We start from the raw sequence: 57,671 nt of genomic DNA, 5'->3' as shown, positions 1-57,671 counted from the left end.
ATAAGTCGACTCCTTTGCTTCCTTACATAATTTTTCAACATATTCTTTAATCTCCATAGAACCTCCACTCAAGGTTTAGATAATTATTAGATAATCTTTGTGAACTATTTCATCACCAAACTTATATCCCAAGATATTGTAAATATTTTTAGTATTAGAACCCTTTAATCTTAGAATTTCATTAGAAGGATAATTCGTTAACCCTTTCGCTACAATATTACCAGATTGATCGGAAATTTCAACAACGTCAGCTCTTTTGAAATTGCCCGACACATCTACAATGCCAGATGGCAGAAGGCTTTTATTTTTCAAAAGTGCATCCCTTGCCCCCTGATCTATTATGATCTTACCCTTAGTTCGCGTATTATGCTTTATCCAGGACATTTTCTGTGAACTCTTTTGACAGGGCTCGAAACAAGTGCCCATATTGATTTCACTATCGATAACCTGAAAAAATTCTTTAATTTTCTTGTTTGAGATGATATAAACAGGAATACCTGCATCGGTAGCTATCTGAGCGGCCTTAAGCTTGGTATACATACCGCCAGTACCCAATTTTGAATTAGGTTGGTCTGCAATCTTAAAGAGATCGCTGTCTATTTTCTTAATACTTTTTAGAATCGTTTTCGGATTATTTTTATCCAGATAAAAACCCTCGACATCTGTAAAAAGAGTTAGGACATCAGCTCTTACCAGCAAAGATACCACTGCTGAAAGAGTATCGTTATCGCCAATCTTTATCTCTTCTACGGCCACAGTATCGTTTTCATTTATAATCGGAACAATATTGGACTTCAAAAGCACCTTGAAGGTATTTTGGATATTTAGAAACCTCTCTCGATCGGACAAGTCAGCAGCCGTAAACAAAAGCTGTGCACACTGAATATTATTTTTGTCAAAAGCTCTCTTGTAGGCATTCATCAAATAAACCTGCCCCACAGAAGCAGCAGCCTGCTTTTCAGGAATTGATTTTGGATTTCTAATATTGGTATAAAATCTTCCAAGTCCGATTGCCCCTGAAGAAACCAATACAAATTTCAAACCTTTTTTCATCTTTTCAGCAATTCCATCAGCAATTAAATTTACAAATTCTTCATTAACAGAATTGGATTTAATCAGGGAAGAAGTGCCTATTTTTAAAACAACTTTTCTATTCATCGCATAAGAAACTTATCTTTGACAGCATCGCTCTCACACCTTATAAAAGTTTTATGTTTTAATTATATATCAATATTGAACATTTTATTTTTTAATTTATAAAAAAATTAAATAAAAATTTTAGGTTCAGCAAAAGTTTTTAGGATAACATTCCTAAAATTATCAATACTTTCAGCGTCATTTGTGCTCAAAGAAAAAACTCTTTCGTTCAATCCTTTGAAATATTCTATAAGAGTATTTTCTGTCTCTTTATCTATGAGATCACATTTGTTTAGCAAAACCATTCTATTCCTTTTCAATAGTTCTTCATTATATTGGAAAAGCTCTTTCAAAATAATATGATAATCTGACATAGGATCCTGGCTAGAATCAAGAACAATTATCAAATAATTTGAACGGTCAATATGCCTTAGAAAAATGTTTCCCAAACCCTTACCTAGACTTGCACCTTCTATAATTCCAGGAATATCAGCCAAAACAACAGATTGTTCATCATTAGACAGAACTCCAAGCACTGGCTTAATCGTAGTAAAAGAATAATCGCCTACTATTGCATTAGCATTAGTAAGAGCGTTTAGAAGTGAAGACTTGCCTGCATTGGGGAGACCCACAAGACCAATGTCTGCAAGAATTTTCATCTCTAACAATACGTCTCTCGCTTCACCAGGTTCTCCCTCTTGGGCATAATGAGGAACTCTATTGGTTGAGGTTGCAAAATTTGAATTGCCCAGGCCACCTCTTCCGCCCTTAACTATCAGAAAAACTCTTCCTTCATAATCAAGGTCGCATATAGTTTCATTTGTGTTCAGATCGGTAACTATTGTTCCGACTGGCACTTTGATGAACAAATCATCTGCATCACAGCCATGCATTTTTTTGGAAGTTCCAGGCTCGCCGTTTTTCGCCTTGAATTCCTGATTGGGTTTGAAAAATGCCAGATCGCTAAGCTCCCTAGTAGCTACCAGATATATATCTGCGCCCTTTCCGCCATCTCCACCATCAGGACCGCCTTTTGGGACATACTTTTCTTTTCTAAAACTCACACATCCTTTTCCGCCATGCCCCCCCAAAAACTTAACTCTTGCTGTATCAGGAAAAATATATGATTTAAACCCCATAATAAATTAATTAGGGAAAACTTCTACTACTACCCTGCCAGCCTTTTTAGTAAAACTAACCTTACCATCAATCTTTGCATAGATTGTATAGTCTCTTCCAAGTCCTACATTGCTGCCAGGTCGTATCTTCGTGCCATGCTGTCTCAAGATAATACCTCCAGCATTTATAGCCTCACCACCATATACTTTTACGCCCAGATATTGAGGATTGCTATCTCTTCCGTTCCTTGAACTGCCGCCACCTTTTTTAGATGCCATCTAAATCACCTCTCTTTGAATACTTTTTTATAATTTATGCCTCAGAAACTCTCAAAAGTGTAAATTGCTGTCTGTGACCCTTTTTGTTCCTATAGCCCTTCTTTGGCCTATATTTGAAGGTTATAACGGTCTTCTCTTTGCCGCTGCCTTCAACAGTAGTTTCGACACTTGAAGTTTTGATTTCAGATTCTTCGCCAAAAACCAAAGCGTTTTCAACTATGAACTTATCTCCACTGTTAGCGCCATCCATAAAAGGAACTTTTATCTTATCGCCTGGAGCTACCAAAAACTCCTTGCCCTTAATGTTCAAAACATAAACCACGATTTATTCCTCCTTAAAAAATATGGCGGAGAGAGAGGGATTCGAACCCTCGAAGCAGTTTTAGCCGCTTACTCCCTTAGCAGGGGAGCGCCTTCGACCTCTCGGCCATCTCTCCATCAGCAAAAAAATTATAACAGAAATTTAAATTTTTGCAAACAATCCGTTTTTATATTAAATATATTTTTTAGTATTATGTCAAATATGTATAACTACTCAGTTTATTATATCTGATAAATTACAAAAAAAAGCGCGCAACCATCCTAAAATAGCTGCGCGAAATTAATATGATTAAAGCTCAGTTACAGTAACAGCACCAGTTGGACAAACTGATACGCAGGTCATGCAACCAACACAATCGTCTGCCCTTGTTGGTTGAGACTTGCCATTTACCATGTCGAAAACCTGATTTGGGCAATTATCTGCGCATGCAGCATCGCCATTGCAAGTGTCCTGATCTACTTTTACAACATAAACCATTAATATTACCTCCTCCAAATATATTCAACAGATTATATTTTATCAAATTTAAATAAATAAATAAATACCTCCCTCAAAACACGAGGGAGGTATTTGAATTAGACTTTAATTAGCTAGGAGTATAGTGCCAATCTGGGTTATTGTGAAATTCTTCTTTTAGAACTACAAATGAAGTAGTAACGTAGATATACTCTACAACCCCTTCATTAGCAAGCTCTGCAATAGCCCCATCAACTGCTTTTTTGTCTTCTCCGATTTTTTCAGCAATTTGCCTATTTTTAGCCTGTTTTACAGATTTCAAATAATCGCAAACTTTAACCTTAATTGCTGGATCAGCAGCCATGTTATTTCACCGCCTTTATTTTAAGCACCGATTTTATTACCATTTAAACGTTGCTGTAGAACGGAAGGTTGGAATGGAGAAGATATAATCATCAATATGCTTATCGGTAAATGGTAAGCCTGTAACCTTGAAGAATCTTTCCCAACCAATTCTATTGATCCATTCCCCATAACGCTCGCCTTGTTTTGCATCCTTAGCATAAACGTCAATAAGCATCCTTACCGTCTGGACAACTGTTGGCCATTTTGGTGGTTCGTTTGGAATATATGGAACGGCCAACTTTGAAAACATTGCAGGGTGTCTGGCGTCAGAAACCTTACCACCAACGAAGATTGCAGCTCCATCGTTCTTTGGATCAAATATAGGTATTGCTGGGCACATAGTATAGCAGTTTCCGCAATACATACACTTCTCATCGTTTATAACAACCGACTTCTTCGATGGCTCTGGTCTGATTGCCCTTGTAGGACATGCAGCTACCACGTTTGGTATCTCACACATCTTGGCAACCTTTTCATCCAAAACCTTTGGTGGAACCCTGTGTATTCCTACAATTGCTACGTCTGAGCAGTGGACTGCACCGCACATATTTAAGCAGCATGCCAGAGAAAGTCTAAGTCTGGCTGGAAGCTTTGCTTCGGTATAATAATCAAAAACCCCGTCCATAACAGCCTTTACTATGCCAGATGCGTCAATTGCTGGGGTATGGCAGTGAATCCAACCCTGGGTGTGAAGCATATTTGAAATAGTATTGCCTACGCCGCCAGGAGAGTATCCCATCGCATGTAAATCTGCCTTTAAAGGCTCAATATTAGATTCGTCTTCGAGCAAGAACTCGATAGAGTGCCTACTGGTGAACCTGAAAAATCCATTGCAATACTTATCAGCAAGATCGCAAAATGCTCTTAAAGTGTCAATATGCATAAGTCTTGGTGTTGCTGATCTTACTGTATATAGTTTTTCGCCATTTTCAGCTACGTGAACTAACGTTCCCGTATCTAAGACTTCGTGATATTTCCATTTTCCATAGTTTCTCTTACAAAGGTCGGACATCATGTCCAGATATTTTGGTGGTCCGAAATCTGTCTTAACCATTATTGGTTCACCTCCTCTTTATCCCAGAAGAAGAATGGATTGGCACGTGGATGCAAGACCATCTGAGGAACAGCAGGAAGCCCTGTCGCCTTCAAGAAACTTCTCATACCCAATCTATAGATAAGTTCTCCAGTTCTTTCTCTCATCTTTCCATTCTCATCCCACCATTCCCAAATCTTCTCAAGAAGATCAGAAATTTCGGTGTATGGAGGCTTCATTTCCATAAATGGAACTACCACCCAAGACATAAATGCTGACTGCAAGATTGGAGCATGGCCACCTATCAATATAGTAGCACCATTGATCTTACCCTGTCTGAGAGCTTTTGGCATCTTATTTATGCAGTTATGGCATCTCACACAGTTGTTGTCATCAATCGAAAGAGACTTGGTTACTGGGTTGTAAGAAATGCACTTTGTTGGACATTTATCGACTACCTGTCCAATAATGTCAAATCCACCATTCACATAATTTACTACTTCTGTTCTATTAACCTGAATATTGTCTTTCCAGGTGCCGATAATTGAACAGTCAGCTCTGGCTTTTGCTGCAACGCCGTCATTGGCGCAGCCTGAAATCTTGATCTTGAACTTGTATGGCCACATAGGTCTGTGAAGCTCATTCTGATATCTTCTTGTAAGAGTGTCTACAATGTCAAGCGTGTCAATACATGCCCACTCACATCTGCCTGGTCCGACACATGCGCTTGGAGTTCTGAGGTCTGATCCAGAACCACCCAAATCCCATCCTTCATGAGCAAGGTCATCAGCTACGTTTTGCAGCTCATTGGTATGAGTGCCGAGCAAAATGATGTCGCCTGTTGCGCCGTGGAAGTTTGTCAAGCCGCTGCCACGCTTCTCCCATATATCAAGGAGCTTTCTTAGCCTATCGGTCTTATAAAACCATCCGGCAGGCTGGTTGATTCTCATAGTGTGAAATTCGGTCAATCCTGGAAATTGCTCAGGAACATCAGAATAACGACCGATTACTCCGCCACCATACCCTGTAACACCGACAATTCCGCCGTGTTTCCAGTGAGTAATTTTTTCTTCATACGAGAGCTCTAATTGACCAAGGAGGTCATTACAAGCTTCGTTCTTCTCAGCGCCTTTTTTGATCTCCTTTACAAAACTTGGAAAAGGACCATCTAGAAGCTGGTCTAACATTGGAGTCTTCCTTAATTCTGGCATCTAATCAGTACACCCCCTTAAGGTGAAATAAATTTTGTTTAAACAAATGGGTAAGCTACTATCACCTCCCCTAAATTAAACACATCCTGTCGGTTTTGGTAATCCTGCAATTTTGCAAGCGCCCTTTGCAGGTCCAGTTGGGAAAAGCTCGTAAACCTTTTTTAGATCCATTCCATTGTCCTTACAGAGCTTTCTTACCATTGGAGCAATTTGATACTTTTTGAAATAGTCGTGTAGATAATTTACCATCTTCCAGTGCTCTTCTGTTAACTCTTCTACTTGCTCGGTCTTTGCCAAGTACTTAGCTACATCTTCATTCCATTTTTCAGGATCTTGAAGAAAACCATCTTCATCAACTTCTAATTGTTCACCATTAACATCGATAAATGGCATAAATTAACACCTCCAAAATTTATTTTAAAGTATGATACAGCAAATTAAGATTTCGCATACTTCCCTGCTGGGAATGGAAAGTCTACAATAGCATCGCCCACCAGGTCAACTAAACCCTTAATCTTTACGTGATCGAGCTCTTTTTTATATCCCTCGTGAACTATAAAGCTATTGTGAGCCTTGCCAATAGAGCATATTACCACAGCTATATCAGGATTTACTGACATATACTGCTCAGCCTTATTTTTCGACAGTTTAACTCTTAATTTAATGCTCTCTGGATCGTCCCAAAGTATAGCAGTTCCGCCTCCACAGCACCAGTTCATCTCTCTGTTTGGAGTCATCTCAGTAAATACACCATCTGGCAAAATCTTAGAAAGCACATATCTTGGCTCTTCGATAATGCCCGCACCTCTGGAATTGTTACAAGAGTCATGAAGCGTTACCTTCATACCTTCATACCTTGACGGATCTATTTTAATTCTTCCGCTATCTATTAGCTCTATTAACTTGTGAACAAGGTGTATGTAGTGATATTTTTTATCGACCCATTCACCGTTTACAGCCTTGGTCATCATCTTCCAGGTTCTCCACCCATGAGCGCATTCACCCAGAACAATTTCCTTACAATCCTTCATTTTGAAAGATTGATCTATAAGAAGTTTGTTCAACATTCTCATTGTATTCTCGTGTAGAAACAGTCCAAAGTTGCCTGTTTCTATAATATTACTTGAAATTGTCCATTTTATGCCTGCAGCATGCATTACCTTTGCTACACCCATCATGGTGTCAGGATAAGCGAAAAAGTCAGCAGAGGAGGGATTATAAAGTAGCTCGGCATCCCAATCGTCAACTGGTATTTTTATATCCACACCTGTTTCTTCTTTAAGCTCTTCTTCAAGGAACTCAACCGTATCCATAAGACCAGGCTTCGAGATAATCATATGATTGCCCAGCTTCCACATGGAGGTTAAAACGCTCCAGTGAAACTGAGATACGAAACCGCACTGAACAAGTATCTCTCTGCCATATCTTGTGATTTCTGCAGTATCAATGCCCATAGGGCAGTAATATGAACACCTTCTGCACTGCGAACACTGGTAAAAGTAGTAATACATCTCTTTAAGGCCCTCAAAGGTAACCTTTTCTGCGCCTACAATAGGTCCAAGAATCGCACCCTGAGTAGTGAAATATTTCTTGTAATATCTCCTCAGGAGGTCTGCTCTCATAACTGGTATATTTCTAAGCTCACCAGTCCCCTGATAGGTGTGGCAGGCATTCACACATGCTCCGCACTTTACGCAGCTCTCCATGTAAACTTTCAATTGTCTGTGCTCAGCTAAAATACGAGCAAATGCACTCACAAAGCGTGATTCTAATTCCGTTTCATCAAAAGGCTTGTCCAATGGCTCAAGAGGATATATCTTTGGAGCAAAAAATGGAACAAGAGGCTTCTCGCCCTTATCCATAGTTTGAACAGTTTTAAACTTATCACTCTCCCACCATCTCTGAGCAAATCTTCCTTTTTCTTCGCTTCTGTCAAAATTCATATTCTATTTACCTCCAGTCCATTCACAAACCTTGCTTCTCCAGTCAAAGACCATGACCTTCTTGGGATCATAGTTAGTTATCATCCAACGAGCAAAAAATATGCCACAGGAGTGCATAAGTTTACTGAAAGGAAAATAGATGAGTAAGATCTCCACCAGAAACAAGTGCCAGGTGAAGATAGGGTTATCGGGTAGGGCTACAGGATGCAATGTGAAAAGACCCATTATCCATCTCTGTGCTACGTCATACTCTACTCCATAAGTAGAGCTAAATCTCATAAAGTTACCCATGCAGGAGATTCCCAAAATTAATAAAACGATTAAATAGTCGATGCCGTCTGACATAACCCTGACAATGGGATTAAAAAATCTCCTGAGCAAGAGATAGATCAAACTCAAACTAAGAAATATACCAGAGACAGTACCCAACAACTCAGACATATGTAAGCTTGTTTCAGGGCTAACACCTAAAATTGTGAATTGATGTCCAAGTGTTCCTATGCCAACAATGTGGCCAATGATAATTAAAGCTAAGGAAACGTGGAAAACCCAACCCCCAATCCATAAATCTGTCCATTTACCAGAATAAACGGTGGAGTTGTAAATTTTCAATAGAATCGGTCGAAACAAAAATGAATCAAGAAGAACCTTTATAAAAGCTCCCTCAGCAGTCTTTGGTGCTGGAAAATCCGTCAAAGGATACACAACAGGAGCCTTCATCCACCTGTAAACCTGAAGTGGAACCCCCACAAAAAACACAACAATTGCTAAATAAGACAAAACATTACCAACTAAAAAAGAGAACCAATCCAATAGACATTCACCCCTTCTACTAAAGTATTCACCCCATGGGCAAAGCATTACTCCATTAAACTATAACAAAAATTATGCGAATTAACAAGTAATTCTTATTAAACCTTCAATAAAATAACATTATAGTCCCATAAAAAATACTTATCAAATAATAAATAATTTATATATTATACTTCAATCTCCATCTCTTTTTCCAAAAGCAATCTTGCCCAGGATGCCATATGCTGATGCATTACTCCCCAATTACCATACCCTTGATAAAGCCAATTTTTAATCTTTATCCTTTCACTGTCTTTGCTGTATGGACACTCTGATTCTACTGGGTTTATGCCTTGAATTTTCTTAGATAAAGTTTTTATATGTTCCTCTTCCACCAAAAGAAGGGGCCTGATTAAGTAAATATCCCTTCTTGACAAATATTTAATTGGCACAAGCACATTGGGTCTTCCATTCATAGCTATAGTCATAATAGCGCCCTCCAATAGATCATCAAGATGGTGCCCAAGGGCTAAGTGCGTAGCTCCCATAATCTTTGCACCGTCCACCAATGCGCCCCTTCTAAGATGAGAGCAAATAGCGCAGGGAGACTCTGCCTCAGACAGCGAACTATATATAAGAGATTTTTTCTCGATATAGGGAATATCGTTTACGAACAAATATTCTTTAATTTTATCGTAGCTAAAACCTGGAAACCCCTGATCAACCAAGATAGCGCAAAGCTTATACTTATCCTTTCTATGTCTCAAGACTTCGTTCAATGCCCAAAGAGTTATAAGACTGTCCTTACCTCCAGACAGTCCGACAGCAAGAGTCCCACCATTTGGAAGAATTGAATATTTATAATCAAGTTCTAATATCTTGTTTAGTGTCCTCTTAATCAGTCCCAATAATAATTCCACCACCTAATAATTCTTTATTATCTGTCGCATAAAAAGAGGCAATCTGTCCTGGCGTAGGAGCGAAAACCTTTTCGTGAAAACTCGCGTAAACTTTATCTGCTTCGAACTTAATGTCACACATAACAGGCTTCGCCTGATATCTTACCTGTACCAGACACTTATCCGATAATTCGCTTAAAAGATTGATATCTCCTATTAATACTGAGTTCTTATAGCAAAATTCTTTTGTATTTAGATAAACTATATTTGCAAGATGGTCCTGACTTTGGACATACAGCTTCACGGGTTCCTTGTGGCCCAGGCCTCTACTTTCACCTATTGTATAAAGATATGAACCCAAATGATTTGCGACTACCTTACCCTTATATAAGAACTTCCCGGATTTTATTCCGCACCTGTCTTTGATCAGTTCCTTATATCCTTTCTTCACAAAACAAAGGTCTTGACTTGAAGGAATGTCTTTCCAAAACGAATATTTTTCTTGCATAGCTTCTGTTACATGTTTTTTTGTGATATCCCCGAGAGGGAAGATAGTCCTCTTAAGATATTCAACTGGAACCAAAGAAAGAAAGTAACTTTGATCTTTTCTTCCATCCAGTCCTCTAAATACTCTCGTCCTTTCTGTGTGAGAGACTCTCACATAATGGCCTGTAGAAATAAAATCGCATTTAAAACTTAACCTAAATTTATCCAATATTTTAAATTTTACCTTCATATTACACATTGAACACGGATTTGGCGTAAATCCTGAAAAAATCATTTCTATAGATTTATCGATTACATTTTTTTTAAAGAGCTCTTGGGCATCATAAGATTCAAATTGTACGCCTAACAAATCGCTTAATTTGCTCGCTCTTGACAAGGCTTCTTGGCTTTCGAACAGTTTAATGTATAGGCATATCACATCAAATCCTTGCTGCTTAAGTAAAAAAGCGGTATAGAAACTGTCTATACCGCCGCTAAATCCCACAACAACCCTCTTATTCAATTTTTAAAAGAAAAATTAAGCTAAGCTAAAAATGGAGAAATTTCTTTTGCAATCTTCTCTTTCGCTACTGCACCCACAATCCTCTTTTGCTCTTCTCCATCTTTATAAAGAATCAAAGTAGGAATGCTCACGATCCTTAAGCCTTGTGCAAGAGCCCTATCGTTATCTACATTGACCTTACAGATCTTTAGCTTGCCAGCATATTCCTTGTCTAGCTCTTCCAACATAGGAGCCACCATTCTGCATGGGCCGCACCATGGAGCCCAGAAATCTATGAGAGTAACGCCAGTCGATATCTCATCCTTAAAACTTGATTCGTTTAATTCCTTCATATATATCACTCCCTCTAAAAAATTAATATCTTTAAAAACTCTCTTATATATTAAACCAAAATTATATTTTAGACAATTATTAATAAAGATGCTAATATTTATCAACTGTTTTGGAAGGAGTGAGGTATTTGTTAAAATCTAGTGTTGTAGGATACCCAAGAATTGGTGAGAAAAGAGAGCTAAAAGTTCTTCTTGAAAACTTTTGGCAAGGCAAAATCGATGAGAGTGAATTCTTGTCAAAATACCATGAGCTTGAACTCTCAAGGTGTAAACTGCAATCAGAATTTGGCATAGATCTAATACCAGTCGGAGATATGTCAATGTACGACCACGTGCTCGATACAGCTTATATGTTCGGGGCTATTCCAAAGAGATTCGGTAGAGCAAATGGTCTTGATCTATCAGTTTATTTTTCTATGGCAAGAGGATCAAAAGACGCTACAGCAATGGAGATGACAAAGTGGTTTGACACAAACTACCATTATCTTGTTCCAGAGATAGATGACGAACAAACTTTTCATCTAAATTATTCTTTTGTATTGGAATCCTTTAAAAGGGCCAAGGAAATAGGGCTTAATACGAAACCTGTAATCTTAGGCGGTTTTACATTTCTAAAGCTGTCAAAATCCTATTCTCCAAAAAGGTTTAAAGACCTTTTGCTAAAACTTGCACCTCTGTACGTAGAACTTATCCAGAAGCTTGAAAAGGAAGGCGCTGAATACGTCCAAATTGACGAGCCATATCTAGTACATGGACTCTCGACTGATGAAATCAAAATATTTAGAGAATTTTATTTTAATATCTTGCCTTATTTAAATTGCAAAACTATTTTACAAACATATTTCGAGGGCGTACCTGAAATAGAGATGCTTTACGAATTGCCATTTAAGGGCTTTGGGCTTGATTTTTGTAAGTCGGAAGAAAACCTAAACAAGATTTTAGAAACAAATTTTCCTGAAAACAAGTTCTTGGTAGCAGGCATATTAAATGGAAGAAGTATATGGAAATCAGATCTTAGCAAGGCTGTCAAACTTGTCGAAAAGATTTCTAAAAAGATTTCTTTGGACAACATCATACTTTCTACCAGTTGCTCCTTGATGCACATTCCAGCCTCTGACAAAAATTCTGAAAATTTTCCTGAAGAGCTAACCAAAAGGCTTTCTTTTGCAAAAGATAGGCTTGAAGAATTGTACATATTAAAGGAATTTTTAAATAAAAACAGCGCTTTTGAAGATAAGATAAATCAATCACATTCAATATGGGAAAAAACTCCAGAATCATTCTTTATACAAGATGTCCATAATAAAGTAAAAAACCTGAAAAAGGAAGACTTCATAAGGAAAGAGCCGTTTGAAGAAAGATATAAGGCTCAAATGGAAATGCTCGCACTTGAAACATTCCCAACTACCACAATAGGCAGCTTCCCACAAACAAAAGAATTAAGGGCCCAGAGAGCAGCCTTTAAATCTGGTGCAATTTCTAAAGAAGAGTACACTTCATACATCAAGAGCCTTATAGAAGATCTAATTAAGAAGCAAGAGGAACTCGGTCTTGACGTATTCGTTCACGGTGAATTCGAAAGAACAGATATGGTAGAGTTTTTTGGAGAAAAGCTTCAGGGCTTTACCACGTCAAAGTTCGCCTGGGTGCAATCTTATGGTTCAAGGTGTGTAAGACCGCCAATCATTTATGGGGACATAAAGAGAAATGCGCCTATGACATTAGACGAGGTAATATATGCTCAATCTCTTACCAAAAAACCAGTAAAGGGCATGCTCACTGGTCCAGTTACAATACTTAACTGGTCTTTTGTTAGAGAGGATATCCCAAGAGAAGAAGTAGCCTATCAGATAGCACTTGCACTTGCAGAAGAAATTTTAGATCTCGAAAAGAATGGCATAAAAATCATACAGATTGATGAGCCAGCTTACAGAGAAGGCCTGCCGCTAAGAGAAGAAAATAAAAAACACTACATTGAGTGGGCCATAAAGTCATTTAGGTTGACAAACAGCAACGTTAAAAAGGATACTCAAGTGCACACTCATATGTGCTATTCCGAGTTCAACGAAATGATCGAAGCCATTTACGCTATGGACTCAGATGTCATATCCATAGAGGCATCCAGAAGTAAAGGCGACATCCTGGAAGTATTTGAGAAGTTCAAATACGATCATGGAATTGGGCTGGGCACTTATGATATTCACAGCCCAAGGGTGCCATCCGTTTCTGAAATTCTTGAAATCCTGGAAAGATCGATCAAAGTCATTGACAAAAAACTTATCTGGGTCAATCCAGACTGCGGTTTAAAAACAAGAGGTTGGGAAGAAACCATACCTTCGCTGAAAAATATGGTTGAAGCTGCAAAACTTATTAGAGAAAGAAATAAGTAAAAAGCTGCCGCCCAGGGAGCCAATAAAACTCCCTGGGGCCTTTTATCTTGCGATAGAAACTTCCAGATAGTTGTCCTGTTCTTTTAAAAAGGGCGAGATAGTATTCTTTGCAAAATAGCCCTTGTTTTTCTTTGAATGTCTTGGAAAAGTAAATATAAGTCTTTGCTTCGCTCGCGTAATTGCCACGTAAAACAGCCTTCTCTCTTCTTCTATTTCATCAGTTGATTGAGCCCTAAAGTGTGGATACACGCTCTCAATGACAGACAATAAAAATACCACATCGAATTCCAGCCCCTTTGCCGAATGCACAGTGCTCAATATCACGTCACTATTGCCAAATTCAGTCTTGTCAACAGGATCAAGGGTAAAGGCTTCAAGATACTCTACTAAATTGTCATAATTTGAGCTCATATCCATAAATTTAATCAGGTCTATCTCTCTATCCTCGTAATTTTCAGGATAAAGTCTGATCATTATATCTTTATAAAAATCAAATACCACTTCAAGGACATTATGCCAATCAGTAATTTCTGCAAGTTTATCGAAAAAAATATTCAAGTCGGCCAGATTTTTCTCTTTGGCCAATAAGTCCTTTAAATTACTCCCTGAAATCACAGCATCCTTAATCTTCTCTGCCTTTTTCTCACCAACGCCAGGAAACATTCTTAGTACTCTAATCAATGCAATTTCATCCTTTACGTTCATAAAAACTCTTAAGAATGACATAAAGTCTTTCGCATGGGCACTCTCGGTAAGCTTCTGCCCGCCATAAAATGAGTATCCTATACCCATCGAGTTAAGCTGGCTCTCAAGGTTTCTGCCAATATATGCAGCCCTGTATAGAGCGGCCACCCTTAAACCCTCTTCCTTATATTTTTGCATCTGCCTAGCCACATACCTTGCCTCTTCCCAATCATCGGCTACAATTATCAACTGTGGTTTAACGTTCTTTTTTAGTGCCACATTAGCAATCAATTCTTTTTTAATAGAGTTATAGGAAGACTGTATTACAGAATTTGCAATGTTTAAGATTGACTGCGTTGATCTATAGTTAGATGAAAGAATTATCTTTTCTGCGTCAAGCCTTCTTATAAAATTTGACATATTTTCATAATAAGCGCCCCTGAAAGAATATATGCTCTGAGCGTCATCGCCTACCGCGCTAACCCTTGATCCCAAATCATAAAAGTGATACAGCATCTCAGCTTGAATTTGGTTTGTATCCTGAAATTCATCCACCAAAACCTCGTCAAATGGGCTTTTGTCAAGGGTCTTGATTGCAAGCAACCCGTACATTAGAAGATCGTCAAAGTCCAGATAATTTCTCTCTTTTTTATTTAATTCATACATACTTATAATCTTTTTAATGTCCTCAAAATTTACATATTTATATCTCCTCTGAATATTTTCGATGAAATCTTGATTGTTGTTTCGCGAATAAGAATAAACTGACAAGATATCCTTTGGCTTAAATATAAGAGAATCAAGTGTTTCTTTGCTATATATTTTGGAGAATGTCTTTTTCATCAAATCCATAGCATCTGATTCATCAATAATTACGAAATCACTCGATAAATCCATCTTTGAAGCCCTTCTTCTGATTATATTTGAACAAAAAGAATGAAATGTGCCAGAGTAAAGTCTATTTTTTGTGTCCTCTTCTATCAATTCCCTAACTCTTGTGGTCATTTCCATTGCTGCCTTTTTGGTAAAAGTCAAAAGAAGATATCTCTCTTCTGGATTTTCTTTTAAAAGTCTGGCAGCCCTCGTTGTTAGCACCCTGGTCTTGCCCGTTCCAGCGCCAGCTACTATCAAAAGCGCCCTGTTATCTGAATAAACAGCCCTTTTTTGTTCCTCGTTTAAGTTTGAATCCAAAATACACACCTCTAAGCTCCTATTATTTGGAAACTTTATTATATATTAGAATCGAAATAGATGTTAACAAATAACTTCTAAAATTATAGCTAATACCTATTCAGCAAAAATATCATACTTCAAGTGAAATTCAGGCTTGCAAGCTTTTTTTATCTAAATAATTAATGTATAATGACAAAAACATATGGGGGTAAAATAAATGAAAACAATTTTAACGATTGTATTTATTTTGTGCTTAACACTGCCATTTACACAGGTTGTGAGTGCAAATGAAGATTCTGAGAGCGGCGACATCACCATACTCTTTATTGGAAGCTTTATCAATGATCTTTTCCCTTTTGAAAACAATAGTTTAAAAAACAATGATGCCAAATCAGCACTTTTAGCGAACATGATAGAGGTCGCCAGATCAGAAAATCCAAACAATACCATTCTAATATCCACTGGAGATATTTTTAATAGATCCTTTTTAACAAGATATTTTAGAGAAAAACCTGTTATTGAGTTTATGAATTATCTTAAATTTGACACAATGACTCTGGGATTTTCCGAAGTAATGTCAAATACATACGAGATCTCAAGCTATCTAAAACAGCTAAGCTTTCCTGTCATCTCTATAAACAACGAGCGATTGAAAAATATGCTTGGGTTATCAGCTTACACTTTCGTTGAAAGAGGTGGGCTAAAAATTGCAATAATAGGCATATCAAATCCAGAAAAAGTTGCTGAATTAATACCAGGCAACCTCATTCAACCATATATTGATGATGCCAGAAAAGATGGAGCAGATTTAGTAACCCTCTTGAGCTCTATACCTGTAAACTTGGAAGAAATTTCAGGCGCCGACATAGCTATTATGAATGGATACAAAGACTTCCCTGAGGGATATAAGGTTGTAAACAAAATCATTTCAGCAAAAAGCGGAGGTTTTTTAGGTGAATTGAAAATAAACGTAGAAAAAGAAGATAACGGCTTCAAAGTAGATAAGGTCTCAGATTACTCGAAATCTCTATCTCTGGAAGACAACCCTCAATACGATAAATACGTTTTAGATATGATCAAAAACTATCAATCTACGCTTGAAAAAGATATGTCAAAAACCATTGGCGAAACCTCAACAGATATCGTAAACGAAGGCAGGAAATACGGCGAATCAAACGCAGGAGATATGATTTGTGATGCGATGAAAGAATACTCCAATTCTCAAATTGCCCTATTTGATACCCGATCAATAGGCTCTTTTACCATTCCAAAGGGACAGATTACTCTTAGACAAATATACTATGACATTTTGCCCTTTAGCAGAGTCATAATTGTAAAAAATCTAACTGGCAAACAAATATTAGATATCATAGGACATTCAAAAAAGTTGCAAGTTTCTGGAATTAAAGTAATCTACAATTCAAAGAGCCCTGAAGACCAGAGAGTTGAAGGTGTATATATAGGAGATAAACCTATTGAAAAAGATTTTGTTTATAGAGTGGCAATTAACGATTTCATAGCTTATACAAATGATTTATATTCTGTAACGGATGAAGAAGATGGTATAGATGGAGAAAGCGCAAGAGAAGTTTTAGCAAGATATATTAGAAAACACTCACCCATTAGCCCAAGAATTGAAGGCAGAATAATTTTACTATAAGTTTATCAACTTTTGTTTTTTTCTATATTTTTTAGTTTAGGTTCATCGTGAAAAATTATGGGCTTTATTTCAATATGCTTCATCTTTTATTTTATATGAAAAATTTTTTAAATCTATATAGAAAATTTTGATATTATATTCTTATGTTAAAATAGAGTGTTAATTTTTCTTTATAGATTAAGGAGAGAATATTGAACTACAAAGCGCCCAAAGGAACCTTTGATATTTTCGGTAAAAAAGCCATAACTTACGAAAAAATAGAAAGCACTGGCAAAAAAATTATGGACCTCTATGGCTTCACGCAGATAAGGACTCCAATTTTCGAAGATGCAGGGCTTTTCACAAGAAGCCTTGGCGAGACATCAGATGTAGTGCAGAAAGAGATGTATATATTTAAGGATAAGGGAGACAGGCTTTTGGCTCTAAGACCAGAGGGCACAGCTCCCGTAATAAGGTCAATAATAGAAAACAACCTTGCCCAAAATAACTCAGTAAAACTTTTTTACACAGGTCAGATGTTCAGATATGAAAGGCCTCAGGCAGGCAGATTTAGGCAGTTTCACCAATTCGGAGCAGAGATTGTCGGCACGCAGGATCCTATTTCCGACTTTGAAATTATCGATTCTTCCACAAAGATATTAAAAGAGTTGGGCATAGAATATGAATTACACCTTAACTCTGTAGGCTGCAAAGATTGCAGGCCCATATACAGAGAAGTTTTAATTGCCTTCCTCAAAGACCACGTTAACGAACTATGTGAGAACTGCAAAAACCGAATGTACAAAAATCCATTGAGAGTTTTGGACTGCAAAGAAGAGCGGTGCAAGCTGGTTACGTCAAATGCCCCCAAGATCACAGATTATCTGTGCGAAGACTGCAAAACTCACTTTGAAAAACTGCAAAACTATCTTAAGAAATTTAAAGTTGAATACACTCTAAATCCTCGCCTTGTGAGAGGGCTTGATTATTATACAAAAACTGCATTTGAAGCTCTAAATTTCTCTCTTGGCTCACAAAACGCAGTGTTAGGCGGAGGAAGATATGATGGCCTTGCAGAAGAGCTCGGAGGTAAGAATCTGCCTGGAGTAGGATTTGCCTCAGGGATAGAGAGATTGGTTGCTATCTTAGAAAAGTCTAATAAAAATTTTGAAAAAGAACATAGGTTTATGATAATTCCCATAACAAGCGATGAATTTGAATACGCTTTAGATCTCTTGGTAGAATTAAGAAATTTTGTAAGCACTCTATTCCCATACGATTACAAAAACTTGAAATCAGCTATGAAGCTTGCAGCCAAATCAGATTGCTACTACGCTGTATTGATAGGTCCAGATGAAATAAAAGATAACCAAATAAGTATAAAAAATCTTGAAAACGGTAATCAGAAAAGCTTTCCTAAAGTTGAATTTTTAAATATTATAAATAATGAGAGGTGTAACTTTGGCTTATAGAACGCACACGCTAAAAGAGGTAGACAAATCCCTTGAAAATAAGACTATTACAATATGCGGCTGGGTAAACAAAAGGCGCGACCACGGAAATCTGATATTTCTTGACATTAGAGACAGATATTCTCTATTGCAAGTTGTGGTAGATCCAGAAAACAAAGACACCTTTAAGATAGCAGAAGAAATTAGATCTGAATACGTGCTGCAGATAACTGGAGATCTCAGAAGAAGGCCTGCAGGCACAGAGAACACAAAAATCTCAACTGGCGAATTTGAATTAGCCGCAAGCGATATAAAGATATTAAACAGATCGAAGGTGCCGCCATTTTCTATCTCAGACGAACAAAAAGATTATGACGAAAAATTAGGATTAAAGTATAGATACCTTGATCTCAGAAGATCTGAAAAAAAGGCACAGCTTATAAAAAGGCACATGATAACCAATATCATAAGAAATCACTTTGTAGAAAACGATTTTCTTGAGATAGAGACACCCTATCTTACTAAAAGCACCCCAGAGGGCGCCAGGGACTTTCTCGTGCCATCCAGGCTTCAGCCAGGCTCTTTCTATGCCCTTCCACAATCACCTCAGCTCTTCAAGCAAATTTTGATGGTAAGCGGATTTGATAGATATTTTCAGATAGTAAGGTGCTTTAGAGACGAAGACCTAAGAGCTGACAGGCAGCCAGAATTTACCCAGGTAGATGTCGAGATGTCTTTTATTGAGCCATCTGACATAATGGGCATCACAGAGGATCTATTTAGAAAATTAAACTCTAAATTCGGCATTGAATGTAACTATCCTATACAGACTATGAAATACGACGACGCTATGAATAGGTTTGGGACAGATAGGCCAGACCTCAGAAATCCCCTTGAAATATGCGATTTCACTGAAATTTTAAAAAATACGCAGCTAAAGATATTTAGAACTGTAATCGAGAAGGGCGGACACATCAAGGGCTTTATATTAAAAAATATTCAGTGCAGCCCCACAAGACCGATACTGGAAAAGATAAACAATATGGCAAAGGATTTTGGACTCCCAGGCATTGCATGGATACTATTCGATGGCTCTGAGATAAGATCCCCAATAGCAAAATTTTTATCTGAAGATGAAATAAACTCTTTCAAAAAAATATTTGATATCGGAGACAAAGATGCCATTCTTCTTGCTGCAGGTAAAGACGGCCTTTTACAATCTCTTGGTTTGCTAAGAATATTTCTTGGAAACGAGTTTAAGTTGATAAATGAGGACGAATTTAAATACTTGTGGGTTGTAGATTTTCCCTTGTTCGAATACGACGAAAAGGAAAAAAGGCTAAGTTCTGTTCATCACCCATTTACTGCCCCACATCCAGAAGACCTGGAAAAATTAGATACAGATCCACTTTCTGTTCGCTCCCTTGCCTATGACATCGTCCTAAACGGAAACGAATTAGGCGGAGGAAGCATTAGAATAAACAATACCCATTTGCAAAGCAAGATATTCAAACTCCTCGACATTTCGACAGAAGAAGCACAAATAAAATTTGGCTTTCTTCTGGAGGCACTAGAATATGGCGCCCCTCCGCACGGAGGCATTGCGCTCGGGCTCGACAGAATAACCATGCTCTTTACTGGTGCAAAATCTCTAAGAGATGTCATAGCCTTTCCGAAGACCCAGAGCGGGACCTGCCTTCTTACCGACGCACCCTCACAGGTGGACAGAAAACAGCTTGATGAATTGTCTATCTCTGTGAATATAAAGGAAGAGCAAGACTAATTATTTCTTGATATAGCCTTCGGCCATATCGATAGCCCTTCCCAGAAGAGAGACGTCTTCTGGATAATCGATTATCGTTGAGGGTGTTTTATCCTCTAATATCAGGGTGCTGTTATCAGAGAACGTTTTATATTCCAGCATCCTGGTAGGTAACAAGATATCGTTTATATCTGTAGAATATCTCTTCAGACTTTTAATAACGTCCTTATCAAAGTGTACCTCGCTTAGAACCCAGAATTTCATAGTGTGATCATTTTTGTCATATACCACGCTATCAGCATCCACATAATCTTTTCTAATCTCTCCCGATGATAGTGTCAGTGTCCCAACATATTGCCAACTGGTAGCAAGGGCAGAATCTGATTTCGGAAAAGAAAATATTATTGCAAGACCTATTATTAGAAGAAGTTTAGCTCTCATAAAATCTTCATCCCTCCTAAATTTGGCATATTATTATAATATAACACAAAAAAACCCCCCTGATTTCTCAGGGGGTTATAAGAAACTTTTTAGAATTTTACGTCCATTTGAATATAGTATCTTTGATCCTTATCCACTTGATCAGGATTAAATGTCCAATAAAGAGGAACAGATTCTCCCGAAAGCATATAGTTTGTATTATAAGGTTTCTTGCCCTTCCAGTAGTCGTAGTTAAAGGTTAAGGTTGCGTTATTTGCGACAGGGAGAGTGTAATAGACGTTGTAGTAATCCTTGTAATCAGTAGATACCATGGTGTTTAATATCATAGGATTGTACCATTTGTTGTTGCCAAACCAAAAGTCCCCTGTGAGTGCGCCTAAAGGAAGAGGAATGGTTGCCCCAACTCTAAATGCCCCACCATTTACATTGTGCGTACCAACATATTCATTAGAAAAGTCAATATCAAACATACCTGCCGAAGTGCCATTGTATCCTGCCCACATATCTACGCCATAAAGATTCCAATTTGCAATTAAAGTCCACTAACTGTAATTGGTATATCCCATATTAGTTGATTCATAAAAATTTGTTGGAAAATCTCCCTCCGGCACAGAAATGCCTATAAATGAGTAAGCCTCTAAAATTCCGCCTCTGTATATCGCATTTTTAATCGTTCCATAGTCAGCCTCCAGGTTGAATGCGTTAAAAGGCCTTGTTTTAAGATTAAAAATATATGCGTCTTTGTCATTTAGACCGTTTGACTGATCAGCTGTTGTCACGAGCCCACCATCAAAGAGCTTTACCCACGCAGCAGAAACTGAGGTTGATGGGAGCATATTGCTAAGATCAAATATTGCCATAGCACCTTCTGTCCCCGTGTCCATAAATAAATTGTTATAATATGCGCCTGTGTCCATAGTAGGGAGCCTACCGAGTACGAAGGTAACTGGATACGGGTTTAGCGTCCAGGTAATATAAGATCTCTCTACATAAAGAGTGTTGCTATCATCGTTGTAACCTGATGTAGAAGCAGTAAGAAAATTAGAGTAGTCTCCATTTGAGTTTACACCAGCATTTTTCTCCATAGTAAGCCTTGCATTAAAGCTTATGTTGTCAGCAACTGGTGCTGATACGTTTAATCTCACTCTATAACGCATAAATGTATTATTTTTTTGATCTTGTGGGGCACCTCCTGATGAAATTGTTTCATAAAGTTTACCTATGATACCCCCAAATGAACTGCCTGTTGTCGTAAAAGAAGTATCATTATTAGTTTCATACTGAACTCCTGGTTGGACAATATATGGTGAAGCTACAAGATAAAGGGATAGATTATTAGTACTGCCACCACCATCACCAGACAATTCAACACCAGATAGTCCATAAAATGTCTTCTTCTCGCTACCAAGTCGAAATCTTGCATCTCCTGTGAAGTTCACTGTGTCAAGAGCTGCTTTTTTCTCAAGCGCAGCAACCCTGACGTTTAGTGACGCCAGTTCTGACTTAAACTCTTCTGCCAACTTCATAAGAGTCGCAATGTCAGTTGCATTAAGCTCTATCTTTTGATCTTGTGCATTCTGACCCTTTTCGTAGGCATCGAGCATTCTTGCAACTACCATTGCCATCTCATAACGAGTGGCAAGCCTGTCGCCTCTAAAAGTTCCATCGCCATAACCAATGACCAATCCTTTTGCTGCTAAGTCTTGCACTGCTTTGTATGCCCAAGAATTAGCTGGTACGTCTGAGAATGGTCCTGCCATAGCGGGTAGCGTCATAAGCATGAAAATTGATATCGCTAAAAAAAAACAAGTTTTTTCAAATTAAGAGCCCCCTTCAAGGAAAAATTATTTGTCCCCTTCATATAAACCTTTATACAGATCTCACGCCTGCTTTATAGATATATGCCTCCTCTTTTTGTAGACTGCATCAATCTTTACAAAGGCTTATTTTAAATAAAAATTAAGTTAGATTTATATTAAATAAAATAAAATTTTTGTCAAATAACAATTTTGTTATATAAACTATTAATTATTTGTCACCGCTGAAATATAGTAGTAGTCTCACAATCACAGCCAATTTGATCGCACAATGTAAGAAGTGTTAGAATTTAATATCCTAAATTATTTAAATTTATACGACTCTGGAGGAAATTATGAAGCGATTAGCAGTTTCAATTTTTCTAATACTATTTATCTTGATGTCAAAAAGCGCCTATGCAAACCAAGAGTTTTACGATCTAATTAGTAACACATACACAAGATACACAAATACTGAGTCTTCGATGATAGCCTACAAAGTTTTAGGCGAAAAAAATAAAAAGACCATCGTAATGCTGGAGCCCTTTTCAAGCAGCATGAACAGTTGGGATGATTCATTGGTTATGAACCTGATACAAAATTTCAGACTCATTTTTATAGATTATCCGGGCATCGGACAGTCAAGATTTCTTTCAAACAATGAGCCAGATATAAGCGAATTGGCACAAGCCGTAAAAAATGTCTTAAAGAATGAGAAGATAAAGAGCGCAAATATTCTTGGATACTCGTTGGGGGGATTTGTAGCACAACAATTTGCAAGGATGTATCCCGATATGGTAGATTCCCTTATATTGATTAGCACCGATGCAGGAGGACCTAACGCTATAAAGCCTCAAGGCTATGTAGTAGATGCTCTTTTCAATCCATTGCCAGACTTAGAAAAGCAAGGCGAAAGGGTTATGAAGGTGCTTTTCCCAAAAGATGAAGTTGACAATTACAAAATTAAGATGGCGCTCATATATCAGAGATCTTCTCCAGACATTACCCCACGAGTTTTTAACTACGAGAAACAAATTGTATCTGCGTGGTATCTTAGCGATGCCAACCAAAAAGAGCTTAAGGGCAAAGATTTTAAAACTCTTATACTCTCATCCGATCAAGACCTGGTAGTCCCACCCGAAAACGCATCAATACTTCACAAGATTTTGCCAAATTCAAAATTAACGATATTCAAGGGCGCAGGTCACGCTCTTATCTATCAGATGCCTTCACAAGTAGCACTATCTATTAGAAAATTCCTTGAATAAATTCGGCCCTCAAATTTTTTAGAAGACTTACACTGATAGCTGCGCTAGATTTGATTGATATTTTCGGGAATAATCACATTGTTAAGTTATGACACCATCTTAGAAAAAAATCTGCCTAAAATTTTAGTGCCTAAAATGCCCCTTCATTTGCTATTATCTGTTTCACCCTTTAAATATTTTGCCATCTCTTTGTCGAATTGCGAAATGTAGCCCCTATCTTGCTGAACTCGGAATTGATCGTAAATATATTCAGCCTTTTTTACAGCATCTTCATGAGAAATAGCGCCTTTGCCTTCAAGGACTTTTCGGCGATTATTCAGAAGAAAATTATCAGTTTCGCGCAGCCAGTCCGCCATACTCATTGGAACTCCATCCTCTGCCATTAATTCAGCATAATCTATGAACATAGTCACAATACGGTTTAATTGTGAAAGTTCCTTTTCGTTGAGATAATTTTTTGCCACACTCACATCCCGCTTTAAGATTTTGCCATCAGGAGCAGACTTCCAGTTTGTCAGTCCCATAGTAGGATGTTCAAGACTAACTCGCTCGGCTATCAGCTCGGCAGCAGTCTTTCCAGTTATGGCATAATGGAGTTTTTTCTGCACAAAAGCATAAAACTCTCTTGTTAAGTTGCTATTCTTGTCATAATCATAACTGCATTGCTCAAATACATCTGCAATTTTCTGATAAGCTCTTCTCTCGCTGGCGCGAATCTCGCGAATGCGTTCCAGCAACTCATCAAAATAGTCCTTGCCAAATGGCTTGCCATTTTTCAGTAATTCATCATTTAAAACGAAACCCTTTTGAATATATTCGTGCAGAGTTTTGGTTGCCCATTGGCGGAAACGTGTCGCTTTTTTTGAATTAACGCGATATCCAACCGCGATAATCGCATCAAGATTATAAAAGTCCACCAATCTGGAAACCTCGCGGTCACCTTCAATTTGAACTATTTCCTTTTTGGAAACAGTTGCTTCACGAGTCAATTCTTCCTCATCGTAGATGTTTTTCAAGTGTTTTGCTATCGCTGGCACCTGCACGTCAAACAGCTCCGCAATGGCCTTTTGCGTCATCCAAAAGTTTTCGTCTTCAAAGCGCACCGAAACGGTCACATTACCGCTATCTGTAGTGTACAAAATGATTTTATCTTCTTGTTTCATCAGATCACCCTCACACCGGTATACAAGCTGAATTTCCCATGACTTGAAATGTCAATAATATTAGTAGAATTTGGTTCTATTACCAACTTCGAGCTTTCTTTCTCATATTCTGTCAATAAAGATCTTTAATAACTTTTTGCACATTATTCTATTATTCCCATCCATTATTTGAATTTAACCTTATTATACAAAAATATGCTTGTATTCTGAAATAATTTGATGCAATATCGCATCAAATGTAAATACCTGCAAAAATTGACCATATGTCAACTGCCCCACGACTAAAGTCGGGGGCTTGTAGCTCCTACAGGCACCTGTAAATGTTCGTGTTGCGGTTCCTGCAAGGCTACTATAGGCTGGTTGACGGTCAGCCCGATCTGTTTGCATATAGCATCCAGATTAGGTTGCAGATAATTCTGCTTTATGTTTCTGGCAGCATTTAAATCAGCATTCAAAGAGAATCCACATTCTTGACATTTAAAATTAGCTTGAGAGGAGCGATTAGAACAAGAAGTGTAACCACAGACGGAGCATTTTTGAGAAGTATAATGGCTATCAACATAATCAACTTTGATCCCTTTAGCCGCAGCCTTATAAATAATAAATTGTTCAAGTTGATAGAAGCTCCAATTATGCACATCTCTACGTTGTTTCTTTCTCAATCGAACATTCTGTCTAATCAATTTCAGATCTTCAAGCACAATAGTAGTTCCTGGTTCAAGGGATTGGACGATTTGTTTGCTGACTATATGATTAACATCGGTTCTGAAACGGTTCTCCTTTTCAGATATTCTGCAAAGGTGTCTTTTCGCCGATGGTGTGCCACAAGATTGAAGCTTTCTTCTAATCTCAAAATAACGATGAGAAATTGCTTTGACATGCTTACCACTAAAGAATTGGTTGTTAGAAGTAACAGCAAGTTTGTTAATGCCTCTATCAATCCCAACAACTATATTATTTGGTTCAAAATCATCAATTTCTTTTTCAAAAACAATATACAAAAACACTTTGTTTTTCCTCAACATCAAATCAGCAGAGGTTCTCTTCCAACCAATATATTGTTTAAAATAATCAGGAATAGAAATTTGAAGTTTTTTTCTACCATTAACAGTGAGCAAAGAGAGTTCGTTTCTATCAAACCACACATTATAACTTCGGGCATCGTATCTAATAGAACAAAGTTTACTTTGAGGACAATTCGTTTTCTGCTTTTTCTTCAATCGTTTTTTAATAGAGTTAAGCGTTTCTGCAGATTTTGCTCTGGCAGAACAAACAAGTTGAGCAGGCAAATGCTTCCTCATAGCCTCATAAGTTTTATAATGCAAAGAAACACTGTTAAAGTCTCTGTCTTGGTATCCGATTTGACAAACATAGTTGTAAGCACTGGTATATGCTTCAAACGTAGGTTTGATTTCTTCGGACAACATATTCAATTTGACTTTAACTGTTCTATGTAGTATCACATTTGTGTATTAGCATAATGTGTATAAATTGTCAAGAGGCAAAATTTTTATTGAAGAATTAAAATTTAAAATAGAAAGGATGTGGGTATCGCATTCCTCCCCATAGCTAAAGATAGGGGTCTCCTGCGACAAATTTTATGAATGTGTAGTTTTTTTAAATATCAATAATTTCACACTCTTACCCACCAAGCCATCAGAAGTAGCATTAGCTATTAGAAAATTCTTTGAGTAAACTGTTGTAAGTGCAGAATATAGCCTTCTTCATCGTCCTTTGTGTGTAGTATTGAAAAACCTTGGTTCTTTGCTGTCTCCTGGACTATCTCTACTGGCAAAAGAACATGGTCTCTTACCTCTTCTTTTCTTGAATGAACGCTATTTATGTGCTCTCTTGAAGAGTTGTGCAGTATCAAGATTTCACCTCTTTTGTCCAATAGCTTTGAAGATTTTGTAAACACGTCCTCCATCTCCCCCAAATGCGGCAAAACATTTATCATAAGAATAAGGTCAAAAATGCCCTCTACATCGAAGAAATTCTTTATATTAACCGTAAACCTTGCATCCTGTATTCTCTCAATAGCCCTTCCAACCATCTTTGCAGAAACGTCAATTGCAAACAACTGAGCGTCAGGCTTTAGCCTTTTTAGAATAAAATCAGTTTCTATTCCAGTAGCGCATCCAACTTCTAACACCCTTGTAAACGAATTCCAATTAACAAGTTCAAGCCCCCTCTCCAGGACGTTTATATCTCCTCTTGAAAATATATCGTCCCATTCCTCAGATAATCTATCAAAAAAGGCTACGCTGTTCATCCTGCCTCCCGAATTTAAAATATTAAAAATGGCCTGCCATCTATATTTTTAACCTTTACCTGAACCCCAAAGGTCTCACTAAAGTTTTCTTCAGTTATAATTTCTAACCCCCCTGAGGAAAATATCTTTCCATCTTTCATCAAAATAAATTTGTCTATAAATCTAAGCGCAAGATTTATGTCGTGTATAGCCATGAGACTTGATATTTTCTTTTCCTGCACAATTTGCTTGATAATGTTCATCACTTCAATCTGACTCTTTATGTCCAGATTATTTGTAGGCTCATCCAAAAGAATAAGCGATGGCTCTTGAACCAATGCCCTTGCAACTATCACCTTTTGAAGCTCTCCGCCGCTTAATTCGTCCACAAATCTCATCGAAATTTCTCGGAGAGAAAGCATTTCTATAACCCCTTTTGTAATTTCAAGATCTCTATTTGATATCCCCCATGTAACGTATGGACTTCTCCCCAATAGCACTGCATCAAAAACCGTAAGCCTGGTAGCTTGATTTCGCTGAGAAACGTAAGAAACCTTTTTTGCAATTTCAGAACCTAATTTTTCTACATCTTGTCCCTCGATCAATATTGTTCCAAATTTTGGTTTAAGAATTCTATTTATACACTTTATCAAAGTAGACTTACCCACTCCGTTATTGCCAAGAATTGCTATAAGATCGCCCTTTTCTATGTGAAAACTTACGTCTTTTAATACGTCAACGCTATTATACGAAAACCTTACGTCCTTAGCCTGAATGAACATTACTTGATCTTTCCTTTTAAATATAAGATATAAATAAAAAAGGGCGCTCCCAAAAACGATGTTATTGCCCCAATGGGCAAGAGTACAGGCGACAAAATTGTTCTGCTGACAATATCAGCTATTATTAGCAAAATTACCCCCGACAAGGCACTGGCTGGCAAAATAAATCTGTGATCAAAGTCTATCATTCTCTTCATTGCCTGAGGTGCTACCAATCCGACAAAACCTATTATTCCCAGGAAAGAAACTATCACTGCAGTTATAAGAGAAGACACTATCATTGAAACAAATCTTATTCTATCAACATTAATGCCCAAACCCTTAGCGCTCTCATCGCCTATTTGCATAGCATTATAGTTTAGACTGTTAAGTAAAAAATATACTAAAGAAAAAGCTACCACAATAGCCATCATCAAAATCTCGTTCCAATAGGCGCGACCCACATCTCCAAATGTCCAAAACACCATGCTGGTCACTGCAACTTCATTTGAAAAATACTGAAGCATTATGATCATGGCAGAAAAGAGTGCCCCAAGAGCAACTCCCGAAAGAACTATAGACTCAGGGCTAAAACCTTTAAACCTTGCAAGGAATATTATTGTAAAGGTAGATATGAGAGACCCTACAAATGCACAAGCAGTAACGAAATAGGGGTTACTAATAATAATATTCGTCCCAAGAGAGCCCTGCCCCAATAGTACTATCCCTACACAAGCGCCAAACGCTGCCCCCTGAGAAACGCCCAGTGTAAAAGGCGATGCAAGCGGATTTCTCAAAACGTTTTGCATCACACAGCCTGCTATTGCAAGGCCAAATCCCGCCACAAAAGATGAAGCTATTCTTGGAAAGCGCACATTAAACAAGACTGTGCCCTCTCTCGAATTTGGGTTGAAAAATGAATTAATAATATCTGAAAAACTTAGGTTAAATGTGCCAATTTTTGTAGAAAATATTATAAAAAGCAAAGACATAAGAAAAAGCAATATTAAAACAAAGATCTTTTTCTTATAATAGCTTCTATAACTCTTTAAGATGTCTTTTTTATCCATAAATCTAAAAAACTACTCTTATAAACCCTGGATAATTTTTCACAATATCATTAAACATCGGTTTGCCCAAAAATTCTTTAAATATCTCATCTGCTTTTACATTGATATTTATGTCAGAAAATCTCTCAGGATAGATAACCTTTCCAGCAAAGTAAGTGTCTATCAGAGCTATCTCTATATTTGTAGTATAGTAGTTGAAAGGCAGCTGCCCATAAACTTTGTTGTTCTTGAATGCCTTTAATTCATCGTAAAAAGCCCTGTTCTTTTTATAGTCTTCTTTTACCAGGGATAATCCCCCTTCATCAAGAAATATAATGTCAGGATTTAACTTTATCAGATATTCCTTGTCCAGCATCAGACTGCCCGCACTCTTTATTTCATCTGCAACATTTTTCGCGTTAATCAGAGTAAAAGGGAGATACCCTGCCTGAGTGCTCTCAATCCCGTGAACGCCAGCCATACCAAGTGCTCCCACATAAACGCTCGGTTTTTCATCAGATGAAATATTCTTCGTTCTACTTCTTAGGTCTTCTTCTATGCCTTTTATATATGAGATTAGCTGATCTGCCCTATCAGAGCTTCCTGAAACCTCACCTATAACTCTTAAAGAATTAAATATGTCGTTCATATCAAAGCTGGCAAATTGACCATAGCTAAGCAATATTACAGGTATGTTTGTCTTTGACTGAATTGCATCAGCCTGATCCTTCGTTAGATATGCAGCGAATATGACATCTGGCTTTAGTGATATGATGCTTTCAAGATTGGGACTTGGGCGAGGACCGCCCTGACCTATCCCTGGCAAATCCTTTAACTGTGGATATGCAAGAATATATGGCCTTGAGACAGCATCCCATTCCCTTTCAGAATCCTCTACCCCTACTACCGAGCCTGCAAGCCCCATATAAGAGATAAGCCTGAGAGTACCAGGTCCTATTGCTACAATTCTTTTTACTGGCCTCTCTTTCAAGACGACCTTCCTTCCAAGCACATCGGTTACAGTTAAATTATAATTATCTTTCTGAGCTAAATTATCACAACCCGAAAGAAAGAATAATGTAGTTATTAGAAAAAGTATCTTTAGAAATTTCATTACAAGATTGAATTTATAAGATTTGAGTCTTCAATAGTAAGCTTTTCGCCTTTGAGATTCGCCTTTGAAATCTCGCTCTTAAGGGGCAAGAATCCATCAACTTTTATTTTCTTTTCAGTAAGTAGCTTCTCAAGTTCTAATTTGCTCTCCTCACTAACCTTGTTCAATATTACTTTATATGGCTTGGCATGCCTTCCCTCTGAAATTAATCCTATAGTTTTCTCACAAAGAGAAACCGACTCAAATGATGGCTCTATCACAAACCAGACTAAGTCTATAGCCTCGTGCACACCTCTGCCAAAGTGCTCTATTCCAGCTTCAGTATCCACCAAGACATATTGATCGTCTTTAGCTTCTAATTTCTTCAAAAATTCTCTCGTTACTGCGCCCATTGGACATGCACAGCCCTCCATGCCATGTTCAATCTTGCCAGTTCGGATAAAACCTATATTGTCTTTCCATGAAGAAAAATTTTTCAGGTCTTCAAAGGTGAGATCAGTTGTAAACATAGGGGTCTTTTCTTTACCCTCTGATTTTAGAAAAGATAAAAGAGTCTTTTTTACCTCAGCCTTACCGCCCAGATATCCCATCAAGGTCTTTTCAGAATCTAAACCAAGCATATTAGCAAGACAAAGATTTGATTCATCGGCATCCAGGACAAAAACCTCGCCCTTTTTTGAAAGGGTATTCGCAGCTATTGTCGTAAGAGTGCTCTTACCACATCCGCCTCTTCCGCAAACTAAAATTTTTGGCATATTAAACCTCCATAAAATAAAATAAGCCACTCAGGCTAACGCAATATAATGCGCTTAAGTAACCTTCATGGCTTTTTGTAAAAGAGTTCAACTCTTTAATTTTTTTCATTATACATTAAATTTTTAATTTTGATAATACAGTTCTTTGACACTTGCCAAATATCAAGACATTGAAAAGTCCTACAAATAAGGCATTTATATTATTAAAAAGTCAAATCTAAACCTATTATTATTGCGTAGTCTTATCAACGTATGATAAAAATACTTTATAGAAAAGCAAAATATAAATCCACTACAAAATTTCACCAAATTATGGTATATTGCTTTAAACTAATCAATAATGAAGATATTTTAATTGTAATAAACTACGTTTCCATAAATTATGGTCCAGAAAGAACACAAGATTTGATATCAGAGATAGGAGGCGAAGAAGAGTTGATAACCTTAACTAAGAAGTGGAAGATGGAAGGCGAAAGAGAAGGTGAATTAAGAGGCAAAAGAGAAGGTAAGATGGAAGGCATGCTGCTTGAAGCTCAGGATATGGTGTTAAACGCCATTGAGGCAAAATTTGATGCTATTTCGCCTGAAATAGAGAGCAAAGTTAAAAGCATTTCAGATAGAGAGAGACTAAATTTAATTCATAAAGCAATATTCAAAATTAGCAGTATAAAAGAACTTGAAGGTTTATTGTAGAACGTAGTAGAACTCTCTTATGACCTGCAAAAAAAATATTTAGAAAGTTAATTTTTATTTGACTTTTATATCGAATTTGCTAAAATTATAAAATTAAAGTTTTAGGACAAAGCCATGAAGGCTTGTGCAAAAATTGCACATGTTTTTATGGCTTATTTTTTTAGGAGGGATAAATTGGCAAAGTTAATATTAAATCTTGCAATAGTAGGTGGGGATCCTGTTTTGGTGCTCTTAATAGTGCTTAGCGTAATATCGGTTGCATTTATTGTCGAGAAAGTATTTTTTATGCGAAAAATTGAGAAAGAGCTCTTTAGTTATGCTCCATCTGATCTCAGATCGACTCTTAACAAAAGACTTGGTTTTTTTGCAACTGTGGGCAGCAATGCGCCATTTATCGGTCTATTTGGCACAGTGCTTGGAATTATGAAGGCTTTTCACGATCTTGCCATTTCACAAGATTTCGGAGTAAGAGTGGTGATGAATGGCATTGCAGAAGCGCTTAGCTCTACCGCACTTGGACTATTCGTTGCTGTGCCCTGTGTAATTGCATACAACTATTTTGTCAGAAAGGCAAGAGATTTAAACTATATTTATGAGGAACATACTGATGCACAATCCAAACCATGACGACGAAATAGCAGAAATAAACATTGTCCCATTAGTAGACGTCGTTTTGGTCATACTTATAATATTCTTAGTTACCGCTACCCTGATAGCCCAGGGTGCCATCCCGATTGATTTGCCGCATGCCAAAACTGCCGTTGTAAAAGAAAACCTAAAAGATATTGCGCTTTCCATAAAAAGCGATGGCACGATGTTTATCAATGAAGGCAAAACTGACCCAAAACTTATCACTGAAACCCTAAGAACTCTCAAAGCAAACAACCCAAATATAATTATAAAAATATGTGCAGACAAGAATACCCGATTTGATTTCGTTGTAAAAGCTATTGATGCCTGTAGGGCCGCTGGGATAGAAAGATACAACATAGAAACTCTCAAGGATGAAAGGATTTGAATAGAAGGTTCTCTCTTAGCTTTATATTTTCCATAATATTTCACTCACTACTCTTTGGCACTGTTTTTCTATTGGGAGCTACTAATATTATAAAGAATGAGCCAATATTTATTATGAGTCTAAATTCTCTTCAAGAAAGTCAAAAGGATACGGCTAAAAAAGTCAATAAAAGCGATAAAGCCAAAACATCGGAAAAAAATATCACAGAAGAAAGTCTCGAAAAAATTCCAGCGATAGTGCAAACGGTAAACGCAACAAACTTATCCTATATTCAAACCAGGCCTGTGAATACTTCAAATCCAGTTAGCTCAAATGGTTCTTTGAGCAACAATAACTTGGGAAGCGCCAATCAAAGAATTTCCAGTGATAGCATATATTCCAAATCTTTCGGATCATCAGATGGCCCAAAGTTCATAAAAAGGATAATTCCTGAATATCCCCTTCGAGAAAAAAGACTGGGGATTGAAGGAAAAGTAGTATTAGAGCTATTAATCGACGAAGGTGGCCACCTTATAAGCGTTAAGGTGTTAGAGAGCACAAATGATGATTTTGCACAGGCTGCCCTAAGAGCAGTAAGGGAGTCCACCTTTAGAGCAGCCACAGAAAATGGAGCTTTTGTAAGGTCCAGGGCAATACTGCCCATTAGATTTTTGTTAGAAGATTAATTTTTGTTTTACAAAAGAGGAGTATAATTCCAAAATATATAAGAAAAGGAGAAAATTATGGAAAATAAAATTGAATGTAACTTTATGCCAATTGGTTATGTAAAAAATGACTCTGCCAGCGTTCCCAGGCATTGGAGCGTCTCTGATGTTGAAGGGGAGCTGGTTATCTCTCCTGAGTACCAAGATGGAATAAGAGATATAAAGCCAAAAGATAAGATATGTGTAATTTTTTGTTTTCACAAATCGCCACCATTCCCTCACGAAAAGCTTATTCAAAAGCCTTTTCATATGAATACAGAAAAAGGAGTGTTCAGTATATGTTCGCCATATAGGCCAAACCCAATAGGATTTTCTGTCCTTGAAGTATTGGAGAAATCAGAAAATATAATAAAGGTTAGAAGACTCGATATGTTGGATGGGACGCCCATTCTGGACATAAAACCTTACGTAGAGTATAAAGAGCTTTAAAAAATGATTTAAATATCTTACCCCCAACCCTTGCTTGGAGCCACATTTTATAAAATGATGTTGCAATAGTAAATCTTTCAATATAGAAAAATATTATAAAATAATTTATACTAAATACCATATTTTTTTATTACAATATCTGGCACACAAGGAGGGTAAATGGAATTTTTCGAAAGGGTTTCCAATTGGATCACAAAGCTTTTTCCATTGTGGGTTGTAATTTTTGCTGTTGTTGCGTTTTTATTTCCTGAACCTTTTAAGCCTTATGGTTCCTGGATTCCATGGCTTTTAGGCGTAATAATGCTCGGTATGGGACTAACTCTGACTCTGGATGACTTTAAATTAGTTCTTACCAGACCTCTTGATATATTATTAGGCGTTTTAATTAGATACTTTGTGATGCCTGGCGTTGCGCTTTCTGTTGCGCTGCTTCTTAGACTTCCTCCCGAACTCGCTGCTGGCCTGATTCTTGTAGGATGCTGCCCAAGCGGCACAGCGTCAAATGTTATGACATTCCTATCTAAAGGCGACACAGCACTTTCTGTTACAGTATCAAGCGTAAACACATTTTTAGCTCCACTTCTTACTCCAGCTATCTTCTTATTTCTTGCAGGCAGATTCATCCCAATAGATCCAAACGGGCTTTTTATTGATATTTTAAAGATAGTACTTTTGCCTATTGCAATTGGAGTAATACTTAGAACGGCTGTGCCAACTTTTATTAAAAAAATAGTCACAATAATTCCTGTCATTTCAGTGATCAGCATAATAGCCATAATAGCAATAGTCGTGGGGCTAAGCGCTGCAAAGTTAGCAACAGTAGCTCTAATAGCTTTTGCTGCAGTAGTTCTGCATAATTTGCTCGGCCTTACCCTTGGATATTGGGCAGCAAGAGGAGCCAAGATGCCCCACTACAAAGCAAAAGCCATTACTTTTGAGGTAGGCATGGAAAATTCAGCCCTTGCTGTCGCTCTTGCAATAGCTCACCTAAATCCAATAGCAGCGCTACCAGGTGCAATATTTAGCGTGTGGCACAACCTCTCAGGTTCTACTCTTGCAGGGTTCTGGGGCGCCAGAGACAAAAATATAGATCAATAAAAAAAGCCCCTCATCATCTTAGAAAAATGGTGGGGGGCTTTTTGCTAACTATTAAAAAGTTAGAGTTAGAGATCCAAATACGCTTCTTCCTGGCATAGGATACCCAAATACCTCTTGATACTTTTTATTAAAAATATCATAGAACATTAGATCCATTCTTAGGTCGTGCTTTGGTATTAGATAAGATATCCCAAGGTCTGCAGTATAATATGGCTTTATCGAAACAAGCTCAAGCTTACTGCTATTTGGTGCATACAGCAAATTTTGCTTTGATACGTAGTGATTGTCAAAATCTAAAATTAAGCCATTATCAAATTTTTTCTGAAAGGTTAAATTTGCCATACTTCTTGGAAAATAGCCCAAACCGTTTAACAGATGCTGGGTGTCAAGCGCATCGTTAACCTTTGTGCTTCTTTGATAGGTATAAGTGAACACTGTATCAATGCCCTTTATTCTCTTTTTAAGCGTTGTTTCAGCTCCATACATATTTACTTCATCTACGTTGTAAGCCACTCTGTTTGTAGGATTTGGATCAATTCTAAACATAATATAGTCGTGAATAGAATAATAATAGCCATTAATAGAGTAGTCAAATCCGAATCTCTTTCCTTTAATGCCAAGTTCTACTGCGTTTTCCTTTTCAGGCCTTAAGAGATAGTTTACTGGCCTATATCCGGGTGCAGGAGCGCCATTTGCGAGCTTTGATCCGCTATAACCTGTAAGCCACCAGTAGTATTCAGGATTAGTGGGCATCCTTGCAGATTTGAAGACTGAAAGCGTTGCGGTGTCGTTTTTAGTTAGCTCGTAGTCTAAGCTTATTCTTGGAGTGATCGCATCGCCAGTTAGCGATATGCCCTGTACATAAGTTCCTCTCCCGTCCTGTAATATAGGCGCTCCCTCTGCGTGAAAGCTATCATACCTTACGCCCATATAAAGAGATGATTTCTTTGATATCTTAAATCTATCATCAAGATATGCTGAATTGTAAATTATCTTCTGACTCGATGGGCTATCTTGATTGTATGTGGCAGGGTTTGTTTTTTCGTAAATTATAAATGTGTCCCCTGAGCCCTGATTTTTAAAGTAATAGCCAAATCTCACGTGGTGCTTTGAAATATCCCTACTAAAATCCATATAGAATCCATCGGTCTTATCAGGCTTTAGATCCCTTATAAGAAGCCCAGGATTTACCTCGTATCTATCTTCTCTATTTGTAAAACCTGCGACCTTAGCTTTCCAGCCAAATATTTCTCGTTCATACGACAGATCCAGAAGAGTCTTTTCCTTTTGCCAGTAAGCGCCCATTACGGGCGTCCTTGTAGGTCCCCCACCGGGAGGCATAAATTCTCCAAGTGATGTAGAATATGATGGATCTATGGGGACATTCCACAATGGGTTTTGAGGATCATTTGATTTTCTATTACTTACTATAAGGCCTCTTTTTACCTTTGTATAATAAACTGAGGCATTAATTTGACCATCAAAAACGTTTGGGATAACCGTGGAAAAGTTAAATGAGTTTGAGAGAAAATCGTTGTTTCTTAAAAATGGGTCAGAGGAGAGATGATCGATAGAAATATTGAAGGGTATATCCTTTATCTTGTTTTCGTAATAAAACCTATAATTTTGAGTATCCCTTGTGCCGTATGAACCAAAAAATTCTGTTATCGGCGTGCCAGTCGGAACTCTATTCTTAATCTCTACTGCACCGCCTAAAACTCCGAGCTTAGCGTCCACACCGCTTTTTACAACCTTAATAGAGTCAACGTTTATTGGCGGTATAGTGCTCCAGTCCACATAAAAGCCGCCATAGACGCCTGTGGCATTGATATCTCTTCCATTCTCAAATACTTTCAATCTGTTACTTCCAAAACCTCTGATCTTAACCACATCGCCCGTGTCTCCCAGAAGAGATTTTTCTGAGATCTCTACTCCTGCCATATCCTTAAGATAATCAGTAATGGAAAAGCTCATAGCAGGGTTTACCTTGAATACGTTTACCACATCTGCATTCTTCTCTTTCTCCTTGCTCCCGTAGACTACAATCTCTTGAAACTGGGAAGAATCATCACAAAATCCAATTTCTGCCAAACCTGAATAAAAAAAAGCAAAAAACAAAAAAACAAATACAATAAACAAATATCCTCTACCTCCCTTAAAAAAATAAGCCATGAAGACAAGAAGCCTTCATGGCTTTAATGCTAAATTTAATAAATTTAAAAGCGCCCTAATTCATTTAGGACATTTTCTAATAAAATTTTAATCTTATTTTAATATATCAAAAAATTTTCTAATGTCAAGAAGGATATGCTTCATCTCTACTTCGACTTTAATATCCTAAAAAACAAAAACAGGCTGAAAATCACTCCTATAAAAATTGCAGACATTTGAAAATAAAAAGCATTTGGGCTAATAGCTTTATAATTTTGACTTACTATATTTGAATTTTGGTTAGATGAATAATTTTGCATTTGACTTGATTGATTAATATGTTGATTATTTGAGTCTAAAGCAACCTCTCCTTGACTGCTATTTGAGCTCTTGTTACTCATAGTGCTGCTTTCAGGCATAACCTTCGGTCTATTTGGATCGTCTGGACTCCACATAAGAGCATGAGACACGCCAGAAAATACAAATAAGAAGATTAGGGAAAAAAGTAAATATTTCATAGTTTTATTATCTCTACCGTCATGCTATAGTTTGCCAGCATATTTGGGCTTTTTGGCAGCGGAAACCATGGGGTGACAAAGTATCTTAAGCGGTTATCGTACACATATTCATCTTGATAGCCATTTGTCAGAGCGCTACCATTGAAGAAGCCCCATACCCCGTGCCAGTTCTCAACTAACATACCTCTTGTAAGGGCATATCCGAGCAAATTATCGCTGCCATAACCCACTGAGAAGTATGGATAGTTTGAGGTGCTTGCAGGATTGCCACTCGCCACATTGCTATAATAGTGATAATTATCAAATACCCCTGTCTGAATAGTATTGTCATTGTTTCCCGTTTGCGTCCCAAAGGTAAGGATCTGTCCATCAAATGAGTAAGTTTGGTTATCAGAAACGTTCGTCCCATCATTGGCATAGTCAGCCTTAGCAGGAGGTTTACTAGCATTAGATTTTACATTTAAGAATATATTCCTTGCCACAAGCCCAAGTAGAAATCTGGAATCATCTGTCCCAGAATACGACGTGAAGCTCCCGTCAGGGTTAACGAGCCTCTCAGGATATGTAAGACTATAAGTAAGATAATTGGTCCCACCGTCTCCAATTACAATATCGCCCGCTGCTGCCACAGTAAGCCTCCCAGACACGTAGTACTGCCAGGGATTATTCGGATCTTGAGGATTGGCAGGAGCCTGCCCCGCAACCAGATCTGCCATATCTTCGCTTGAACCATGTCCATGTCCTGAAAGCTTCAGCGCGTTGTAGAGATCGCTTGAAGAGCCGTAGTCGCCTTGTGGCAGAATGCTTGTTTGCATTTCCTTTACATGGCCGTTTATGTATATTAGATTAAAGTCTGTATGATCTGTTATTACATAAGGATTACAATTGTCGCTATTTATATTAGCAGGACAAGATGCAAAAGGGGCATCATTCGTATATTTCCAGTTGCCTCCTGTATATTTTTGAACATAGAATATCTTCGTGGATAGCTCGGTATCAGTAGCAGTAGAATTGCTGGACCTTGGTATGTCTATAAGCCATATCCTATACTGAGCATTCGAACTTGATGTCAGAGTGACCCTATAAACCGATGCATATTTTGGTCTTCCATTAACCTGAAAGTTCATCCTCATAGAAGAGAACTCAAATTGTTTTACAGAGTAGGTATTGTTTATAGCACTTGGATTTATATATAGGGAATAATAATTGCCTCCAACGATCGAGCTAAACCCGCTATCAAAGGCTACAAAACTGCTGTTACTGCCTGTTAGCGTGCTGTTCCCTTTAGCCTCGCCTGGCAAAAGGTTGACTCCCCTACCCAGGACATTTTGGGTAAAAGAGTATTTTGGGTAATTTGTTTGAACGCCCGCGCTCCCCTGATAAGCTATATGCTGCCAATCTGAAGAGCCACCAGGTTGAGCACCATACCATATAATTTGTCCACCAACTCTCAGATCGGGAAGCGCTGGAGCAGTGGGCACGAATCTATTCAGAGCATCAAACATCGGTCCCGTAGGAGGGTTCGCATTAGTGTTTGCGTTTTGCCAATAGGCGATGCCCACGCTATCGTTTGTGTAATATGGTCCTACTAACCTACTAAAGCCTCCCAACCACCAGTTGCCCCCAGATGTTCCGCCCGAGTTATAATCCTTATTGGTAAGGAGCGCTGCGTTTGGAGGGGAGTTATTTATGTCAAAGTGCACGTTGTATTGCAATACATTTTTCCCACTGTTTAAATCCTTGGCTACAAAGGAAAGATCGTAGTGACAATCAGTCCAGTTAGTTGGATTGGGATAAAATGCATAATCAGCGCTTGCTAAATCAACCTCTATATTGGGATTCCCTGTGCCCCTTGTGTTATATTGTTGACTGGCAGAAATTCCCAGGCTTCCTGGATCTGGAGGTGTTCCCTGGTTTGCTACAAATTGCTGCTTTATAGCGTTTACGTATTTACTCGAAAAGTCTTGTGCAGCATAAACTGACTGATCGTATAGAGCATTTTGCGTTGCAAATTTTATTGGATTTATGCCCAGAGCTGCTATCGCCACCGAAATAGTTAATATCAAAGCCATTATTATTAAGACGATTATCAGTGCAGAACCATTTTTGTTCACACTTAATTCCCCCTTACAAGAAAGATTGGAGTAACCTGAAATGCCCCTGTTTGACTCCCTCTTAGTGAAGCATTAACTTTGGTATCTGCTTCCAAGGTAACCGATATCTGAATGCTTTGAACGTTTTTACTCAGATCCACTGGATTGGTATTATTTATAGAACAAGAAACAGAATTTGGAGGATTCACTATAGAAGAGCACGTCGAATTGCTACAATAGTTATAGCAGGTAGGCGCGATGCTTATTACGTTTACATTCTTCGGTGTCACTGTATTATCTATTGGGTTTCCCACCACTGTGGCCCAGTCTGATTGATAAAAGGTCACGATTCTGTGAAGGCTTTTTGAGCCATCTGAATTGTTTTCTAAACTATATTCTATCTCTTTCCTGGGCGCCAGATCGCTTACAGTACAGGAAATGTCATACACAGGGTTGTTTGGATCTGTCCCAATCTGATACGAAGTATTGTATTGATTTGAGCTATTATAATAAACGCATGCAGTCTTAAATCTGATTATCCCGCCAGCAGTCTGGACAGGCACGAAAGTAGTAGAATTTGCCATACTTTGACCAACGTCCAGATTTACACCCCTGCCGGCCAGAGCAAGATCTTTTGACATAAGAGTTTGAACTGTAGAGATAGCAGAGCTCGTAATGTTTCTGTTTTGGGATGAGATAAGCGTGTTGTTTGCATTGATAAGAAGCACTGTAACTCCCGCTGTGATTATCACAAGTATAGTCAGTGTTACCATTAACTCGATAAGAGTGAAGCCAGATTTTTTTCTCACGGTGAAACTGCCTGAGGCTTGTCAATACGCTCAAATCCCTGGACCTGGCAAAGCGCCCCTCCAGGCTTGCCGCAATTCCAGCTAACGCTAATAGTTACAGCAGCATATTCATACTGTGTGCCCGAACTATTATCCGAAACAGTAGTGGTTCTTTTTCCATTAAGGGAATGATTTATCTTTACTATTTCTGTCACTCCATTTTGAGCCAGGAGGGCATTCCAACCAACGGCCACATCGGAGCTATTTTGAAGATTTGCCATAGCTGATAGTTGAGCTAACTTTTGGTTCACCAGCCCTTGAGCATTTGTTTGCTGAGCCGCTGCCTCTTGAGCTCTTATAGATCCAAACAAAGACATTGCAAGAGTCATAAGGCCAAAGGTAAGAAGAACAGCCGCCACCATCAGCTCTATTAGTGTGAAGCCCCTTTTATTCTTTTTTAAGCTACAAAACATAATATACCCCTTAAATTTCGCCCGTAATCATAAACATATATTATATTACAAAAATGAAAATTAATATTAAACCAAAGGTTCATGCCATGAACCAGTAATAATAGGTGAGCTTAAATAATTTGACAAAAGATTGGTTATATTGCTGAAAGTAGCAGGATTATACACTATTTCACTGCCGGCATTTACTTGCAAGTTTCCGCTCTCTACCAGCAAGGCACCGTTTATATTTGAATTAGAATTCATCTGCACAGTTGTTTCTCCTATTTGGGCAGAGCCTGAGGCATATACAAGACCATTTATAGTGTTGTTACTACTGATAGTCAGATTTCCTAAAGAAGAAGAGCCAGCGCTATTCCCGACGTAAACCAGTCCGCTCAAGCCATTCACATTAGAATTGATATTCAGGTTACCGTCAGAAATTATAATATTGCCATTAATGGTAGAATTACTGTTAAAAGTTACAGAGGTATTGTTTCCCGTTGTGATGATGTTTCCTGAAATCGCATCAGAATTGCTATTTAAGATGAGATTTGAATTGCTGCCTGTCAAAATAATATTGCCACCTATGCTAATCTGTGAATTCGCGCTATCTGTTACGCTGCCGTTTGCATACAAACTCTTGCTAACTATTAAGTCAGCGTTTGAATTTAAGTTCACCGCATTTGACCACATGTTCCCATTCACTGTAAGAGAACTGCCGTTATTGACTGAAAAATTCGAAGAGCTTATGACAAGGTCACCGTTTATTGTAATGTTGCAATTATTGTTGTTAAGGCTGCCATCCGTCAAGATATAATTTCCAGTCAACGTTTGACCGCAAGTAGGATTTGAAAGTGTAGTATAGTTTGTGGGCGCAGCAGGAATGCTCGGTGTCATACTGCTGACTACTTGATGAATAGCGTTTTTGTAAGGCGTAAAGTCAGGAAGATGCTGTTGGGGTCCTATAACAGATGAGTTTGAATCTTTCGATAAAGTCCCGCTGAGCAGTGCGCCTGGTATATTCGGATTGTTTGTAGTAATAGTTGAGTTACTGTTCATATTTATATCCCCATTTGCTATAACTGCCCCCGGAATTGCGTTTCCCAGATAAACTGTTACAGATCTCTTTTGTGGTGCGCCTACAGAAGCGGTTATAATTTTCGTAATATATCCTGAAGCAGTAGCTGGATTTATCACGCTTATATTTACGCTCAGCCCTTCTCGCGAAGTATACTGCGAGCTGCCATAAGGCAGGTTTTGGGCCGTTGCATAAGCTACTCCTTCTTCACACGCAGACAGGGCCTGAACAGAACCCGTTTGAGCAGAAGAGGTTTTAAATAAAGATATATTCAAAGCTGCCCATACTCCAATTACTATTACGAAAAAAACCATAGCCCCGATAGCAATCGGCAAAGCGAATCCGCTCTTGTCAGAAAGTTTTTTACTGAACATTTCTGAGCTTCACCCCCTTTGTATTGGGTTACTTGTTTTAATGATATACCAAAATAAAAAAATCATCAATATATTCTACAAATAAGCACTTTCAAACAATGCAAATTAGATTATAATCATAATACAACTTTGCGATACTGTTAGGAATGTTTTTGAGTAATAAAGAGATTTGCAGAAATTGGGAATTCTTTTGCAGGCTAAGTTAAAAATTAATTGTATATTTCATGCCATGAACCGCTAACTATAGTTGCATTGGTCGTAATATATTGGGACAATAGATTATCTGCAGAAATAAGATTGTTTTGATTGTAGATAATACTGTCATTTCCATCCAACGTAATCTGATCATTGCTGTTGTTATAATTATTTGCCCAAAGTGCACCGTTTATCGTATCATGACCATTAGAAGTAAATTGTCCATCAGTATACACAAAGCCATTTATTGTATTTCCACCATCTAAGATAAGATTCCCGTTGTTGTTATCACCGTTTGCATTAACTGACCCATTGCTATTCACAGTACCAGAACCTACATAAAGAAAGGCCACATTTAAAGTGCTTTGACCATTAAGCGTCAAATCACCATCTAAGAGATAAATATTGCCAGTAACAGTAGAAGAACTATCCACCAAAAAAGTCGCTCCATTGCCATAAAGTAAAATATTGCCGCTTATATTGGATGCGCTATTTAAAGTAATGTTTCCCGTCGCTAAAATTATGTTTCCCGAAACATTAATTGGATCAGAGCTTTGATTTGGTATCAAACTGCCTTGAGTTAAATACAGGTTTCCGCTGCTAACATTAACAGAGGACCCGCTGGTATTAAGGGTTATAGAATTATTTGACCAGTAGCTACCGTTGTTTACCGATATTGAGCCATTAAGGTTTATCTGGCTGCTTGTGATAAGATTCCCATTGCTAACCGAAATAGTTGTTGGTGCATTAGTGTTTATATTTGTTGCAGGAATCCATAGGTTTCCTCCGGATACGGAAATAGTAGAGGAGTTATTTATATTAATGTTTCCATTTAAAATGAGATTCCCGGTAACATTTATAGAGCAACTTAGATTATTAACGATATAATTTCCTGTATAACTGCCTCCACACGTTGGATTGGTTAGTGTGGTATATCCAGTTGGAAGGGTTGGCGTGCTGGGTATTTGATTAGATTTTACAATGTTCGAAACCACACTGGTTACCGCAGTGCTATATGGACTAAAGCTTGTTATCTGTTGTGCTGGTCCGTTTATAGTTGCGCCAGCATGATTTGTAATCGAGCCAGTATACAGAGCTCCAGGAATGCCAGAGTTGCCAGCATCCAACAGATTTTGCTTGCCGTTAATTCTTATGTCACCATTAGAAATTACCGGACCAGGAATCACGCTGCCAGAACCCTGAACCAGCACTCTGACGCTTCTGTGCACAGGACTACTTACAGTAGCAGTAACAGTCTTGGGAGATGTCGCTGCAACGACTATAGCTACGCTAAGTCCTTCCTTTGAAGTATAAGAACCTCCCGTGTAAGCCGGATTGGAATCCAATTGATTTATAGCATAAGATATCCCCTCTTCGCAGGCAGACAAAGCGCGAATAGAAGAGGTCTGTGCTGAAGAGGTCTTGAACAAAGAAAGGTTCAGAGCTGCCCATACTCCGATTACTATTATGAAAAAAACCATCGCTCCAATAGCAATCGGCAAAGCGAACCCGTTCTTGTCAGAAAATCTTTTACTGAACATTTCTGAGCTTCACTTCCTTTGTAAAAGTATAAGAATTATTGCTCGATTTTAAATTCGCAGTTATAACAATCTGGACCACGTTATAGTTTCCAGAGGAGTCCACCTGATTTGGGACAAAATTAGCGCTTGAATTTACCGAACCCAATACAGGAGAGAATACCGTAAAGACCACATTTGGAGGGTTGATAACTGAACAGCTTGTGCTATTCACACACCTTGACAGGTTTCCATTTTGCAATTGATATTTCACTACACTATATGCGCCAGTCCCATCGGGATTTCCTGAATTGGGCACATCCAGATTAAACGATATGTAGCCAGAGCTGCCCTGAGCGCAGACCACATTTGCATTTACGGTAGTGCCAGGGCTTATCTGAAGATTTATATATCCAGCTTCTCTAATCTCCCTTGACATACCATAAAGAATATTTGGAACGCTAATAGATATGTTGTCTATCTCCTGATTTTTAACAAAGGATTTGCCGCCGCTTGAAAGAGCATATATTACAGCAATAGCTATCATCGATGCTATTACTATAACCACCAAGAGCTCGGTAAGAGTAAAGCCACCCTTTTTCCTCATTGGCAGGCCTCAGATTGCAAATTGATATTTTGGAACCTTGCAGGAGACGCTGTATCGCTGACAGTTACGTTTAACAAATCACAACTAGAATTGGGATCTTTTGAGCGCACAGCACTCAATTTAAAGCATATACTGCCATTGTTAACACAATCATTTGAATTTTGGATATTTACAGAACTGCCCAAACTAAGAGCCCTCAAGCTCTCCATTTGAGAATCAGCAAGTATATTAGCCTGGTTTAAAATATAGTTGTTTGCAGATGCCTTCAGAGATGACGACAGACCCCAGGCCAGCGCAATAAGAGCAAAAAGTAAAAAAACAGAAGTGATCAAAAGCTCTATCAGAGTTACCCCTCTTTTATTCACTTTTTTCTCCCTTAATTTTGGATTACTTTTCATAATGATATACCAAAAAAGTTAAACAATCAATAAGCTCAGCACGTAAGGTGAAAGAGTGCCAGGGGCGCCATCCCATCACTCACAAACTCGTTAAACTTATCGGCAGCTTTCTTCGTATCATATAACAAAACTTCTTTTTTTACACCCTTAAAATATCTGATCAGATCATCTTCAACCCTTACCATACCATATGCGCCCGTCCCACATATTATATGTGTAACATTTTCTACCCTATTCAATATGTTTTCGATGTCAGCAAGAGAGAAGGCATGTCCTTCTTTCCTCCACCACGGATAAACGAGTACCTCATCCTTTGTAAAGACCAGATCTTTTTCATACTCTGTTCCATTTATCTTTATAGATCCAAATTTATAATAATCTATCACAACAATCACCTCTTTTTTATAGCGATTTAATATTAAATAATAATTTACTACATATTTTCTAAAACTTACAATTCACTCTTAAATATGTCACTTTTTACAAAAAAATAAAAATAATATATAGTATTCGTATTATGAATAGCAAACTTGAATTTGAATATTATATAGGCATCGATATCGGCGGCACGAGAACAAGAGTTGCCCGTTTTTCAGAGAATTTGAGACTAGAAGAGAAGTCGATCATAGAAACGCCTCTTTATGAAAAGAATCCTAAAGAATTGCTGGAAGAAATTTCCAATAAAGTACAGGATTTAAAAAAGTCTAACTTAAAGTTTGCAATTGGCATATCAGCTCCTGGTCCATGCGACACAAAGATGGGCATAGTAAAAAATCCACCAAATTTACCTGGTTGGAGTGAGATAAGAGTTAGTGAATTCTTTAAAGATAAATTTGACACCCATGTATGCCTGGAGAACGACGCAAATGCAGCCGCCCTTGCAGAATATAAAATTGGTTCAGGAAAAGGTTATAAAAACATAGTTTACTTTACGCTCTCCACAGGAATAGGCGGAGGGATAATCATAAATGGTAAGATTTATAGAGGTTTCGAGGATAGCGCAGGAGAATTTGGACACCAGATAGTCCTCTTAAATGGTCCAAAGTGCAGATGCGGGAGCAAAGGATGTCTGGAGGCAGTTTCTTCAGGCTATGCCATCTCAAGAGATGCTCTTTCGAAAGCCTTGGTTAGAAAATCTGGCATTCTTTACGAAATTTACAAAAAAAATGGCACGATAAATGCACAGGATGTTTTCTTGGCATCCAGCCAGGGCGATGACATTTCCTGGAAAATCCTAAATAAAGCCATTACATATATGGGCATTGGAATCAGTAACGTCATCACAGTGCTCTCCCCTGAATGCGTAGTTTTGGGCGGAGGCCTTACAAATCAAGAATATATCATAGATGAAATTAGAAATTTTGCGACAAACCACGTAAAAATGGCTCCGATAAATAAGATAAAGATAGTAAAAAGCTCCCTTGGCGATGATTCGTCTCTTTACGGCAGCGTGTTAAATATAATAAAATTACAATAAACTATTATATATAAGCTTCAATAAAGAATAATATATTATTTCACGCCATTTTACCCTTTAAGCTTTTACTTAATGTATAATGTAGTCTTGTAAAAAATATTTTTTGCTATTAATCGGAGGTTTAAAAATGAATAAGCTCTCAAATGTAGATAGCGAATTTCTAAGCTTACATAAAGACGATCTTGTTAACTGGTACCCATGGTCAAAGGAATGCTTTGAAAAGGCTAAAAATGAGGATAAGCCAATCCTTCTTATTTCCTGTGCCCTTTGGTGCGAAGAGTGCCACCAGATAGCAAATGAGTTATTTCTTGATCCAAACGTTGCAGAATTTCTAAATAAAAATTTCGTTTCTGTGCTTGTAGACAGAGATGAACACCCGGAGGTAGACAGGCGCTATCAAGAAGGCATATCGGTAATTATGAAAGATTCTGGATGGCCGCTGATAGTATTCCTCACTCCCGAAGGAAGAGCTTTCTACGGTTTTGTTTATAGAAAAACTAATGAGGAAATTGGATTCAAAGATATACTTGACAGGGTATTGGGGATGTTCAAAGAGGCAAGAGAAAAGATAGAAGAGCTTTCAAAAAACAACGAGGAATTGATCCAAAAACACTTTCATACCGAACCAATGGGAATTGATAATAACATAATACACTTTTCTGTAATGGAAGTGCTTGAAAATTGGGATGATGTTTCGGGCAGCATAGCTTTAGACCAGAAATTTTATTTCCCATCCCTATTTGAAACAATGGTAAGTCAATATATTTACGAAGCTCAAGATGATACAAAGGAAGAGATTAAAAAGGCTATTTTGCTTGTTCTGAGAAGCATGGCAAAAGGCGGAATTCACGACAAAGAAGAGGGCGGCTTCTTCAGGTGTTCGGCCGATGATATGTGGAAGTGCACAAGAGAAGAAAAGACCACTGTCGATAACGCCGAGTTATTTAGATTGTATTCCAAGGCATTTAGAACCTTTGTTAGCGCAGACTTAAAGGATACGATAAATCAATTTAAAAAATATTTTTCAGCAAATGAATCTGAAGAGGGCGGCTTCTACGCTTCCAATTCAAAGATAAATGGCAAAAAATTTGTAGACAGAACTATATATACCGATGTAAACTCTCTTGTAATAGAGGCATTTTGTGAAGGCTATCATGCCACATCGGACAAATATTTCTTGGACAGCGCAATAAAAACTGCAGATATGTTGCTCTCTGCCAGACTTGAAAGCTCACAACTCCTAAGGTCAAAAAACAAACCGGGCATATTGCCTGATTATGCATACTTTGGCTACAGCCTGCTGAAATTATTCGACCTAACCAGGGAAGAGAAATATCTTAACTCAGCAAAGAAGGTTATAGACATGGCACTGAATAAATTCTGGAATAGAGGAAAAAGTGGCTTTTTCGAGGTTAAAAGCGAAACTGGCTTATACGATCAGGTCGAGTATCTCTTAGATATGCCCACATCAGCACCAGGGCCATATATCTTTATGGGCATGATGGAACTTTTGAGAAATTTCCCTGAGGAAATAAAATATGAATACTTCCTTGAAGAGTACGCGAAGAAAATAATGGGCTCAGTAGATAAAAACCCGATTCACAGCGGCTCTGCATTGAGAGCCCTTGATGCCTTGATAAATCATCCAATAGAAAGAGATGAAGTTATAGACGTTAAGAATCAGATATTTAACTAACTTTTTTTCTATTTCTAATAAAATATAGCGCGACCCCAATTACGAGGCCAATGAACAGTGATATGAGAAATGTCTCCAATTTTCTCTCCTAAAATATAATGTAGAAATTTAGTCTATACATTATACACTATCTTGTTTCATATCAAAGTCTATGTCCTAAGCCTTCTGAACTCGTTGGGGTCTTTTGCCTTGAAAAATGCACTGCCCATCACAGCCAAATCTACACCAATTTCCTTTAGCTTCTCTCCCCAGAACATATCCACCCCACCATCAACCCAAATCTCAAAACTTCTATTCGGGTACAGTCCAATTAGCCTCCTTATCTTTTCGAATACTGGTTCTATAAAGGTCTGCCCCCCGAATCCAGGCTCCACGCTCATAAAGAGAACGTGGTGTACAAACGGCAATATTTCCAGTATGGAACTCTCGTGCACTCCAGGTCCAATGCTAACCCCGGGCAAGAAGCCCATCTCCTTGAGCATTGTACAAAATCTTACCGGAGAAACGGTGGCCTCTTGGTGAAATGTGACCTCTTGTACTGTTTTCGGGATTAGACTTACAAATTTTTCTGGCTCTTTTACCATTAGGTGTACAGACGCGGGCAGCTTCGAGCACTTAGCCAAAAAGGCAGCGAACTGCGGTCCAAAAGATATATTGGGCACATAGTGACCATCCATAACGTCCACATGCCAAGCGTCAGCGTATGGCTCTAATTTTCTTATATTATCTTCAAAATTTAAAAAGTCTGCTGACAGTATAGATCCAGATATTAACATACATAGCCTCCAAAATTTATAAAAATTTTTCCAATTCCATAATCTGCTCTACTCTTCTAAGATGTCTGCCGCCTTGAAACTCGGTATTTAAGAATATATCTACAAGCTCTTTTGCAGCATCGAAATCGGTAAACCTGCCGCCAAGGGCTATCATATTTGCGTTGTTGTGCTCTCTTGAGAGCCTTGCAAGCTCTGGCGCATAAACCAGAGCACACCTAATGCCATTTATCTTATTTGCGACAATTGATGCGCCGATTCCAGAACCGCACAATACTATCCCCCTCTCACACCTTCCGGTAGACACCGCGCTTGCAGCCTTAGCTATGATTGGCGGATAATCCACACTCTCATCGCTAAAACATCCAAAATCAATCACCTCATGTCCGATAGATTCAAAATAACTTTTAATCTCATTCTTCAGATCAAAGGCTCCGTGATCTGTGGCAATTGAAATCTTCATCTTAATCTCCTTAAAGAAAATTTATATACTTAAATAATATCAAAAATCCCTTCATAAAGAACATCAATTTTTTATTTTTACCCTTCTTTAGTTATCTCCAGAAATTCTTCCATATCGGCCTTGCTGCCCATAAAGATAGGCGTTCTTTGGTGAAGATACTCTGGCTTCACATCTAAAATTCTGGTGATGCCATTGCTGGCAATGCCGCCCGATTGCTCCACCAAAAATCCCAATGGGTTGGCTTCATAGAGCAGCCTTATTTTTCCATTTTTATTTGTGCTATCCGCTGGATATGCGAATATTCCGCCCTTTAAAAGAGTTCTGTGAACGTCTGCTACCATTGTAGCCACATATCTTTGCGCATACCCTTTTTCTTTTACAGTGTCCACATAGTTTCTTAAGCCGTCTGACCATCTTTTGTAATTTGACTCGTTGAAGGCATATATCTTGCCTTTTACAGGTATCTTTATGTCAGGATGAGACAGAATATATGAGCCCACACCAGGATCTAAGGTAAAACCGTTTACGCCGTTCCCTGTGGAATATACCATCATAGTTGATGAGCCGTAAATTACGTAGCCCGCAGCCACCTGTTTTCTGCCTTCCTGGAGAAATGAAGTGTCATCGTCAGATATTCTCTTGTAAATTGAAAATATCGTGCCCACGCTTATATTCACGTCCACATTGGATGACCCGTCCAAAGGGTCAAGACTGATAACGTATTTTCCATCCTTCCCATTCTCAGGGAAATAGGCCTTTTCCATCTCTTCTGATACCACAGCAAAGAAGTCGCCAGTAGAGGCAAGGTGTTCCACCAGCCAGTTGTTTGCCAGCTCATCTAATTTTTGGACCTCTTCACCCTGAACGTTTATCCTGCCTACTTTGCCCAGAACGTCCACAATTCCAGCTTTTCTAATATGAGATGATATTATCTTGGTCGCATTCTCTATTGAGATAAGTATGCGCGATAGAGCCCCTGATGCCTTAGAATATCTTTTCTCTTCCTCAAGTATAAATCTGCTCAGATCTATTCCCTTTTCTATTTTCATAATTCTAACCCTCTTCCAACATTATTTTTATGTTTTACAAGTTAAAACCCTACATTATTTTAGGAAGGGCGTCAATTCCAGGCAGCTTTTCACCTTCGAGAAATTTCAAGGCTGCTCCGCCACCAGTAGAGACGTGAGAAAAGTAATTCACCATATTCGTTAACCTCAAAACGTCTGCTGTGTCACCGCCACCACAAACGCTTGTTGCATCGCTTAGCGCCACCGCTAAAGCAAGTGCCCTTGAACCCCACGAGAATTCAGGGATCTCAAAAACTCCCATTGGGCCATTCCACAAGATAGTCTTTGCCTTCAATATCTCCTCTTTGAAAATTTCCAGAGTTTTAGGTCCAATGTCCACTCCATACCAATCTGCAGGTATTCTTGAAGCATCGACAAGCCTACAATCGCTGCCGCTAATTATATCCCTTGTCATCATTACATCTACTGGCAAAATTATCTTCTTTCCCATCTCTCCAGCTTTATAAAGTATTTGACGCGCCACGTCATCAATCGATTCTTCTACAAAGGATTTGCCCACATCGTATCCATTTGCTCTCAAAAAGGCAAAAGCCATTCCGCCGCCAATACAAATAGCGTCTACCTTCTCGATCATATTATTGATAAGCCTTATCTTATCTGAAACCTTTTTACCCCCTAAAATCAGGAGGAATGGTCTTTCTGGACTTTTCAGAATCTTGCTCAAGGCAGTAACCTCCTTTTCAAGTAAAAATCCTGCAAAAGAAGGCAAGAGTTTTGGCACAGATGCTATAGAAGCGTGCTCCCTATGACATGCACCAAAAGCCTCCTGGACAAATATATCAGATAGCGATGCCAGATATCTCGCATATTGCATATCGTTTTTCGTCTCGCCCGGACAAAATCGAAGGTTTTCCATTAGCAAAATCTCGCCATCTTTTAAGTCATTTGAAATAAAGTTCTCTAACTCTCCCCCCGCACACTCAGCAATAAAGTTTATATTAATGTTCAGCATTCCAGAGAGCTTTTTTCTTACTCCCTTTAAAGAAAAATTGGATTCTTTATTCTTTGGTCTCCCAAAGTGAGAGGCCAGAATCACCTTCGCCTTTGCAGCGCATAGATACGCCAGTGTGGGTGCTACTGCCCTCAGCCTCATATCTCCAGTCAGGTTACCATCTGAGTCGGCAGGATCGTTTAGATCTGCTCTCACAAAAACTCTTTTTCCCTGAAGTCCGTATATTGGATAATCAAGCAAAGATGCCCTGTCAAACCCTGTCACATGGATCACACCCTCCCGATATAAACTTTGTCAGGTCGACAATTCTGCTGGCATAGCCAAATTCATTGTCATACCAGGAAAATATCTTGTAAATATCTTGAATTTTTGATATCAATTGTCCGTCTACAATAGAAGAATATCTGCTGCCTATAATATCGCTTGAAACCAAGGGCTCTTCTGAATAATGCAAAATGCCTCTCATTGAGCCTTCGGAATAACTTTTGAAGGCTTCTTTTATGTCTGAGATCTCAGGACTATTTCTAAGATTCACAGATAGATCTATTATGGAAGCCGTCGGAACAGGCACTCTCAGGGATATGCCGTCCAACTGGCCTTCAAGCTCTGGAAATATCTTTCCAATAGCCCTTGCAGCTCCTGTAGAAGTGGGAATCATATTTATAGCAGCAGCCCTTGCCCTTCTTGGATCTTTTTTGTGCGTGCCGTCCAACAGCCTTTGATCGGACGTGTACGCGTGAACTGTAGTCATTGTCCCCTTTTCAATTCCAAACTCATCGTTTAAAACTTTACAAACAGGCGCCAGGCAATTGGTCGTGCAAGACGCTGCCGAAATGACCTCGTGAGAAGGGGATATATCTTTATGATTTACCCCGTATACCACCATAACTTCTGCATCTTTGCTTGGAGCACTAATAAGTACCTTTTTGCATCCTGCAACAACGTGCTTGTACGCATCATCTCTTTTAGTAAATTTACCGGTCGACTCTACTACCGCCTCAATCCCCAGATCTTTCCAGGGGAGTCTGGTAATGTCAGCTCTTTCTTCAAAAATGAGAATTCTCTTGTTGTTTATATACAGAGACTCGCTATCATAAGCTACTTCCTTGTCAAAAGATCTATATACAGAGTCATGCTTTAATAAATTGGCCAACATAGCGGTATTTTTCGAACTGTTTATCGCCACTACGTCAATATCTCTCTCATCGCTTGCAATTCTGGTAACCAAACGTCCAATTCTTCCAAAACCGTTAATTGCTATTCTCATCTGACATCCCTCCATCAACTTCTGATTCTAAGGCTCCAAAGTCACTCTTAGTTGATGCTGATATCTCGTAAATCTCGTTTGCCTTTCTCCTCGTCTCTAAAAGCCTCAGCGCTTCTTTTGCTATATCCTCTGATGTAAGCTGGTATTGCCTTAGAAGATCCGCAGGCTTGCCTGACTGGCCGAACTGATCCCTTATGCCCATCCTTGACATAGCTACAGGAAATTCTTCACAAATGCACTCAGCGACCGCACTCCCCAGTCCGCCTATTATGCTGTGCTCTTCAACGCTCAATGCAGCTCTTGTTTTGATCAAAGACTCCACAAGAGTTTCTCTGTCAAATGGTTTAATGGTATTAAAATTTATTACCTCTGCTTCCACGCCTAAGCCAGAAAGCTTCTCAGCAGCTCCAAGCGCCTCATAAACCATTATTCCGCAAGCAGCTATGGTAATATCTTTTCCCTCTCGAAGAGTAATAGCCTTTCCAATCTCAAAGGGCTTGCCTGGAGGAGTGACTACTGGAGTAGCCATCCTGCTAAGCCTTAGATATACAGGACCCTCGAAGTTCGCGGCTGCAAAGGTAGCCTCATAAGCTTCATGAGCATCAGCGGGGACAATAATTGTCATATTTGGAACAGACCTTATTATTGATATGTCATCGATTGACTGATGGGTAGCTCCGTCCTCGCCCACCGTAATCCCTGCATGGCTTGCAGCAATCTTTACATTAAGATTCGTATATGCTATCGATTGAAAGATTTGATTTAGCACCCTTTGGGTAGCAAATATTGCAAAAGATGAACAAAAAACCACCATCCCGCAAGCCGCCAATCCAGCGCTCACGCCTATCATATTTGCCTCTGCAATACCAACATCGAAAAATCTATCTGGAAATTCTTTTGCAAATCTTATTGTTTGAGTAGACTTGGCAAGATCAGCGTCCAGAACCACTACGTTGTTGTTTTGCCTGCCAAGCTCTACCAGCGCTCTTCCATATGCCTCTCTTGTAGCAATCTCCCTATCAGATATAATGGTCACACAGAACAGCTCCTTTCCTTTATTTTCTTCTTAATTGCTGGAATCTACCTCAACCTCATCAGATTCCACAAATTCAACTCCTTCAAAACCTTTCAGAGCCTCTTCTAATTGATCGGGCTTTGGAGCCTTTCCGTGCCAATCCACATTGTTTTCCATAAAACATACACCCTTACCCTTTACCGTATTGGCAATTATCGCAGTGGGCTTGGATGTATACGATATAGCCTCAAGAGCGGGTATTAGCTCAAGAAAGTCATGACCGTCCACCTCTATTACAGTCCACCCAAAAGCCTTCCACTTCGCCCCCAGGGGTGAGACCCCCATAACGTCCTCTGTGCAGCCATCAATCTGTAAACCATTTCTATCGATAATAGCCACAATGTTTGTAAGTTTGTAATGAGAGGCCGACATAGCGGCCTCCCACACCTGCCCTTCCTGACACTCTCCGTCTCCAAGAAGAACAAATACCCTATAGCCGCTTTCCAGAATCTTTGCAGAAAGAGCCATCCCTACGCCCACGCTCAGGCCTTGTCCCAAAGATCCTGTCGACATCTCGACTCCTGGCACCTTTTTCATATCAGGGTGGCCTTGCAGGGGGGATCCAATCTTTCTAAGATCGTCAAGCCATTCGTACGGGATAAATCCAGTCTCGGCAAGGGTGGCGTACAAGGCTGGGGCGGCATGGCCTTTTGATAGGATGAATCTATCCCTCTCGGGGTCCTTGGGATGCTTTGGGCTGATTCTCAATATCCTGAAGTATAGAGATGTCAGGATATCCACGCAGGAAAGTGAGCCTCCAGGATGTCCAGATTGAGCTTTGGCTATCATCTTTACTATATTCTTTCTGATAATCAAGGCTTTTTTCTCAAGCTCATCGTATTCTGGCTTATACACGATCCTGCTAAACGGCATCTTGGAACACCACCTCGCTATTTTTGTCTTTAGATGCTCTGATCTGTTTTATTCTGGCAGCGAACAAGACCAGCATAGTCCTATAAGGCACTACCTCTTTCTCTTTAACCTTGGATAAAACGTCCTGGCGTATGGAGAATATAGATCCCATGTCTTTTAGCTGATCCTGAATCAAGTCGCTGTATATCCCAAAAACGTTCATCTTTCTGCCCGCATACCATTCAGTGAAACACTGCCAATTATCAAAATTACATGATTTCAGGTATCTTTTTATCCATGGGTCGTCGACTGGCTCTTTCCAGTCAACTCCAATTGCAGAAGAGCTATTTTTTGAAATCTTTAATTTGATTATTATATCTGCAAGCGCACACTGAGGCTCTACAAAATTTCTGATATCTCTTTGTCTGAGTCTAATCTCCTTTGCAACCTGTTCTACCGAATATCCCCTCTCTGCTGTGTCTCTTTTTACCTTCCAGTTAAATTTCAACTCAAGGTCGGTGTCATAGAAAACCTTCATATCATAAAGCTCTGCCAGAGATTTGAAGAAAAATGGATGCAAACCCTCGCATATTATGTAAGGCATTGGAACCACCCATTCAGGGTCGCCAAAACTGCCAGTAGAGTGATCGTATACAGGCTTTAAGACCTTTTTACCCTGCTTTAGTAAAAATAGATGCTCGATTGCAAGGCCCAGATTATTTGCCCTTGGATGAAGAGGAGTAATCCCCACAGCCTTTCTCTCGACCCTATCCAGAGAGTGATAGTCATCAAAAGAAACGGTTCTTACCTTGTCTCTTCCCAGAAGAGCAGCGATATCCCTCACAAAGGTGCTCTTTCCAGCGCCGCTATCTCCAGCTATCCCAATAAAGACAGGATCCACACTCACCTTAAGCACCTCCCCACTTTGTCAGTGCTACCTCAAGAGCCTTGCTGCTTCTGGCACCTTCCTTTAGAGACCTGCCTTTTACCACGCATTCAATTGCATCTCTTACAGCCCTTGCCCCCATTCTGGTTCCCTCAGGGTGTCCGTGAACCCCGCCGCCATACTGAAACACGGCATTCTTCCCAAATATCCTAAATAGATCTGCCGTATGTCCTGGGTGAAGGCCTCCCGATGCCACAGAGAAAACGCTCTTCATATCACCCCAATTTTGATGTGGCAGATATGTCCTTACATTCACCTCTTCACTAGATCCAAGGGCTTCATGACACACCAGTACGTCGTCTCTGTCTCCTTCCATCTTACCTACTACAGTGCCAATATGAAGCTGATCCATACCCGCAAACCTTAATAGCTTTGATAAAACCAGCATATGAATTCCATGTCTCTTATTTCTTGCAAAACTTGCAAACATAGCTCGGTGAGCGTGCAATATCAACCCACAGTTCGAATCCCTAAGACTCTGCACTCCTGCAAAACCTGTGGTCACCACATCTACCATCGCATACTTTCCGCCCTCTTTCTTCACAAGAGCCGTCCTTCTAAGCATCTCCTCAGTGGGAGCTGTAACGTTTGGCAGATACGCCTTCTTTTCGCCCGTCTCCTCTTCAGCGCGCCTAACCGCATCAAGAGAATACCTTACCCTCTCGTCAAAGTTAGAAAAGTCTTGATGGGTCAGGTTCTCATCGTCTTTTACCAGATCCAGGCCTCCAACGAGCGATTCATACACTACATTTGCCTGTTCTCTGGGATCTAAGCCAAGCTTTGGCTTGACAATTGTGCCTACTAATGGCCTATCCATTACACCTAATGCGCCTCTTACGCCATCTACTCCAAAGGCAGGTCCCTTTAAGTCATCTAAAAATTTTTGGGTAAGAACAATGTCTAATAGCCTCAGATTCTCTACCGCCCTCATTCCAAATACATTCCCTGCAACGCTACTCAAGAATTGCGGGATATTTCCAGCCTCGAAGAGAACCTCTGGATAGGCTATCCTTGCTACATTGCCCTCTATTGAATATACCCTTGCCCTTAGCTCGTCCCAGATGCTCTGTTTCATAGTGGCAAGATCTGTCCAGGTGCCTATAGATGACTCAGATGCCACGGCTCCGGCCGCCTCTTTTATATCCGTTCCCGCAGCAGGCTCCACATAAAAGGCCGCCAATACGTCGCTTTTCTTAGGGGTATAGCTTAAATCCAAAAAATTCGTATATTTTATATTCATTATTTCACCTCATTATTTTTATTTATCTAACTATTTTGACTCCTGAAGCCCTTTCCAATCGCTTAGAAATTTCTCAATGCCAATGTCGGTCAACGGATGCCTGAACATTGCCTCCAGAACCTTTGTGGGGACAGTAGCTATATGAGAGCCTGCTTTTGCAGACTCTATTACATGAATAGGATGCCTTATACTTGCTGCAATAATCCTGGTAGTTATTCCATATATCTTGAATATGTGCGCCAAGTCTCTTACAACTGCCATGCCGTCTTGAGATATGTCGTCTAACCTTCCCACAAAGGGGCTCACGAAGGTAGCCCCAGCCTTAGCCGCAAGGAGCCCCTGACTGGCAGAGAATACAAGTGTAACGTTCGTCTTAATGCCCTCCTTTGACAAAACGCTCACGGCCTTCAGGCCCTCTTCTGTCATTGGGATCTTTACAGCAGTATTTAGCTTCCAGGATGAATACTCCCTTGCCTCTTTTATCATCTGATCTGATTCGGTTCCTATAACCTCCACGCTGACAGGCTCCTTGACCAGCGAGCAGATCTCCTTTATGACTCCATTGATGTCCTTGCAGCCAGCCTTTGCAAGAAGTGATGGATTTGTGGTTACGCCGTCTACCACACCAGTGGGAGCCAACTTTCTAATTTCGTCAATTTTCGCAGTATCTAAAAAAATTTGCATTACACTCTCACCTCCAAAAATTTTTTAGGAGTGAAATCCAGGCCGACAATGTCATATAGCCTGAGATTAGACCCACAGAATAAAAACGCCCCTAAATTAAAGAAGCCAAAATCAATCTCGTCTGTCATTGTCAACCTCCTTTTATAAGTATGTCTGACAATATTATAATTAATTGTCAGACTTGTCAAGCATTTCTGACATAATAAAATATTAGCTTAAATAAGTAACTTTTAAATATTGTCAGACAATTTATAAATGCATTTCACCTTCATAGAGATCATAAATAACCAAAATTAAGCCAATAAAATAAAATATTGCAGATGTTTAGAGTGCCCCCAATTTTGCTATATATTTTTGCTAAGATAAAATCAACCAATATATTAAGCATTTTCCTATTTGACATCTTTTTATC

At 38.8% G+C, this 57,671-nt stretch carries 58 protein-coding genes, 1 tRNA gene and 1 pseudogene (1 of these 60 running past the window's edge); 13 read left to right on the top strand and 47 right to left on the bottom strand.

Annotated features, from left to right (window positions below; translation table 11 throughout):
• The 16 genes from V4762_RS01390 to trxA form a co-directional block, all read right to left on the bottom strand.
• Positions 1-57 carry the 5' portion of a glutamate-5-semialdehyde dehydrogenase gene (locus V4762_RS01390; RefSeq protein ID WP_347313980.1) on the bottom strand. The gene continues 1,200 nt to the left of window position 1, outside the view, so only the first 57 of its 1,257 coding nucleotides appear in the window; its start codon is at positions 55-57; its stop codon lies beyond the left edge, outside the window.
• A gap of 18 nt (positions 58-75) precedes the next feature.
• A complete protein-coding gene (proB, locus tag V4762_RS01385; RefSeq protein WP_347313979.1) occupies positions 76-1,158 on the bottom strand; it encodes a glutamate 5-kinase in 1,083 nt (360 codons plus the stop codon).
• A gap of 107 nt (positions 1,159-1,265) precedes the next feature.
• Positions 1,266-2,276, bottom strand: a complete 1,011-nt coding sequence (obgE, locus tag V4762_RS01380) for a GTPase ObgE (protein WP_347313978.1) — start codon at positions 2,274-2,276, stop codon at positions 1,266-1,268.
• A 6-nt stretch (positions 2,277-2,282) separates the two neighbouring features.
• A complete protein-coding gene (rpmA, locus tag V4762_RS01375) occupies positions 2,283-2,534 on the bottom strand; it encodes a 50S ribosomal protein L27 (protein WP_347313977.1) in 252 nt (83 codons plus the stop codon).
• A gap of 34 nt (positions 2,535-2,568) precedes the next feature.
• Positions 2,569-2,856, bottom strand: coding sequence for a 50S ribosomal protein L21 (rplU, locus tag V4762_RS01370; protein ID WP_347313976.1), 288 nt, complete (start codon positions 2,854-2,856; stop codon positions 2,569-2,571).
• A 23-nt stretch (positions 2,857-2,879) separates the two neighbouring features.
• Positions 2,880-2,971 (bottom strand) — tRNA-Ser (locus V4762_RS01365).
• Positions 2,972-3,144: 173 nt separating this feature from the next.
• Positions 3,145-3,333: an ATP-binding protein gene (locus V4762_RS01360; protein WP_347313975.1), complete on the bottom strand. Its 189-nt coding sequence runs from the start codon at positions 3,331-3,333 to the stop codon at positions 3,145-3,147.
• Between the two features lie 109 nt (positions 3,334-3,442).
• Entirely contained in the window at positions 3,443-3,676 is a 234-nt protein-coding gene (locus V4762_RS01355; RefSeq protein WP_347313974.1) for a hypothetical protein, read from the bottom strand.
• 36 nt (positions 3,677-3,712) lie between these two features.
• A complete protein-coding gene (dsrB, locus tag V4762_RS01350; RefSeq protein ID WP_347313973.1) occupies positions 3,713-4,771 on the bottom strand; it encodes a dissimilatory-type sulfite reductase subunit beta in 1,059 nt (352 codons plus the stop codon).
• Positions 4,771-5,961: a dissimilatory-type sulfite reductase subunit alpha gene (gene dsrA / locus V4762_RS01345; RefSeq protein ID WP_347313972.1), complete on the bottom strand. Its 1,191-nt coding sequence runs from the start codon at positions 5,959-5,961 to the stop codon at positions 4,771-4,773. Before dsrA ends, dsrB begins: the two co-directional genes overlap by 1 nt.
• A gap of 75 nt (positions 5,962-6,036) precedes the next feature.
• Positions 6,037-6,354 (bottom strand): TusE/DsrC/DsvC family sulfur relay protein, encoded by a 318-nt coding sequence (locus V4762_RS01340; RefSeq protein ID WP_347313971.1) that lies wholly within the window; start codon positions 6,352-6,354, stop codon positions 6,037-6,039.
• A gap of 44 nt (positions 6,355-6,398) precedes the next feature.
• Positions 6,399-7,904 carry a (Fe-S)-binding protein gene (locus tag V4762_RS01335; RefSeq protein ID WP_347313970.1) on the bottom strand — a complete coding sequence of 502 codons (1,506 nt, stop codon included), beginning with the start codon at positions 7,902-7,904 and terminating at the stop codon, positions 6,399-6,401.
• A 3-nt stretch (positions 7,905-7,907) separates the two neighbouring features.
• Positions 7,908-8,717, bottom strand: coding sequence for a respiratory nitrate reductase subunit gamma (locus tag V4762_RS01330; protein ID WP_347313969.1), 810 nt, complete (start codon positions 8,715-8,717; stop codon positions 7,908-7,910).
• A 167-nt stretch (positions 8,718-8,884) separates the two neighbouring features.
• On the bottom strand, positions 8,885-9,604 hold the full coding sequence (locus tag V4762_RS01325; protein WP_347313968.1) for a tRNA lysidine(34) synthetase: 720 nt from the start codon (positions 9,602-9,604) through the stop codon (positions 8,885-8,887).
• On the bottom strand, positions 9,591-10,586 hold the full coding sequence (locus V4762_RS01320; protein WP_347313967.1) for an MnmA/TRMU family protein: 996 nt from the start codon (positions 10,584-10,586) through the stop codon (positions 9,591-9,593). Before V4762_RS01320 ends, V4762_RS01325 begins: the two co-directional genes overlap by 14 nt.
• 38 nt (positions 10,587-10,624) lie before the next feature.
• Positions 10,625-10,936, bottom strand: coding sequence for a thioredoxin (gene trxA, locus V4762_RS01315; protein ID WP_347313966.1), 312 nt, complete (start codon positions 10,934-10,936; stop codon positions 10,625-10,627).
• 128 nt (positions 10,937-11,064) lie between these two features.
• On the opposite strand from trxA, the gene metE reads away from it, so the two are divergent.
• A complete protein-coding gene (metE, locus tag V4762_RS01310; RefSeq protein ID WP_347313965.1) occupies positions 11,065-13,326 on the top strand; it encodes a 5-methyltetrahydropteroyltriglutamate--homocysteine S-methyltransferase in 2,262 nt (753 codons plus the stop codon).
• A gap of 42 nt (positions 13,327-13,368) precedes the next feature.
• Here metE and V4762_RS01305 read toward each other — a convergent pair whose 3' ends face one another.
• Positions 13,369-15,210 (bottom strand): ATP-dependent helicase, encoded by a 1,842-nt coding sequence (locus V4762_RS01305; protein WP_347313964.1) that lies wholly within the window; start codon positions 15,208-15,210, stop codon positions 13,369-13,371.
• A 190-nt stretch (positions 15,211-15,400) separates the two neighbouring features.
• Between V4762_RS01305 and V4762_RS01300 the strand changes: the two genes are divergently transcribed.
• The 3 genes from V4762_RS01300 to aspS all read left to right on the top strand — a co-directional run bounded on the left by V4762_RS01300 (position 15,401) and on the right by aspS (position 20,056).
• Positions 15,401-16,843, top strand: a complete 1,443-nt coding sequence (locus tag V4762_RS01300) for a bifunctional metallophosphatase/5'-nucleotidase (protein ID WP_347313963.1) — start codon at positions 15,401-15,403, stop codon at positions 16,841-16,843.
• Between the two features lie 191 nt (positions 16,844-17,034).
• Entirely contained in the window at positions 17,035-18,294 is a 1,260-nt protein-coding gene (hisS, locus tag V4762_RS01295) for a histidine--tRNA ligase (protein WP_347313962.1), read from the top strand.
• On the top strand, positions 18,284-20,056 hold the full coding sequence (aspS, locus tag V4762_RS01290) for an aspartate--tRNA ligase (RefSeq protein ID WP_347313961.1): 1,773 nt from the start codon (positions 18,284-18,286) through the stop codon (positions 20,054-20,056). The genes hisS and aspS overlap by 11 nt, the downstream gene beginning before the upstream one ends.
• On the opposite strand, the gene V4762_RS01285 is transcribed toward aspS, so the two are convergent.
• Both V4762_RS01285 and V4762_RS01275 read right to left on the bottom strand, forming a co-directional pair.
• Positions 20,057-20,476 (bottom strand): hypothetical protein, encoded by a 420-nt coding sequence (locus tag V4762_RS01285; RefSeq protein WP_347313960.1) that lies wholly within the window; start codon positions 20,474-20,476, stop codon positions 20,057-20,059.
• Between the two features lie 89 nt (positions 20,477-20,565).
• Positions 20,566-22,257: pseudogene (locus V4762_RS01275) on the bottom strand (DUF3373 family protein).
• A gap of 371 nt (positions 22,258-22,628) precedes the next feature.
• On the opposite strand from V4762_RS01275, the gene V4762_RS01270 reads away from it, so the two are divergent.
• Positions 22,629-23,540, top strand: coding sequence for an alpha/beta fold hydrolase (locus V4762_RS01270; RefSeq protein ID WP_347313957.1), 912 nt, complete (start codon positions 22,629-22,631; stop codon positions 23,538-23,540).
• A gap of 143 nt (positions 23,541-23,683) precedes the next feature.
• Here the strand turns inward: V4762_RS01270 and V4762_RS01265 are convergent, their stop codons facing one another.
• From V4762_RS01265 to V4762_RS01235, 7 genes are all read right to left on the bottom strand, one after another.
• On the bottom strand, positions 23,684-24,703 hold the full coding sequence (locus V4762_RS01265) for a virulence RhuM family protein (protein ID WP_347313956.1): 1,020 nt from the start codon (positions 24,701-24,703) through the stop codon (positions 23,684-23,686).
• A gap of 281 nt (positions 24,704-24,984) precedes the next feature.
• The gene (locus V4762_RS01260; RefSeq protein WP_347314075.1) at positions 24,985-26,130 is read right to left on the bottom strand and encodes an RNA-guided endonuclease InsQ/TnpB family protein; all 1,146 of its coding nucleotides are present in this window, start codon (positions 26,128-26,130) and stop codon (positions 24,985-24,987) included.
• Between the two features lie 248 nt (positions 26,131-26,378).
• Positions 26,379-26,975 (bottom strand): class I SAM-dependent DNA methyltransferase, encoded by a 597-nt coding sequence (locus tag V4762_RS01255; RefSeq protein WP_347313955.1) that lies wholly within the window; start codon positions 26,973-26,975, stop codon positions 26,379-26,381.
• Between the two features lie 14 nt (positions 26,976-26,989).
• Positions 26,990-27,736, bottom strand: coding sequence for an ABC transporter ATP-binding protein (locus V4762_RS01250; protein WP_347313954.1), 747 nt, complete (start codon positions 27,734-27,736; stop codon positions 26,990-26,992).
• Positions 27,736-28,785 carry a FecCD family ABC transporter permease gene (locus V4762_RS01245; RefSeq protein WP_347313953.1) on the bottom strand — a complete coding sequence of 350 codons (1,050 nt, stop codon included), beginning with the start codon at positions 28,783-28,785 and terminating at the stop codon, positions 27,736-27,738. Before V4762_RS01245 ends, V4762_RS01250 begins: the two co-directional genes overlap by 1 nt.
• Positions 28,786-28,789: 4 nt before the next feature.
• Entirely contained in the window at positions 28,790-29,755 is a 966-nt protein-coding gene (locus tag V4762_RS01240) for an iron ABC transporter substrate-binding protein (protein ID WP_347313952.1), read from the bottom strand.
• Between the two features lie 122 nt (positions 29,756-29,877).
• Positions 29,878-30,633, bottom strand: coding sequence for an ATP-binding protein (locus tag V4762_RS01235; protein ID WP_347313951.1), 756 nt, complete (start codon positions 30,631-30,633; stop codon positions 29,878-29,880).
• A gap of 252 nt (positions 30,634-30,885) precedes the next feature.
• Here V4762_RS01235 and V4762_RS01230 point away from each other — a divergent pair, with 252 nt between their 5' ends.
• The 6 genes from V4762_RS01230 (at position 30,886) to V4762_RS01205 (ending at position 34,575) form a co-directional block, all read left to right on the top strand.
• Positions 30,886-31,326, top strand: a complete 441-nt coding sequence (locus V4762_RS01230; RefSeq protein ID WP_347313950.1) for an RpnC/YadD family protein — start codon at positions 30,886-30,888, stop codon at positions 31,324-31,326.
• A 114-nt stretch (positions 31,327-31,440) separates the two neighbouring features.
• Positions 31,441-31,953: a MotA/TolQ/ExbB proton channel family protein gene (locus V4762_RS01225; protein WP_347313949.1), complete on the top strand. Its 513-nt coding sequence runs from the start codon at positions 31,441-31,443 to the stop codon at positions 31,951-31,953.
• A complete protein-coding gene (locus V4762_RS01220; protein ID WP_347313948.1) occupies positions 31,934-32,344 on the top strand; it encodes an ExbD/TolR family protein in 411 nt (136 codons plus the stop codon). Before V4762_RS01225 ends, V4762_RS01220 begins: the two co-directional genes overlap by 20 nt.
• Positions 32,341-33,009, top strand: coding sequence for an energy transducer TonB (locus V4762_RS01215; protein ID WP_347313947.1), 669 nt, complete (start codon positions 32,341-32,343; stop codon positions 33,007-33,009). Before V4762_RS01220 ends, V4762_RS01215 begins: the two co-directional genes overlap by 4 nt.
• Positions 33,010-33,066: 57 nt before the next feature.
• Positions 33,067-33,477 carry a tRNA (N6-threonylcarbamoyladenosine(37)-N6)-methyltransferase TrmO gene (gene tsaA, locus V4762_RS01210; protein WP_347313946.1) on the top strand — a complete coding sequence of 137 codons (411 nt, stop codon included), beginning with the start codon at positions 33,067-33,069 and terminating at the stop codon, positions 33,475-33,477.
• 159 nt (positions 33,478-33,636) lie between these two features.
• Complete coding sequence (locus V4762_RS01205; RefSeq protein WP_347313945.1) at positions 33,637-34,575, top strand: bile acid:sodium symporter family protein; 939 nt, start codon at positions 33,637-33,639, stop codon at positions 34,573-34,575.
• Positions 34,576-34,626: 51 nt separating this feature from the next.
• Here V4762_RS01205 and V4762_RS01200 read toward each other — a convergent pair whose 3' ends face one another.
• From V4762_RS01200 to V4762_RS01155, 10 genes are all read right to left on the bottom strand, one after another.
• On the bottom strand, positions 34,627-36,714 hold the full coding sequence (locus tag V4762_RS01200; RefSeq protein WP_347313944.1) for a TonB-dependent receptor plug domain-containing protein: 2,088 nt from the start codon (positions 36,712-36,714) through the stop codon (positions 34,627-34,629).
• Positions 36,715-36,893: 179 nt separating this feature from the next.
• A complete protein-coding gene (locus V4762_RS01195) occupies positions 36,894-37,244 on the bottom strand; it encodes a hypothetical protein (protein ID WP_347313943.1) in 351 nt (116 codons plus the stop codon).
• Positions 37,241-39,358: a hypothetical protein gene (locus V4762_RS01190; RefSeq protein ID WP_347313942.1), complete on the bottom strand. Its 2,118-nt coding sequence runs from the start codon at positions 39,356-39,358 to the stop codon at positions 37,241-37,243. The genes V4762_RS01195 and V4762_RS01190 overlap by 4 nt, the downstream gene beginning before the upstream one ends.
• Positions 39,359-39,360: 2 nt before the next feature.
• Positions 39,361-40,146, bottom strand: coding sequence for a PilW family protein (locus tag V4762_RS01185; RefSeq protein ID WP_347313941.1), 786 nt, complete (start codon positions 40,144-40,146; stop codon positions 39,361-39,363).
• Positions 40,143-40,598, bottom strand: a complete 456-nt coding sequence (locus V4762_RS01180; protein ID WP_347313940.1) for a type IV pilus modification PilV family protein — start codon at positions 40,596-40,598, stop codon at positions 40,143-40,145. The genes V4762_RS01185 and V4762_RS01180 overlap by 4 nt, the downstream gene beginning before the upstream one ends.
• Positions 40,599-40,664: 66 nt before the next feature.
• Entirely contained in the window at positions 40,665-42,029 is a 1,365-nt protein-coding gene (locus V4762_RS01175) for an autotransporter outer membrane beta-barrel domain-containing protein (RefSeq protein WP_347313939.1), read from the bottom strand.
• A 209-nt stretch (positions 42,030-42,238) separates the two neighbouring features.
• Positions 42,239-43,765 carry a hypothetical protein gene (locus V4762_RS01170; RefSeq protein ID WP_347313938.1) on the bottom strand — a complete coding sequence of 509 codons (1,527 nt, stop codon included), beginning with the start codon at positions 43,763-43,765 and terminating at the stop codon, positions 42,239-42,241.
• Positions 43,755-44,348, bottom strand: coding sequence for a PulJ/GspJ family protein (locus tag V4762_RS01165; protein WP_347313937.1), 594 nt, complete (start codon positions 44,346-44,348; stop codon positions 43,755-43,757). Before V4762_RS01165 ends, V4762_RS01170 begins: the two co-directional genes overlap by 11 nt.
• Complete coding sequence (locus tag V4762_RS01160) at positions 44,345-44,713, bottom strand: type IV pilus modification PilV family protein (protein ID WP_347313936.1); 369 nt, start codon at positions 44,711-44,713, stop codon at positions 44,345-44,347. Before V4762_RS01160 ends, V4762_RS01165 begins: the two co-directional genes overlap by 4 nt.
• Positions 44,714-44,781: 68 nt before the next feature.
• Positions 44,782-45,132: an Mth938-like domain-containing protein gene (locus tag V4762_RS01155; protein ID WP_347313935.1), complete on the bottom strand. Its 351-nt coding sequence runs from the start codon at positions 45,130-45,132 to the stop codon at positions 44,782-44,784.
• A gap of 131 nt (positions 45,133-45,263) precedes the next feature.
• Here V4762_RS01155 and V4762_RS01150 point away from each other — a divergent pair, with 131 nt between their 5' ends.
• Positions 45,264-46,223: an ROK family protein gene (locus V4762_RS01150; protein ID WP_347313934.1), complete on the top strand. Its 960-nt coding sequence runs from the start codon at positions 45,264-45,266 to the stop codon at positions 46,221-46,223.
• 127 nt (positions 46,224-46,350) lie between these two features.
• Complete coding sequence (locus tag V4762_RS01145; RefSeq protein ID WP_347313933.1) at positions 46,351-47,919, top strand: DUF255 domain-containing protein; 1,569 nt, start codon at positions 46,351-46,353, stop codon at positions 47,917-47,919.
• Between the two features lie 149 nt (positions 47,920-48,068).
• Here V4762_RS01145 and V4762_RS01140 read toward each other — a convergent pair whose 3' ends face one another.
• The 11 genes from V4762_RS01140 to V4762_RS01090 form a co-directional block, all read right to left on the bottom strand.
• Positions 48,069-48,695 (bottom strand): ribulose-phosphate 3-epimerase, encoded by a 627-nt coding sequence (locus V4762_RS01140; protein WP_347313932.1) that lies wholly within the window; start codon positions 48,693-48,695, stop codon positions 48,069-48,071.
• Positions 48,696-48,711: 16 nt separating this feature from the next.
• Positions 48,712-49,155, bottom strand: coding sequence for a ribose 5-phosphate isomerase B (gene rpiB / locus V4762_RS01135; protein WP_347313931.1), 444 nt, complete (start codon positions 49,153-49,155; stop codon positions 48,712-48,714).
• A gap of 77 nt (positions 49,156-49,232) precedes the next feature.
• Complete coding sequence (gene fbp / locus V4762_RS01130; protein ID WP_347313930.1) at positions 49,233-50,204, bottom strand: class 1 fructose-bisphosphatase; 972 nt, start codon at positions 50,202-50,204, stop codon at positions 49,233-49,235.
• Positions 50,205-50,253: 49 nt separating this feature from the next.
• On the bottom strand, positions 50,254-51,459 hold the full coding sequence (locus V4762_RS01125; protein ID WP_347313929.1) for a phosphoglycerate kinase: 1,206 nt from the start codon (positions 51,457-51,459) through the stop codon (positions 50,254-50,256).
• On the bottom strand, positions 51,446-52,462 hold the full coding sequence (gene gap / locus V4762_RS01120; RefSeq protein WP_347313928.1) for a type I glyceraldehyde-3-phosphate dehydrogenase: 1,017 nt from the start codon (positions 52,460-52,462) through the stop codon (positions 51,446-51,448). Before gap ends, V4762_RS01125 begins: the two co-directional genes overlap by 14 nt.
• Positions 52,446-53,498, bottom strand: a complete 1,053-nt coding sequence (locus V4762_RS01115; RefSeq protein WP_347313927.1) for a transketolase family protein — start codon at positions 53,496-53,498, stop codon at positions 52,446-52,448. The genes gap and V4762_RS01115 overlap by 17 nt, the downstream gene beginning before the upstream one ends.
• 30 nt (positions 53,499-53,528) lie before the next feature.
• Positions 53,529-54,410, bottom strand: a complete 882-nt coding sequence (locus V4762_RS01110; RefSeq protein WP_347313926.1) for a transketolase — start codon at positions 54,408-54,410, stop codon at positions 53,529-53,531.
• Positions 54,400-55,296, bottom strand: a complete 897-nt coding sequence (locus V4762_RS01105; protein WP_347313925.1) for a phosphoribulokinase — start codon at positions 55,294-55,296, stop codon at positions 54,400-54,402. The genes V4762_RS01110 and V4762_RS01105 overlap by 11 nt, the downstream gene beginning before the upstream one ends.
• A 1-nt stretch (position 55,297) precedes the next feature.
• Entirely contained in the window at positions 55,298-56,575 is a 1,278-nt protein-coding gene (gene rbcL / locus V4762_RS01100; RefSeq protein ID WP_347313924.1) for a type III ribulose-bisphosphate carboxylase, read from the bottom strand.
• 30 nt (positions 56,576-56,605) lie between these two features.
• On the bottom strand, positions 56,606-57,259 hold the full coding sequence (fsa, locus tag V4762_RS01095; RefSeq protein WP_347313923.1) for a fructose-6-phosphate aldolase: 654 nt from the start codon (positions 57,257-57,259) through the stop codon (positions 56,606-56,608).
• Positions 57,259-57,387: a hypothetical protein gene (locus V4762_RS01090; protein ID WP_347313922.1), complete on the bottom strand. Its 129-nt coding sequence runs from the start codon at positions 57,385-57,387 to the stop codon at positions 57,259-57,261. Before V4762_RS01090 ends, fsa begins: the two co-directional genes overlap by 1 nt.
• Positions 57,388-57,671 lie beyond the last annotated feature (284 nt).

Origin of the sequence: Thermodesulfobium sp. 4217-1, from assembly GCF_039822205.1 — a bacterium.
In the GTDB taxonomy this organism is placed as follows: Bacteria; Thermodesulfobiota; Thermodesulfobiia; order Thermodesulfobiales; family Thermodesulfobiaceae; genus Thermodesulfobium.
Note: the sequence above shows the minus strand (reverse complement) of the source record. Positions and strands in the feature narration are given on the sequence as shown.

Coding starts and splice junctions, on each gene's coding strand:
- proB (WP_347313979.1), bottom strand. CDS start 1,158: ATGAATAGAAAAGTTGTTTTAAAAATAGGCACTTCTTCCCTGATTAAA.
- obgE (WP_347313978.1), bottom strand. CDS start 2,276: ATGGGGTTTAAATCATATATTTTTCCTGATACAGCAAGAGTTAAGTTT.
- rpmA (WP_347313977.1), bottom strand. CDS start 2,534: ATGGCATCTAAAAAAGGTGGCGGCAGTTCAAGGAACGGAAGAGATAGC.
- V4762_RS01360 (WP_347313975.1), bottom strand. CDS start 3,333: ATGGTTTATGTTGTAAAAGTAGATCAGGACACTTGCAATGGCGATGCT.
- V4762_RS01355 (WP_347313974.1), bottom strand. CDS start 3,676: ATGGCTGCTGATCCAGCAATTAAGGTTAAAGTTTGCGATTATTTGAAA.
- dsrB (WP_347313973.1), bottom strand. CDS start 4,771: ATGGTTAAGACAGATTTCGGACCACCAAAATATCTGGACATGATGTCC.
- dsrA (WP_347313972.1), bottom strand. CDS start 5,961: ATGCCAGAATTAAGGAAGACTCCAATGTTAGACCAGCTTCTAGATGGT.
- V4762_RS01340 (WP_347313971.1), bottom strand. CDS start 6,354: ATGCCATTTATCGATGTTAATGGTGAACAATTAGAAGTTGATGAAGAT.
- V4762_RS01335 (WP_347313970.1), bottom strand. CDS start 7,904: ATGAATTTTGACAGAAGCGAAGAAAAAGGAAGATTTGCTCAGAGATGG.
- trxA (WP_347313966.1), bottom strand. CDS start 10,936: ATGAAGGAATTAAACGAATCAAGTTTTAAGGATGAGATATCGACTGGC.
- V4762_RS01300 (WP_347313963.1), top strand. CDS start 15,401: ATGAAAACAATTTTAACGATTGTATTTATTTTGTGCTTAACACTGCCA.
- V4762_RS01285 (WP_347313960.1), bottom strand. CDS start 20,476: ATGAGAGCTAAACTTCTTCTAATAATAGGTCTTGCAATAATATTTTCT.
- V4762_RS01270 (WP_347313957.1), top strand. CDS start 22,629: ATGAAGCGATTAGCAGTTTCAATTTTTCTAATACTATTTATCTTGATG.
- V4762_RS01265 (WP_347313956.1), bottom strand. CDS start 24,703: ATGAAACAAGAAGATAAAATCATTTTGTACACTACAGATAGCGGTAAT.
- V4762_RS01260 (WP_347314075.1), bottom strand. CDS start 26,130: ATGTTGTCCGAAGAAATCAAACCTACGTTTGAAGCATATACCAGTGCT.
- V4762_RS01255 (WP_347313955.1), bottom strand. CDS start 26,975: ATGAACAGCGTAGCCTTTTTTGATAGATTATCTGAGGAATGGGACGAT.
- V4762_RS01250 (WP_347313954.1), bottom strand. CDS start 27,736: ATGTTCATTCAGGCTAAGGACGTAAGGTTTTCGTATAATAGCGTTGAC.
- V4762_RS01245 (WP_347313953.1), bottom strand. CDS start 28,785: ATGGATAAAAAAGACATCTTAAAGAGTTATAGAAGCTATTATAAGAAA.
- V4762_RS01235 (WP_347313951.1), bottom strand. CDS start 30,633: ATGCCAAAAATTTTAGTTTGCGGAAGAGGCGGATGTGGTAAGAGCACT.
- V4762_RS01230 (WP_347313950.1), top strand. CDS start 30,886: ATGATAAAAATACTTTATAGAAAAGCAAAATATAAATCCACTACAAAA.
- V4762_RS01225 (WP_347313949.1), top strand. CDS start 31,441: ATGAAGGCTTGTGCAAAAATTGCACATGTTTTTATGGCTTATTTTTTT.
- V4762_RS01220 (WP_347313948.1), top strand. CDS start 31,934: ATGCACAATCCAAACCATGACGACGAAATAGCAGAAATAAACATTGTC.
- tsaA (WP_347313946.1), top strand. CDS start 33,067: ATGGAAAATAAAATTGAATGTAACTTTATGCCAATTGGTTATGTAAAA.
- V4762_RS01205 (WP_347313945.1), top strand. CDS start 33,637: ATGGAATTTTTCGAAAGGGTTTCCAATTGGATCACAAAGCTTTTTCCA.
- V4762_RS01195 (WP_347313943.1), bottom strand. CDS start 37,244: ATGAAATATTTACTTTTTTCCCTAATCTTCTTATTTGTATTTTCTGGC.
- V4762_RS01180 (WP_347313940.1), bottom strand. CDS start 40,598: ATGTTTTGTAGCTTAAAAAAGAATAAAAGGGGCTTCACACTAATAGAG.
- V4762_RS01175 (WP_347313939.1), bottom strand. CDS start 42,029: ATGTTCAGTAAAAAACTTTCTGACAAGAGCGGATTCGCTTTGCCGATT.
- V4762_RS01170 (WP_347313938.1), bottom strand. CDS start 43,765: ATGTTCAGTAAAAGATTTTCTGACAAGAACGGGTTCGCTTTGCCGATT.
- V4762_RS01165 (WP_347313937.1), bottom strand. CDS start 44,348: ATGAGGAAAAAGGGTGGCTTTACTCTTACCGAGCTCTTGGTGGTTATA.
- V4762_RS01150 (WP_347313934.1), top strand. CDS start 45,264: ATGAATAGCAAACTTGAATTTGAATATTATATAGGCATCGATATCGGC.
- V4762_RS01145 (WP_347313933.1), top strand. CDS start 46,351: ATGAATAAGCTCTCAAATGTAGATAGCGAATTTCTAAGCTTACATAAA.
- V4762_RS01140 (WP_347313932.1), bottom strand. CDS start 48,695: ATGTTAATATCTGGATCTATACTGTCAGCAGACTTTTTAAATTTTGAA.
- rpiB (WP_347313931.1), bottom strand. CDS start 49,155: ATGAAGATTTCAATTGCCACAGATCACGGAGCCTTTGATCTGAAGAAT.
- fbp (WP_347313930.1), bottom strand. CDS start 50,204: ATGAAAATAGAAAAGGGAATAGATCTGAGCAGATTTATACTTGAGGAA.
- gap (WP_347313928.1), bottom strand. CDS start 52,462: ATGAGAATAGCAATTAACGGTTTTGGAAGAATTGGACGTTTGGTTACC.
- V4762_RS01110 (WP_347313926.1), bottom strand. CDS start 54,410: ATGCCGTTTAGCAGGATCGTGTATAAGCCAGAATACGATGAGCTTGAG.
- rbcL (WP_347313924.1), bottom strand. CDS start 56,575: ATGAATATAAAATATACGAATTTTTTGGATTTAAGCTATACCCCTAAG.
- fsa (WP_347313923.1), bottom strand. CDS start 57,259: ATGCAAATTTTTTTAGATACTGCGAAAATTGACGAAATTAGAAAGTTG.
- V4762_RS01090 (WP_347313922.1), bottom strand. CDS start 57,387: ATGACAGACGAGATTGATTTTGGCTTCTTTAATTTAGGGGCGTTTTTA.